The 57671-nt window shown below is 48.6% G+C and carries 35 protein-coding genes (1 of these 35 running past the window's edge); 11 read left to right on the top strand and 24 right to left on the bottom strand.

Going from position 1 to position 57671, the window contains the following annotated elements:
• The 6 genes from C5S61_RS10435 to tilS all read right to left on the bottom strand — a co-directional run.
• A protein-coding gene (locus tag C5S61_RS10435) for an FHA domain-containing protein (protein WP_110515000.1) crosses the window boundary here: on the bottom strand, nt 1–366 show its beginning. 471 nt of this gene lie to the left of the window's left edge; the window shows 366 of its 837 coding nt (coding positions 1–366); the start codon lies at nt 364–366; the stop codon falls past the left edge of the window.
• Nucleotides 367–696: 330 nt separating this feature from the next.
• On the bottom strand, nt 697–1455 hold the full coding sequence (locus tag C5S61_RS10430; protein WP_110514999.1) for a YebC/PmpR family DNA-binding transcriptional regulator: 759 nt from the start codon (nt 1453–1455) through the stop codon (nt 697–699).
• 156 nt (nt 1456–1611) lie between these two features.
• Nucleotides 1612–3567 carry an ATP-dependent zinc metalloprotease FtsH gene (ftsH, locus tag C5S61_RS10425; protein WP_110514998.1) on the bottom strand — a complete coding sequence of 652 codons (1956 nt, stop codon included), beginning with the start codon at nt 3565–3567 and terminating at the stop codon, nt 1612–1614.
• A 170-nt stretch (nt 3568–3737) separates the two neighbouring features.
• The gene (locus C5S61_RS10420) at nt 3738–4898 is read right to left on the bottom strand and encodes an RNA-guided endonuclease InsQ/TnpB family protein (protein WP_164689346.1); all 1161 of its coding nucleotides are present in this window, start codon (nt 4896–4898) and stop codon (nt 3738–3740) included.
• Nucleotides 4899–5008: 110 nt separating this feature from the next.
• A complete protein-coding gene (gene hpt / locus C5S61_RS10415; RefSeq protein ID WP_110514996.1) occupies nt 5009–5548 on the bottom strand; it encodes a hypoxanthine phosphoribosyltransferase in 540 nt (179 codons plus the stop codon).
• Nucleotides 5538–6998 (bottom strand): tRNA lysidine(34) synthetase TilS, encoded by a 1461-nt coding sequence (gene tilS / locus C5S61_RS10410; RefSeq protein WP_110514995.1) that lies wholly within the window; start codon nt 6996–6998, stop codon nt 5538–5540. Before tilS ends, hpt begins: the two co-directional genes overlap by 11 nt.
• 613 nt (nt 6999–7611) lie before the next feature.
• Here tilS and lepB (C5S61_RS10405) point away from each other — a divergent pair.
• Nucleotides 7612–8400, top strand: a complete 789-nt coding sequence (gene lepB / locus C5S61_RS10405) for a signal peptidase I (RefSeq protein WP_110514994.1) — start codon at nt 7612–7614, stop codon at nt 8398–8400.
• Complete coding sequence (gene lepB, locus C5S61_RS10400; RefSeq protein ID WP_110514993.1) at nt 8397–9137, top strand: signal peptidase I; 741 nt, start codon at nt 8397–8399, stop codon at nt 9135–9137. The genes lepB (C5S61_RS10405) and lepB (C5S61_RS10400) overlap by 4 nt, the downstream gene beginning before the upstream one ends.
• Before the next feature lie 253 nt (nt 9138–9390).
• On the opposite strand, the gene C5S61_RS10395 is transcribed toward lepB (C5S61_RS10400), so the two are convergent.
• The 5 genes from C5S61_RS10395 to C5S61_RS10375 form a co-directional block, all read right to left on the bottom strand.
• On the bottom strand, nt 9391–10257 hold the full coding sequence (locus C5S61_RS10395) for a PIG-L family deacetylase (RefSeq protein WP_164689344.1): 867 nt from the start codon (nt 10255–10257) through the stop codon (nt 9391–9393).
• A gap of 65 nt (nt 10258–10322) precedes the next feature.
• A complete protein-coding gene (gene pgl / locus C5S61_RS10390; RefSeq protein ID WP_110514991.1) occupies nt 10323–11045 on the bottom strand; it encodes a 6-phosphogluconolactonase in 723 nt (240 codons plus the stop codon).
• On the bottom strand, nt 11042–12154 hold the full coding sequence (locus C5S61_RS10385) for a glucose-6-phosphate dehydrogenase assembly protein OpcA (protein WP_110514990.1): 1113 nt from the start codon (nt 12152–12154) through the stop codon (nt 11042–11044). The genes pgl and C5S61_RS10385 overlap by 4 nt, the downstream gene beginning before the upstream one ends.
• A gap of 12 nt (nt 12155–12166) precedes the next feature.
• The gene (gene zwf, locus C5S61_RS10380) at nt 12167–13693 is read right to left on the bottom strand and encodes a glucose-6-phosphate dehydrogenase (protein ID WP_110514989.1); all 1527 of its coding nucleotides are present in this window, start codon (nt 13691–13693) and stop codon (nt 12167–12169) included.
• Between the two features lie 92 nt (nt 13694–13785).
• Complete coding sequence (locus C5S61_RS10375; protein ID WP_110514988.1) at nt 13786–15681, bottom strand: sensor histidine kinase; 1896 nt, start codon at nt 15679–15681, stop codon at nt 13786–13788.
• Between the two features lie 270 nt (nt 15682–15951).
• On the opposite strand from C5S61_RS10375, the gene C5S61_RS10370 reads away from it, so the two are divergent.
• Both C5S61_RS10370 and C5S61_RS10365 read left to right on the top strand, forming a co-directional pair.
• Nucleotides 15952–16386: a Fur family transcriptional regulator gene (locus C5S61_RS10370; protein WP_110514987.1), complete on the top strand. Its 435-nt coding sequence runs from the start codon at nt 15952–15954 to the stop codon at nt 16384–16386.
• A gap of 137 nt (nt 16387–16523) precedes the next feature.
• The gene (locus tag C5S61_RS10365; protein WP_110514986.1) at nt 16524–18440 is read left to right on the top strand and encodes a heavy metal translocating P-type ATPase; all 1917 of its coding nucleotides are present in this window, start codon (nt 16524–16526) and stop codon (nt 18438–18440) included.
• Here the strand turns inward: C5S61_RS10365 and C5S61_RS10360 are convergent.
• Both C5S61_RS10360 and C5S61_RS10355 read right to left on the bottom strand, forming a co-directional pair.
• Nucleotides 18437–18703, bottom strand: a complete 267-nt coding sequence (locus tag C5S61_RS10360; protein WP_110514985.1) for a hypothetical protein — start codon at nt 18701–18703, stop codon at nt 18437–18439. The genes C5S61_RS10365 and C5S61_RS10360 overlap by 4 nt on opposite strands.
• A gap of 94 nt (nt 18704–18797) precedes the next feature.
• On the bottom strand, nt 18798–20330 hold the full coding sequence (locus C5S61_RS10355; protein WP_110514984.1) for a CHASE4 domain-containing protein: 1533 nt from the start codon (nt 20328–20330) through the stop codon (nt 18798–18800).
• Nucleotides 20331–20721: 391 nt separating this feature from the next.
• Here C5S61_RS10355 and C5S61_RS10350 point away from each other — a divergent pair, with 391 nt between their 5' ends.
• The 4 genes from C5S61_RS10350 (at nt 20722) to C5S61_RS10335 (ending at nt 25540) form a co-directional block, all read left to right on the top strand.
• On the top strand, nt 20722–23208 hold the full coding sequence (locus C5S61_RS10350; protein WP_110514983.1) for a S8 family serine peptidase: 2487 nt from the start codon (nt 20722–20724) through the stop codon (nt 23206–23208).
• 130 nt (nt 23209–23338) lie between these two features.
• Nucleotides 23339–23947, top strand: coding sequence for a TetR/AcrR family transcriptional regulator (locus C5S61_RS10345; protein ID WP_110514982.1), 609 nt, complete (start codon nt 23339–23341; stop codon nt 23945–23947).
• A 4-nt stretch (nt 23948–23951) separates the two neighbouring features.
• Nucleotides 23952–24806, top strand: coding sequence for an ABC transporter ATP-binding protein (locus C5S61_RS10340; protein WP_110514981.1), 855 nt, complete (start codon nt 23952–23954; stop codon nt 24804–24806).
• Nucleotides 24803–25540, top strand: coding sequence for an ABC transporter permease (locus tag C5S61_RS10335; RefSeq protein ID WP_110514980.1), 738 nt, complete (start codon nt 24803–24805; stop codon nt 25538–25540). The genes C5S61_RS10340 and C5S61_RS10335 overlap by 4 nt, the downstream gene beginning before the upstream one ends.
• A 173-nt stretch (nt 25541–25713) precedes the next feature.
• On the opposite strand, the gene C5S61_RS10330 is transcribed toward C5S61_RS10335, so the two are convergent.
• Genes C5S61_RS10330 through C5S61_RS10310 form a run of 5 tightly spaced genes read right to left on the bottom strand, consistent with a single transcriptional unit; the run spans nt 25714 to nt 33062 of the window.
• Nucleotides 25714–26829 (bottom strand): DUF3048 domain-containing protein, encoded by a 1116-nt coding sequence (locus C5S61_RS10330; protein ID WP_205701383.1) that lies wholly within the window; start codon nt 26827–26829, stop codon nt 25714–25716.
• 45 nt (nt 26830–26874) lie between these two features.
• A complete protein-coding gene (locus tag C5S61_RS10325) occupies nt 26875–28248 on the bottom strand; it encodes an MraY family glycosyltransferase (RefSeq protein WP_110514978.1) in 1374 nt (457 codons plus the stop codon).
• Between the two features lie 52 nt (nt 28249–28300).
• A complete protein-coding gene (locus C5S61_RS10320) occupies nt 28301–29581 on the bottom strand; it encodes an ABC transporter ATP-binding protein (RefSeq protein WP_110514977.1) in 1281 nt (426 codons plus the stop codon).
• An 11-nt stretch (nt 29582–29592) separates the two neighbouring features.
• Nucleotides 29593–31305: an ABC transporter permease gene (locus tag C5S61_RS10315; RefSeq protein WP_110514976.1), complete on the bottom strand. Its 1713-nt coding sequence runs from the start codon at nt 31303–31305 to the stop codon at nt 29593–29595.
• Nucleotides 31272–33062, bottom strand: coding sequence for a polysaccharide deacetylase family protein (locus tag C5S61_RS10310; RefSeq protein WP_110514975.1), 1791 nt, complete (start codon nt 33060–33062; stop codon nt 31272–31274). Before C5S61_RS10310 ends, C5S61_RS10315 begins: the two co-directional genes overlap by 34 nt.
• 491 nt (nt 33063–33553) lie before the next feature.
• Here C5S61_RS10310 and C5S61_RS10305 point away from each other — a divergent pair, with 491 nt between their 5' ends.
• Genes C5S61_RS10305 through C5S61_RS10300 form a run of 3 tightly spaced genes read left to right on the top strand, consistent with a single transcriptional unit; the run spans nt 33554 to nt 44230 of the window.
• Nucleotides 33554–37465, top strand: coding sequence for a protein kinase domain-containing protein (locus C5S61_RS10305; RefSeq protein ID WP_164689342.1), 3912 nt, complete (start codon nt 33554–33556; stop codon nt 37463–37465).
• A complete protein-coding gene (gene mads7 / locus C5S61_RS26830; RefSeq protein ID WP_164689340.1) occupies nt 37462–39159 on the top strand; it encodes a methylation-associated defense system protein MAD7 in 1698 nt (565 codons plus the stop codon). Before C5S61_RS10305 ends, mads7 begins: the two co-directional genes overlap by 4 nt.
• A gap of 4 nt (nt 39160–39163) precedes the next feature.
• Nucleotides 39164–44230, top strand: a complete 5067-nt coding sequence (locus C5S61_RS10300; RefSeq protein ID WP_164689339.1) for an ATP-binding protein — start codon at nt 39164–39166, stop codon at nt 44228–44230.
• Here C5S61_RS10300 and C5S61_RS10295 read toward each other — a convergent pair.
• The 6 genes from C5S61_RS10295 to C5S61_RS10270 all read right to left on the bottom strand — a co-directional run bounded on the left by C5S61_RS10295 (nt 44222) and on the right by C5S61_RS10270 (nt 57492).
• Entirely contained in the window at nt 44222–44920 is a 699-nt protein-coding gene (locus tag C5S61_RS10295) for a 4'-phosphopantetheinyl transferase family protein (RefSeq protein WP_110514972.1), read from the bottom strand. The two genes, C5S61_RS10300 and C5S61_RS10295, sit on opposite strands and share 9 nt — an antisense overlap.
• A 151-nt stretch (nt 44921–45071) precedes the next feature.
• A complete protein-coding gene (locus tag C5S61_RS10290; RefSeq protein WP_110514971.1) occupies nt 45072–50516 on the bottom strand; it encodes a non-ribosomal peptide synthetase/MFS transporter in 5445 nt (1814 codons plus the stop codon).
• Entirely contained in the window at nt 50513–51826 is a 1314-nt protein-coding gene (locus tag C5S61_RS10285) for a glycosyltransferase family 4 protein (protein ID WP_110514970.1), read from the bottom strand. The genes C5S61_RS10290 and C5S61_RS10285 overlap by 4 nt, the downstream gene beginning before the upstream one ends.
• Nucleotides 51823–53712, bottom strand: coding sequence for a non-ribosomal peptide synthetase (locus tag C5S61_RS10280; RefSeq protein ID WP_164689337.1), 1890 nt, complete (start codon nt 53710–53712; stop codon nt 51823–51825). The genes C5S61_RS10285 and C5S61_RS10280 overlap by 4 nt, the downstream gene beginning before the upstream one ends.
• Nucleotides 53713–53958: 246 nt before the next feature.
• Nucleotides 53959–56847 (bottom strand): FAD-binding and (Fe-S)-binding domain-containing protein, encoded by a 2889-nt coding sequence (locus tag C5S61_RS10275; RefSeq protein ID WP_110514968.1) that lies wholly within the window; start codon nt 56845–56847, stop codon nt 53959–53961.
• Between the two features lie 3 nt (nt 56848–56850).
• Entirely contained in the window at nt 56851–57492 is a 642-nt protein-coding gene (locus C5S61_RS10270) for a cysteine hydrolase family protein (protein WP_204754671.1), read from the bottom strand.
• Nucleotides 57493–57671: the final 179 nt, after the last annotated feature.

Raw genomic sequence — 57671 nt, 5'->3', positions numbered from 1 at the left:
TAAGGTTAAGGTAATCCCTAACACGCCCCATAACCCAAACGTATTCAGGTAGTTGCCGAGCACAATCGCATCGTTGCGGGCAAAATCATTGACATTTGCGGGCATGCTATAGCCAACCCGATTCAGTGCGCTCTTCAGTGCGCTTGCAATATAGGCCGATGGAAAGATGAGCAACACTGGAATTGTCGATAAAAAGAGGGTTAAGAAGCGATTATGGACTTTTTTGATTTTGCGGGCAGCAAAAATCGCCAAGAACAGGATCGATAGTGCCCAAATTAAAGCCGGCAGCGCAATCGTCGGATACCACCAGTCATAGGTGATCTGCCCCATTTCCTTAATTTTTTGCCAGAACTCGAAATCGGTCATCGTGCGTCTCCTCGTGAGCTAGCGGATAGTGCTGGATAGTGCTGGATGAGGCGGGAGTGTGCGCCTCTGGTTGCAATTGCGCTGTATACCATGGTGCTTAACCTGTAGATATAACTCCATGCCGTACTTCTGCGGCATGAAGTTGAGGCGTATCGTAGGTTGTCCATAGGACTTCTGGTTAGCTAGGGTTTGGATAATCGTCCCTGATTATACCAGAATCGCCTTGTTTTGTTTTACTCTTTGGCTTGAATTTTAGGGAGATAACCTAAACTTAAACAAAACCAGCACAGTCTTCGGCTGTGCTGGTTTATGCTGCTATGTCGTGGTTAATTAGCCTTGTTCTGCATATTTTTCGGCTAATTCATCGGAAATTTCTAAGTTGCTATAGACTTTTTGCACATCGTCGAGATCTTCGAGCCGCTCCATGAGCCGCAGAATCTGGAAGGTCGTGGCTTCGTCTGCTTCCATGATTGTTTTGGCCAGCATGGTTTTTTCGGCAGTGCTGATTTTGAGGCCTTGTTCGTTGAGTGCATCGCGCACCGCAGCCAGCTTGCTAAACTCGGTGTAAACAATAATCGTATCGTCGTTGACGATCACATCATCAGCATCAGCATCAATCGCCAACAAGGTCACTTCATCGGGGTCGGTTTTCTCAGTGCGATCAATGTTGATCAAGCCTTTAATATCAAACATCCAACCAACCGAGCCACCTTCGCCAAGCGTGCCGCCATTTTTGTTGAAGGCGGTGCGAATTTCGGAGACCGTGCGGTTACGATTGTCGGTCGCAGCATCGACGATAACCGCAATCCCACCTGGGCCATAGCCTTCGTAGGTTACTTCTTCGAGCGCTGCTTCACCACTTACGCCAGTGCCGCGATCAATTGCCCGTTGAATGTTATCCGCTGGCATATTATCGGCTTTGGCCTTTTCAATCGCCAAGCGCAGCCGAAAGTTCATATCAGGGCTGCTGCCGCCTTCGCGGGCTGCAATCGTAATATCACGGGCGATTTTTGTCCAGCGTTGACCTCGACGTTGATCAAGAACCCCTTTTTTGCGGCGAATTTCATGCCATTTTGTATGCCCTGACATCGGAAAACTCCTACGGTTGACAATTAAGCACACAGATTGTGCCACTCAATCATTAGTTTTTGTTGACCATTATAGCGTATGCCTGAGAAGATTGGCAAAAAATTGGCGCAAGCATGAATGCCTGCGCCAATTCTCAATTAATCATTTGAGCGAGATTTAGATGCGTTGCTTGGGCAAAGCGTCGTTATAGACTCCGTTGTTGGAGTTATATTTAATCACTTCATCAAGCAATTGGCGTAATGGCTCACCATCGAGGTTTTCATGCTCGATCAAGGCTTCGGCCATACGGTTCATCACTTCACGGTTGCGTTCCAAGATTGCGCGGGCGCGTTCGTGGCCTTCGCTAACCAAGCGGCGCACTTCCGAATCGATCTTGCGTGAGGTTTCTTCCGAATAGTTGCGTTGTTCGCTGATTTCGCGGCCCAAGAAGATCAACTCTTCTTTTTCGCCAAAGGCGATTGGCCCCAGCTCCGAACTCATCCCGTAGCGTGTAACCATAGCCCGAGCCATGCGCGTCACTTGTTGAATATCGCCTGAAGCGCCAGTGGTAAAGTCGCTCAGCACCAATTCTTCAGCGGCACGGCCACCAAGCGCTACGGCAATTTGGGCTTCAAATTGCGAGACGCTCATATAGCTTTGATCTTCGTCGGGAATCATCAAGGTGTAGCCACCAGCCATCCCACGAGGAATGATCGTCACTTTATGCACAGGATTTGCGCCTGGCATAGCTTTGGCCACAATTGCGTGCCCAGCTTCGTGGAAGGCGGTCAACTCTTTTTGCTTTGGAGTCATCACACGCGAGCGGCGTTCTGGGCCACCAAGCATAATCCGTTCGGTTGCATCTTGCATTTCTTGCATGGCGATGCGTTTCTTCGAGCGGCGCGCAGCCAAGATAGCGGCTTCGTTGACGATGTTTGCCAGATCAGCACCAGATGAGCCTGGGGTCAATTTGGCAATTGCTTCCAAATTAACATCTTCAGAAAGTGGCTTGCCTTTGGTATGCACTTTGAGCACTTCGACCCGTCCGCGCATATCGGGAGCATCCAACACCACTTGGCGGTCGAAACGGCCTGGGCGAACCAAAGCTGGGTCGAGCACGTCAGGGCGGTTGGTCGCGGCAATCACAATCACATTGGTATTGCTATCGAAGCCGTCCATTTCAACCAAGATTTGGTTGAGGGTTTGTTCGCGTTCGTCGTGCGAGCCACCAAGGCCAGCGCCACGTTGGCGACCAACTGCATCAACTTCGTCGATAAAGACGATACATGGGGCATTGCGCTTGGCTTGTTCGAACAAATCGCGGACGCGGCTTGCGCCAACGCCGACGAACATTTCGACAAATTCCGAACCGCTGATTGAGAAGAATGGTACGCCTGCTTCACCGGCAACTGCGCGGCTGAGCAAGGTTTTACCAGTACCTGGAGGGCCAACCATCAAAACACCACGAGGAATCCGTGCCCCAAGTTGGGCGAATTTCTCAGGAAATTTAAGAAACTCGACAACTTCGGTTAAGTCTTGCTTGGCTTCTTCTTGACCAGCAACGTCAGCAAAGGTTACTGATGGTTTATCGCCAGTGAACATGCGGGCTTTGCTCTTGCCAAACGACATCGCTTGGTTATTGGAGCCTTGAGCTTGGCGCATGAAAAAGACGAAAAAGCCAATCAGCAACAGCGTTGGCAACAAGAAGGTTAGGGCTGCGCCTAAAATCCCGCCCCATGCTGGAGCCGATTTCGGGTTGAACTTAACCTTGGCGGCGTTTTCCAAAGGTGCGGCAATTGCAGCTTTATTTTCTGGGTCTTTCAGCTCTGCAAGTTTGCTCGCATCTTGGGCTTTTTGGGAAAGCAACTCTTCGATACTTTCCGTCGTGCTGTTTTTATGTGAGATATAGGTAACTGGTGGCGTGTCGTTGGTGGTTGCGCGAAACTCGATATTGCCCTCGGTTTGCACGATTTCGGCAATTTTACCTTGGAGCGATAAATCGAGAATCTCACTGTAGCTCTTTTCACTGGTATTGCCAGGACTACCATTGATGTATTGATAGAAGAGCGCCAACGCCGCCACTACGATGATCAAATACACAAAACTGTTGCGTAAGAAGCGATTTTCACCCATCGCAGTATCTCCTGAACGTGCGCACACGCTCATAAAATTTTGCTGCACTCCATGCGGAGTACAGCGACCTTCAAAAATTATACCAAAGCGCTACCTACCTAGCAAGGGAAAGCTTTGTTAGCAATGTGTTAATGTCAACAACCCACGCCTAACGGCATTGGGCTTGTACCTCAACCCTTAGCCAGTGGCTTAGGAGCGGACACGATAGGCTGGTTGACGGGCAGCCCACTCAGGCGAGATATACCCCCCTGAGCACGGTACTTGGCCACAATGTTGTAGGCGGCATTCAAATCGGCGTGGAGTTCATAGCTGCACATCAGACATCTGAATGCGGCTCTGGAGCGACGGTTGTTGCGGGCTTGATGCCCACAGCAGCTACACATCTGCGAGGTATGTCGCGGGTCAACCGCAACCACCGTACCGCCGCGCTCCTGCGCTTTGTACATAATAAACGCCAGTAATTGCGCAAACGACCACGAATGTAAGCGTCGCTTGGTTGCGGTGCGCCGCTTGCCCTTAATTCGTTTGCGGATATTGGTCAGATTTTCCACGACAATTGTACTACCTGCTTCGACCGACTGCACAATCTGCTTACTCACAACGTGGTCACAATCACGCCGAAAGAGAGCCTGCTTGCGCCGCAGTGTTTTCAAGTGCCGTTTAGCCGACTTGGTGTTGCGCTTTTGCAAGGCCCGCCTGAGCTTGAACAGCCGACCTTCACGGTCTTTCCAGCGTTTCTTGCCCAAAAAGCGCCGCGTACTGGTCACGGCGGGATGGCTCAACCCCAGATCAACCACAACAACCGTCTCGCTTGGCACGATGGTCGGGGCGGGAACTGTTACAACAACGTGCAAGAACCAGCGACCATCGCGCTCAAGCAGATCCGCCGTATCAACCGCATAACCCACATACTTGGTGGCATAGGCCGGCACGCAAAAGCGGATCGTCTGCCGACCAGCGACGAGCGATAGCCGTACGGTCTGGCTTTCCCAATCGATGCGAAACGTATGCACGTTGTAGCGCGGTGGGCAGTGATGCGATCGGGGCATCGAGACGATGCGCGTGCGGTCTTTTCGTAGGGTAAAGGCACTGCGGAGCGCCTCAGCCGCTTTAGCACGGGCGGTATTTGTCAGATTGCTGTTGAGTTCGGGAAGCGCTGCGCGGACGGCATAGTAGGCCAGAAAATGGAGCTTGGTAGCATTCGAGATGCTGTTTGACCATCCCAACTGTGCAAACAGGTTGAAAGCCGCCGTGAATTGACGGCTGGTTTCGGTAAGTGCGACAGCCTGTGTGGGAGATGGTTGAAGTTGTAGACGAATCGTTCGTTGCATAGGGTATAGCATCCATCTAGCGTTTCTGCAAGCAGTTGAAAATAGCTAAAGCTCCTAGGCGCTCCTTCTAGGGCTAAAGCTTCTGAGCCAATGCGTCTAAAGGCAAACTCCTATGTATAAATACGTGGGCTTAACACCCCAATGTAGGGCAAATTGCGGTAGCGTTCAGCATAGTCCAGCCCGTATCCCACCACGAATTCGTTGGGAATGTCGAAACCACAGTAATCAACCTGCACATCGACGTTGCGGCGTTCAGGTTTATTGAGCAAGGCACAAATCTCTAAAGCAGCTGGGTTGCGCCGCAAGAGCATATCATGCACATACTTTAATGTTAAGCCACTATCAATAATATCTTCGACGATGATGACATGCTTGCCAGCAATATCAAGGTCGAGATCTTTGTTCAGCCGTACGACCCCAGTGCTTTCGGTGCTGGCTCCATACGATGAGACGGCGATGCAATCGTAGGCAACCTCGCGGTCAAGCGTGCGAATCAGATCGGCCATAAAAATCAGCGAACCTTTTAAGATGCCAACTAATACCAGCTCTGGCGCGTTAACCGTTGCTTGGGCAATTGCTGTGCCAAGCGCTTGAACTCGGTTTTGGAGTGTTGCGGTATCAATTAATACCCGTTCAAGATCAGGATGCATCGGCGTGAGTATCCTCCAAGGTTATCAGCAAAAAGCGGGTTGTTTCAGGCGTAGGGTGGGCATGTTCGGCCATCAGCAGGCCTGGAATCCAGAGAATGCCAACACTATCGACAAATAATGGCCATTGAGCACGCAATTCGCGCGGCAAACGCATATCAACCATAATATCTTGGATGCGGCGTGAGCCAATGCCTCCAGCAGGTCGCATGCGATCGCCTGGGCGACGTTGACGTAACAGCAATTTGCCTTGAATCGCATCGGCATCGAGCAAGCCCTGCCAACGCGAAAGGTTATATTCAGGCCGACTTGGCATCAACTCCATAATCACCCGCCAGCGTTCGTCGGGCAGCGGAGTCATGCCTTGTTGGTTGAGTGGCCACTCATCGATGCTCAATTGTGGTTCGTCGTTGGTTGGTTGCATGGTGGTAGCGACGGTCATCGTCCAGCCATGCGGTTTGCGATGCAACACCAAATTATGCGGCATCTGGCAAAACAGTTGCATGCTGTTCATTGCACTTAACGCATGGTCAAGCTGCGAGGATGTTAATTCCTCGCGCTCAGGCCGCAGCAGATGCACCGCGCGCCGAATTGCATGGCGCTGCAAGGCAGGGTGCATATGGTTCCATTGCTCGCGATGAAAGGTAATTGAGCCTGGCTCAAATTCAATTAAGCTTTGCCATTGGCGATCAAGCTCGCTTTGCATGTAGTCGGTTTCAATCGCTGCCAAGCGCGCTGTGCGAGCCAAGGCCGAAACAACTTTGGCGTTGTATTCGCCGAGCAACGGCAGGAGTTGGTGGCGAATTCGGCCACGCGTATATTCAAGCGAGTTATTGGTAGGGTCGCGGCGTGGATCTAATTGTTGCTCATCGCAATAGGCCTCAATTTCGTCGCGGGTAATGTTGAGCATTGGGCGAATCAAGGCTGGCCCGGTTGCTTGATGCGGCATGCCAGCGGTCACGCGCCAACCAGCCCACTCAGTGCGTGGGCGCATCGCGCTCAAGCCGCTTGGGCCTGTGCCACGCAACACGTGCAACAAGACGGTTTCAGCTTGGTCGTCTGATTGATGACCAAGCACAACCGCATCTGCTTGCTGTTGCAGCGCAACCTCGGCCAAAAAACGATAGCGGGTGGCACGGGCAGCGGCAGGCAGTCCAACATGAAATTGTTTGGCAATTTGGTCAACATCACGCAGTTCAATCGTCGCGGTTAAACCCCAATCGGCGGCTATCTCGGCCACAAATGCGGCTTCAGCAGCAGATTGCTCGCCGCGCAAGCCATGATCAAGGTGAGCGACATGCAAGCGCCAGCCATAGGGCACAGCCAAGGCGGTAAGGCGATGCAAAAGGGCCAGCGAATCGGGGCCGCCCGAAACCGCCACCACCAAACATGCTGCCGAGGCAAGGCGACCATCGCGAATCAGGGTTGTTTCAATATCGAGTAGTTGGGACATAGCTGGGTTCTCGTTGCCAAGTGGTGCCACGCTTGATGATAGCACATTTTTGCGGCTGATTCGATCAATCGAACGATGGAGTAGTTGGGTATTGGGGATCGGAAGTTGGGGATCGGGGGTTGGCACCGCGAAGAACTTTTTTTGTCACGAATTGCACGAAGAGCACAAAGCTGTTTTTTTAACCACGAAGTGCCCGAAGATTCTTTTTTTAGCCACGAATTGCATGAATTGCCCGAACAATGTTCCGATAGCCCATAGCCCATAGCCTACAGCCCAGCATCAACTGATTAGCACTTGATTAACAACCGATGGGAAGCAGGCGACCTATGTTATGCTGATAGAAGCCAGCCTGATGCAGACCATTCTAGGAACAAATACCCAGTATCAGGCGTTGTTCAGTTGCCTATCAGTTAATGACGCATGGAACCGTTAACATTGCTAAACTGACGGCATGGGCTTTGCTTAAAATTGACAGTAATTGTGCTTAGCGGCATACTACGTGATCAATCCCCAATTTGGTCAATTAAGATCAAGACTTCTAGGGCAGGTTTGGCCAAAGTTGGTATGCTATAATGCCGCGCAGCGACTTAATTCAGGGTGTAAGGATAATTCAATGAGTTCAACACCGCTTCGGGATCGGATTGATCAACGTGCTCACCATGATCCAAATCCATTAAAACCAACGCTGCTTGAGCCAGCCCCGCCACCAGAAGAACCGGTGGATTTAGACGAGGCTGCTGCGAAAACCGTTCCCCAACGTCGCGGCTGGTCGGTCGTCAAAGAGATTATCGAGACGGTCGTTTTTGTGCTTTTGGTCTTTTTTATTGTGCGTGGCTTATTGCAAAATTTCCGCATCGAAGGCTCAAGTATGTTCCCCACCATGCACGATCAGCAATATATTTTGGTTAATAAAGCCTTATATATGCATTTTGATTTAAATGCCCCATTGCGCTTGTTGCCTGGCCGTGGCGAGCTTGAACAAAATGTGGTTTATCCCTTCCGAAAGCCACAACAAGGCGATATTGTGGTGTTCTTGGCTCCCGAATCGGCGCACGACGAGCCGGATAAAGACTATATCAAACGGGTGATTGGGATCGAAGGCGATAAAGTAACCTTGCTCGATGGCCAAGTCTATGTCAACGATCAACTGCTTGATGAAGCGGAATACCTTGATGCTGGCACGCAAACCAACTGCAAAGGCTACGCTTCAACCTGCACCGTCGATGTGCCTGCTGGCCATGTTTTTGTGATGGGTGATAATCGCAATAATAGCAGCGATTCGCGCGAATGGGGGCCATTGCCGCTCGATAATGTGATTGGCAAAGCATGGCTCTCGTATTGGCCCAAAGAAGATTGGGGCGTTGTGCAAACCCCTAGTTATGCATCACCAACTGATCAATGAACGATTTCGAGCAACCTGAAGTAAAAACAACCCGTTTGGCGCTTGATGATACGCTGCCTTTGCCGGTTGCTGCTCCAAGCGCCGATGAAATTGCTTGGCTTGAGCAATCGCAAACACCACTGCCTGCGCCGCCAACACCAGCGCCGCAACGCCCGCGTTTGCGTAATTCGTGGCAGTTGTTTGCAAGTTTAATTTTGAGTTTTTTGATTTTACGCAGTTTGATTCAAAATTTTCAAATCGAGGGCGAAAGCATGGAACCAACCATGCAAACCAAACAATATGTGTTGGTCAATAAAGCAATTTATGCGCACCTCGATTTGAACGCGCCCTTGCGCTTGTGGCCAGGCCATGGCGATTTACCCAAAAAATTTCTCTATTTGCTGCACCCGCCTGAACGTGGCGATATTATTGTGTTTCTCGCGCCCCCAGCTGCCCACGATTTGCCCGACAAAGATTATATCAAGCGGGTGATTGGGGTTGGCGGCGATACGATTCGGATTCGCGAGGGCAAGGTTTGGGTGAACGATCAACAATTAACCGAGGATTATATTGGCGAGGTTGAAACCCTCTGCGATACCCATTGCGAGCTAACCGTGCCTAAAGGCCATGTCTTTGTGATGGGTGATAATCGGCCATTTAGCAGCGATTCAAGGCGCTGGGGGCCATTGCCCTTAGAATATGTGATTGGCAAGGCATTGGTTAGTTATTGGCCCAAAGATCGCTGGACTAGCTACTAGATGTAATGGTTCATCACGTTAACCACTGCCTGATCCCCTCACCCCAACCCCTCTCCCGTGCGCGGGCGAGGGGGTTTAACGCTGTGGTTCTGCCCCAATTCGTCGGTTAAAACGGTGCTCCCCCTCGCCCGCGTCCAGTGGGAGAGGGGGTTGGGGGGTGAGGGAACGCGGTTGTCAATCCAATGTACCAATACAACTAATCAATTAATCAAATGGAGGCTGGGCGATGATTTCGCCCAGCCTCATTTTTTAGTTAACGAATCCCTAGCAAAAGATCGGTTTCATACTCTTCGCGTTCGGGCAAGCTCACCCGCGATTCGATCAGCGAAAAATGTTCATGGCTCAGCAAATCGCCGCGTAACTCCTCGGGCAAGGCCAAAAAGCCCCATGTCGGCGCAATTTGGGTGCGATGCTCAAGCAACGATTGCAATTTCGTCGTTAGATATTGGCTAATTTCAATCGCGGTGGTTGTGCGTGGATCATCGACATACCGTTCGAGATCGGTTTCTGGATCGTCGAGCGGCGTTTTATCGCCACGAGCTTGCATATATTCCCATGCTTTGCGCCAAATCGAGCGCCGATAGGCAGTGTAGTAGAGTTTCTTTGGTTCCCACGCTGGGCCAGCCTCAGGAAACTGCTCGGGATCGCCTGCTGCATGGAAGGCAGCAACCGTGATTTTGTGGGCCATAATATGGTCGGGGTGGCCATAACTGCCATTTTCATCGTAGCTAATCAACACATCTGGTTGATATTGGCGCACTAAGGCGACCAAACGCGCCGTGGCTGCTTGTAAATCAGCTTTGTTAAACGATTCAGGGTGATCGTTGGCTGGAGTATTGATCATGCCCGAATCGCGGTAGGCCAACTGATGAAACTCGGTGATATTGAGCAGCGCAATCGCCTTTGCCAATTCCACATCGCGAATTTCGGCCAAGCGCTCTTTGTTTTCAGGCGTGTTTAATTCGGCATCTACAATTTCGCCTTCTTCGCCACGAGTACAGGTTACTAAAACGACCCGCACTCCTTCCTCGTGATACTTCAGCGCAATGCCGCCTGTTGAAATCACTTCATCATCAGGGTGGGCATGCACAAGCATAATCGTTGGTCGATGGTCAGTCATGAACATTCCTTTCAATGCTATGGTGCATGCCTACTATTGTGCCACGAAAACGCGTTAACGATCAGTTAACGTTGTAGTTGGCTGGCCGCCGCTTGGTCGATCAGCCAATCGGCATTTTGAATCAGGCTGGCAGGGTAGTTTTGATAGTTGCCAGTTTGCTCAAACAGCTCGCGAATAACGCTAGCTTTATCATCGCCTGCGGCCAAAAAGAGCTTGCTGAGCGCATTGTTGATCACCGGCGCGGTCAATGAAATACGATATTGCTTGAGTTTGGCAACCCATGTTTCGGCGACCAACACATCGTCGCGGCCCAAAATATCGCTTTCGGGAAAGAGTGAGGCGGTATGACCATCGTTGCCTAAGCCCAGCAGCATCGTATCGAATTGCGGCAATTGGCCTTCTGCTAGCCCAAAGATGCGTTTGATTTCGTGGGCATACAAGCTGGCGGCGCTTTCTGGAGCCAACTCGCCGCGTATCCGCAGCACATTGGCAACTGGTATCGGAATATGATCGATTAAGGCGATTTTGGTCATACGATAGTTGCTTTGGGCATCGTCTGGCCCGACGCAGCGCTCATCGCCCCAAAATAAAAATGTGCGACCCCAGGTGATTTTGTGCAGATACTGGGGGCTGGCTAATAATTCAAACAGCGCTTTGGGCGTTGAGCCACCAGACAACGCGATAATCCAACGGCCACGTTGGACGATGGCGGTTTGAGCCTCGGCTACCAGCCGATCAGCCGCGAGAATCATCAGTTCCTCGCGGCTTGGGGCAATTTGCAGCGTCATACATGTGCTCCATGCGGATCGGTTGCTTGGGCAATGGCGGCGACAATCGCCAAGGCCCGTTCATAAACCCGATCATGACTATACATATTCAATTCATTTAAGAGCAAGAGGCTATCGCTGGGATTCGGCAATTCGCTCATTTGGCAGCGGGTTTCCGTATCAAGCAGCAGGTTGGCGAGCAAGGCTTGTTTGTTGCTGCTGCGGCCAACCGTAATCGTCGCCTTGTGCTTGGCAGCTTGCAGCTCGATAAACGGCACTTCTTCGCCAGTTCGATCGCTGGTTTGCATGCTGATTGTGACCGTGCCATTGCGATGCTTGAAATTGCAGAGCAAGGTTTCGCTATTGCCGCTCGCGCTGACCAGTTGCCAATCAAGGCAGGTTGCAATCCAGCCGATGCTCAGCAAGCCTGCTGCTTGATGTCGCCCGGTGGTGACTTTGATGCTGCTGATATGTTCGAGCACTGGGCGCATGGCCATTGCATCGAAAATTTGGGCAAATGCTGTGCGCCACGGAGTCAAGCGTGCCCATGTCAAATCGCTGACCGCATCGGTTTGGTCGCTCGTCATCATGGTGTTTAAGCGTGCCAAATCCGGCAGCGGGTCGAGAAAATCAGCAGAATCCATAATCCAGCGATCGGCATGGGCAAAGAGTTGGGTGCGCACGTTGCTGGCTGGGTGCAACGGGCCGGGCCACCATACAAACAAGGGCAAATCGGAAACGACCAAGGGCAGCACGGTGCCAGGCAAGCGGCGGCGCATCTGTTCGCCAACTGCGAAAGTAATTTGCTCGCAACACACTTGCTCGTGTTCTTCGCTGCTTGGCTGGCACACCGTGCTAACCCACGCGCTGAGTTCTTCAGGCTCGTTGGCAGTTTCGATCAAAATTGCGCGACAAGGATGCACGCCAAACACTTGCGGCAAGGCAGTGCGAATCCGCTTAGCCAGTTCTTGATTTGCCCCATAGCCAATCACGGTCATGGTACAAACGCGGGTCATCACATGGTTGGCATCGCGATGCTGATCGCCTAAATCACGCCACAAATCGCGCAGTTGGTCTTCAATCTCAGCAACATTCGCTGGACGCGGGCTATTGGAAATTTCGCCCATCATGGTTGCCACCTCCTACAATTTGCGCCACTCGCGGCCATCACGTTGCATAAATTGATCAGATTCATCTGGACCCCATGTGCCTGCTTCGTAGTGCGGCAATTGCTTCACCTCATCGTTTTCCCAGCGTTCGAGGATTGGGGTCATCAAAGCCCATTGGGCTTCGACCTCATCGCGGCGGGTAAACAGGGTTGGGTCGCCAAGCATGGCATCGAGCAACAAGCGTTCGTAGGCTTCTGGCGCTGCCACCCCAAACGACGAACCATAGCGAAAATCCATATTAACTGGATGGATAATCATGCGCTGGCCTGGTTGTTTGGCGCTAAATTTGAGCGTGATGCCTTCGTTTGGTTGAATGCGGAGCGCGAGCACGTTCGATTCAATTTCATCGCGAATTTCGGGGAACAGCAGCAACGGCGGTTTTTTGAATTGAATCGCAATTTCGGTGACCCGTTTGGCCAGCCGTTTGCCAGTGCGCAGGTAGAATGGTACACCAGCCCAGCGCCAATTGTCGATCTCGAATTTGAGCGCGACGAATGTTGGGGTGCGTGAGGCTGGATTAACGCCTTTCTCAGCTAAGTAGCTTGGCACTTCATCGCCGTTGATTGTACCATGATCGTATTGGGCACGCAGCGCATTCTGATCAACATCGCTGGCACTCATCGGGCGAATCGCATGCAGCACTTTAACTTTTTCGCCGCGCACTTCATGCTCGTTAAACTCAACTGGCGGTTCCATGGCGGTCAGGGTCAGCAATTGCATCATATGATTGGTGATCATATCGCGCAACGCGCCAGCTTCCTCATAAAACCCAGCCCGACTGCCGATGCCAAGGCTTTCGGCGACCGTAATTTGCACATGGTCGATGTAGTTGCGATTCCAAATTGGCTCGAAAATGGCGTTAGCAAAGCGTGCGACCAACAAGTTTTGCACGGTTTCTTTGCCAAGATAATGGTCGATGCGATAGACTTGGCTTTCATCAAAGGCGCGACTGACCAGATCGTTGAGTTCTTGCGCCGATTTGTAATCGTGGCCAAAGGGCTTTTCGACGATAATCCGCGACCAGCCATGGCTTTGTTCGGTCAATTTGACCTTTTGCAAGTTGCTAATCGCATCGTCAAACCACGATGGCGGAATTGCCAAATAGAACAGCCGATTACCGCCAGTGCTGCGTTGCTGATCGATTTGTTCGAGGCGGCTGGCAATTTGCTCGTAGGTGTTGAGGTCGCCAAACTCGCCGCCAACCCAAAACAGGCCTTCGGCAAAGGTTTGCCAAACTTCTTCGTTGATTGGCTGAACGCGCGAAAATTGCTCAGCACTTTTGCGCATCTCGGCGCGAAAATCATCGTCGCTCCATGGGCGGCGGCCAACACCAAGCAAAGAAAAGCCTGCGGGCACCATGCCTTCGCGGGCGAGATTATAGAGTGCAGGCAATAATTTACGGGCAGTGAGATCTCCGGTTGCACCAAAAATCACCACAGTACATGCTTCAGGGGTGCGAGCAATTCGTAAGCCTGCTCGCAAAGGATTTGGCTGGTCCACAAGCCCTCCTTAGGAACCACGCATAATGACAGGGCTACATCCTTCCTAGTAGCCCCGTTGCGTTTATAGCATAGCACTGTTTTGCAAAATGGTTAGTGGTTGTTGCTTGCGGCCATGATGCTTTGACGCGGCACAGCGAGGGTAAACGTCGAGCCAATGCCTGGTTCGCTCCAAACCCGAATATCGCCGCCAAGTAGCCGCGCCAAATGGCGACAAAGCGCTAAGCCCATGCCCGTGCCATCGTAGCGGCGCGTGCTTGAGGCATCAAGTTGGCTGAATTCAGCAAATAGCATGGGTAAATGCTCGTGATCAATCCCAATTCCCGTGTCACAGACCTCAAAAGCGATCATTTCTGGGTCGAGGCTATCGGGCGCAATCGTTAGCCGCACTTGGCCTTGTTCGGTAAATTTATTGGCGTTGTGCAACAGTTGGAAGATAATCTGGCGGACTTTTGAGCTATCCGAATAAACCCAGCTTGCATCTGGGTCGAGCTTAATTTCGAGTTGGTTGTTGCGTTTTTGAAATTGAGTGCGCAAACTAAGCTCAAGCGAATTGGTCACCATTTCGAGGTCAACATCATCGTAATGCACGTTTGATGCGCCTGATTCTAAATTCGCTACCTGCAAAATTGTTTCGATGACGTGCAATAAATGCCTGCCAGCGCTGCGCACTTGGCGCGCATCATCAGCAGATTGTTGTTGCTCACTGGCGCTTAGGTCATCGATCAGCAGCTCGCTATAGCCAATAATTGCATTCAGCGGCGTGCGCAACTCGTGGCTCATCATGCTCATAAAGGTGCTTTTGGAGCGGCTAAATACCTCGGCTGCCAAGGCGCTGCTTTTCAAACTATGAATTTCTTGGCTATCTTTGAGCAATTGTTGGGCTAAGCGTACCAGTTGTTGCACATGATTGATCGTGGCATTAATTTGCTGCTGGCTAAATGGGCGAATTTGCTCCAAGGCTATGCGGTAGCGCTCCCAATCGAGGCCTAGCTCTTGGGCATAACAACGATGCCATTGCCAATCGATCGGATCTTGGGCGATAAAATTGCGATTTTCAATCGTGCCTAAAACAGTATTATTGCTGATGACGGGCACGACCAGCCAAACCAAGCCGCCATGATGTTGGGCGATGACTGGTTGCTTGCTGGCGTAGGCTTGCTCGCGGGCTTGCTCAATCGTTTGGCCAAGCTTGCGCCAACCAGCGTGCTGGCCGATCAGTTGATAGAGCGAATCGTCGGCGAAGCATTGACGTTGGCTTTCGTGGAAACGTTGATAATGTTGCGGCTCTAGAAAATGGTCAAGCCCCAAACCAGCGTTGGTTTGCAAATCGAAGGCAATGTTGGTTAAATCGCGCAGGCTCGACAAGGTATCCCACAAGGTATTGGCTGGTAATAAACCAAAAATAGCAGGCAATGGTTGTTCAATGTGGCGCAAATGGGCGGCGATACCTTCGCAGGTCGTCCAATCGGCGGCCAAATAGGCCATGGTGGTGATTTGCGGTTGGCCGCTAGGCTGGCCAATCAGGCGAATTGCGCTGGTACGCACTGCGTTAAAATGGGCTGCATACGCACCGAAGGGCTTACGATCGCCGCGTTGAGGGCTAAAGTGATAATTCGGCGTGATCTGTAAATCTTCGACGTTGTGCCATGCACCTTCAGCATCGCGATATTGCACCTGCAGCGAAGTCCACCAGCCATGATCATCGAACATGGGGCCATGCATCCAATAAACCACATTTAATTTGGTGGGTTTGGGAAACGTCAGGGCATACCAATCGGGCGCATTATCGGGCTTAATCTCATAGGTATCGAACCAATGGCGATAATTGCCGCGCTGTGGGCCGAATAATAAAAAGCGCGGATCGTCAACGCCATCGCCAGCAGGGTGGCGTACCGAGCAGCTGGCACGCACGCCATAGGCATAACTTGCCAAGTGTTGGGGCGATGTCCGCCGAATACAAGTTGGATGATCAAAGAGATAATGCATAGCTGGCCCTCCCAAATGCCCGTGATAGCATGTATTGTACCCAGCTACGATGCTGGATAGAATTGATTTTGCTGATACCTTAGTCCCAACTGTAGGGTGGGTTTTTACCTATGCCGATCTCAAGCCTAGGGCATGACCATAGTTTTGGCCATGAATTGGCTGATTTGGATAATTGTTGTCAAAGCTTCACTTGACGAGTTAAGCATATGTTGCTAAAAATGAAGCCTAATGCTAGAATAGTAATTAGAATCATTCTAAGGTTGAAGCACAATGGCAATTATGCAACCTGAAGAGCGCGCACGGCGCTTGTTACGCGAATTGGAACACCATGGGTATCGACCAACCCCTCAACGCGAGGCGGTTTGTTGGGCTTTAGCGCGCCACGGCGGGCATCCCACTGCTGCTGAGATTGTCGAGGTGGTTAAACAGCATGGCATTGGCCAAGCCACGGTCTATAATACAATCACAACCTTGGAAAAGCTGGGGGTTATTCAGTCGATGCCGTTGAATACCGATGAGCACACCCGCTATGACCTCGATACAACTCCACATATGAACTTTGTTTGTTCGCAATGTGGCTCAATTATCGATTGTCATGCACCACAGCTTGACTTAATGTTGGCCCAAATTGCCTCGACCGCTGGCGCAACCTTCGAATCGGCCAATGTGGTGGTTTACGGACGCTGCGAACGTTGTAAAAATTAAAGTAAAGAGTGCTTCGGCACTTTTTATTTGATCTCAATTTAGAATCATTCTAAATTAAAACATTTAAAACAGTGCTAATAGCCGAAATTTTTTTATCAGCAATTTAGAATCATTCTCATTGCTAAGGAGCATGGGTCATGACAACGAGTGTTAGCAACCGCCACCTGCATGCTGAAGCACAAGCCGAACTCGATGAATTGGCAGCGTTGCCTTGGATGCTGCGATTAACCGCAATCTGTTTGCTGGCAACGGGCTTGGGCTGGGTTGCAGGCAGTTTTGCCAGCGTGCCAACCTGGATTCCTTGGGTGCTGTATGTGCTGGCGTTTGCCAGTGGCGGCTGGTTTCCGCTGGGCAATGCATGGGAAAGCCTGCGCCAACGCGAATTCGATGTTAATTTTTTGATGATTGTGGCTGCAATCGGCGCGGCAGCAGTTGGTCAGCCGCGTGAAGGCGCAATTTTGATGTTTTTGTTTGCGCTTTCGAATACGCTCGAAACCTATGCCATGGGCCGTACCCATCGCGCGGTCAATGCCCTGCTGGAGATGGCTCCCGACCAAGCGACGCGGATTGCTGCTGATGGCACGCAAGCAGTGGTTGCTGTGGCCGATTTAACGCTTGGCGATCGGGTGCTGGTGCGGCCTGGCGAGCGGATTCCGGTCGATGGCATTGTGCGCATCGGCGCTTCTTCGATCAACGAGGCTGCGATTACTGGCGAATCGTTGCCAGTCGATAAAGCTGCTGGCAGCAAGGTATTTGCTGGCACGCTCAATACCACTGGCGCATTGACGATTGAGGTAACGGTCGCGGTTGGCGATACAACCTTGGCGCGCATTATCGAAACTGTAGCGGAAGCCCGCAGCCAAAAAGCCAAAGCCCAAGATTTTACCGATCGCGTGATTGGCCAATATTATGCCTATGCTGTGGTCGCAATGACCTTGTTGGCGATTGCAATTCCCTTGCTGTTTCTCGATTGGGATTTGAAAACGACGCTCTATCGGGCGATGGCTTTGATGGTGGTTGCCTCGCCATGTGCCTTGGTCATTTCGATTCCAGCGGCGATGCTTTCGGCAATGGCCAACGCTGCTCGCCATGGTATGTTGTTCAAAGGTGGGCGCTATCTTGAAGCTGCCGCCAAGATCAAGGTTGTGGCCTTAGATAAAACTGGCACGCTGACGACCGGTCAATTGAGCGTAACCCAAACGCTTGATCTTGGCCAATATCCAACTGAACATTGGCTGAAAGCAGCAGCAGCGGTCGAAGCCTTTTCGGAGCATCCGTTGGCGAAGGCGATTGTGAACTACGCTGAGCAACACAACATCAGCGTGCCAACCGCCGTTGATTTTCAATCGATCACGGGCATGGGCGCACAAGCAGATGTGCATGGCCAGTTGGTGCAAGTTGGCCGACCGCGCTTGTGGGGCGAATTGGTGCAAGCCCAAGCCGCCAACCTTGAAGCCGAAGGCGCAACCGTGATTGGGGTTGGCACAACTGAGCAAGTATGGGGCCTGATCGCCTTGGCTGATACTGTGCGGCCTGAATCCAAGCAAGCGATTGCTGCGTTGCATGCTGCTGGAGTTAAACGCGTAGTGCTGTTGACTGGCGATAATCGGGCTGTTGCCCAGCATGTGGCTAGCCAACTTGGCATTGACGATGTACGGGCAGAATTGTTGCCTGGCGATAAAGCACGCATGATTGAAGAATTGCAGCAAACCTATGGCCCAGTAGCCATGGTTGGCGATGGAGTGAATGATGCACCGGCCTTGGCTAAAGCCGAATTAGGCGTAGCCATGGGTGTTGCTGGCACCGATGTCGCCTTGCAAAGCGCCGATGTGCTGTTGCTCAGCGACGATTTATTGAAGCTTGCTGAAGCTTTGCGGCTTGGTCGGCGCGCCCAACGGATTGTTTGGCAGAATATTGCCTTTGCTGGTGGCGTAATTGCTGTGCTGTTAGTTTCGGCGTTGTTTGGCAATATTGCCTTGCCATTGGGCGTGATTGGCCACGAAGGCAGCACGTTATTGGTGGTGGCCAATGGCTTGCGCTTATTGCGGCGCTAGCCAAAAAACATAAAGCCAAATATCAAAACCATTGCTACCAACATAAACCATGTCAAAGGGTCCTTGCTCAATTGACGATTCAGATTGGGCAAGGGCTTTTTGTAGGTATATTCGTGGCCACACTCAAGACATTGCACAAAAAAGCGCAGCATGTGAATCCCAGAGTTAAGCAAGGGTCGCATATGCTGTTTTTTGCTGCCACACTCAGGGCAAGCAAAGCTCGCGTGCATATCTTTGGCATTCGGCACATGATAATTGTCCATACAGCAGCTCCTCGTTTAGGTGGCCAATGAAGCGACGATGGCGATTAATAGCATTGAATTGCATCATAGCATGGCCCAAGTAGCTTGAGAAGATTTAGCGTCGAATGCTCCAGGCAATTCCAGCTTGCAGGGTGCTAAATGTTGTCAGTTGATCGAGCTGTTGGCCAAATGCCACCAACGATTGGGCGATCTCTGGGCTAAGCCCAGTCAGCACGAGTTGCGCACCAAGCAAGCGCACTGCATTGGCCGCCTTGAGCAACATTTCGGCAGTAAACCCATCAATTTGAGCTACGCCAGTAATATCGACCAAGGCGATGCGCGCCCGTTGTTGCTCGATACCTTGCAGCAAAGTGCGCAAAATCTGGCTAGCCCGCGCTTGATCGATGGCTCCGACCAAGGGCATAACCAGCATATCATCGCGGAAGGGAATCAGTGGCGTGGCTTGTTCAGCAATCACAACATCTTGGGCTTGAATCAATTGATCTTGCAGGGCTAGTTGTTTGGCTTGGCTGGCAAGAATATTGGCTTGAAATTGATTGCGCTCAGTTTCAGCCGCGTTGGTTGCCCGCTGAGCTTGCTCAAGCACAGCGAGGGTCTGATTGATGCTCGTAGCGAGGCCAGCCACTTCATCGTTGCCAACTACTGCGACGCGTTCATGCAAATTATTGGCCACATGTTTGATCTCGCTGCTCAGTTTGAGCACGCGGCTGATCACCACCCGATTGAGCAAAACGTAGAGGATTAATCCACCAACGGCGGTAACCGCAGCAGTCAAAATCAGCACAACCTGCAAGGCTTGTTGGCCATGATTGTAGATTGTGCGTGGCCGAACGATATTGACGACGAGCGCAGGCTTGGCTTGCAGATCGTTGATTTGTTGTAAACCGCGCAAGGCATGCTCATCGATTGGGCTAATGAGGCGGGGATTGGCTGCACTGAGCTGCTGCATTGAGCTGCGCAGATCGCTTGGTGGATTAACTGCATCTTCTAAGCGAAAAGGAAATAAGGTTGTCGCTGCCAATGTATCAAGCAGTTGTTGGTCGAGGTAACGCCCAAAAATCACTGTGCCACGAATTGGGCCTTGACCTTGGCTATTGATAATTGGCCGAGCCGCAATTAAGACAATACGCTCTTGAAAACGCACGATACCTAAATTACGCTGGGTTGGATCGCTAAACGTCGTCAATTGAGGCACTTGTTGCACAAAAGGCAAAAATTCTGCTGGTAAATCGCCAAATCTGCCAGCATCAGTCATACGACCGTAGATCAAGGCTTGTTGTTGGTCGAGAAAGGCCATGAGATTCAGCTTGTAGCTGGCAAAAACATCATCGCCAACATTATTGCTGATGTAATCGGCTTCGGGAGCTTCGATAAAAGCGTAGGTATCATCCCATGTTGACCATGAAACCAAGGCCGTATCGATGCGATTTTGCTCAGTTTGCACGGCATTCACTACCCGATCGAGGTCGGTTTGCATGGAGTTGGTTTCAAGCTCTGCAAACGATTGGAGTAATAGTATTCGCAGTGGAAAAATCAAGACAATCACTAAGAGCAGAAGGCTGGTTACAAGCACAATTGTTGTTTGGCGACGCAGTGAGCGCGTGCCAATAAAGGGCGTAGATGCCATAAAAGAACCTTACTAGATTGCTGAGTAGAACGTTGCGCCTATGATAGCACGTTCTCTCGATAGTATGGTTATGGCCTATCGAAATCACGAAGGGGAATGAGGCTACAGGCTATAGGCATGAGGCTATCGGAACAATTGTTGCCATTTCAACAAATCTCCGATAGTCAATAGCCTATAGCCCAATCCCTAATCCCTAATCCCTATGTTCTCTGTTCTATGCTCTCTGTTCTCTGTTCTTTCATCCTTCATCCTTCATCCTTCATCCTTTATACAAATTCCCCCTAGTAATTTTGGTAAAAATTTTTTATACTTTGACTATTGATTTTCCTCAACGGTGTGCAATATTCATAATTCTCTCAGGGCACACCTGCAATTACCACCCGGAGGTCGCATGCGCTTATTTCATGGTCTTTTACTGCTAAGCTTGGTTTTGCTAAGCTTCGGAAGTGCCGCTAGCAAGCCCCCCAGCGCCACAATTCCACCAAAGTTGTATCTTCAACGGGGCACGATTGATCTCACGGTGGCTAGCCAAACTCAGGCTGATCCATGGTTGCAGCCAATTGACGGGTATGCGGTTATTCAATTTAGCGGGCCGATTTTGCTGAAACAGCGCCAAGCAGTAGCAGCCACAGGCCTAGAAATTGTTGAATATCTGCCCGATTATGCCTATTTGGTGCGTGGCTCAGCAGCGCAGCAAGCAGCAGCCCGCACCATCGATGGCTTTTATGCTCGCGGCGCTTGGACGTTGGCCGATAAGGTTCAGCCTGGCTTGCTGAAATTGCTGCAACGTGGTCAATATCGCGGCTTGCCATTGCGCACAATCGGTTGGGATAACCAGTTGGCAAGCGCTGAACAAGCAGTCAAAGCCCAAGGCCTCACGCTCGATGCGATTCGTAGTGTTGATCAAATGCTGCAATTGGCTCGCATTAGCGAAGTGCGCTGGATCGAAGTGGTCAGCACACCCAAGCTGATCGATCAATATGCGCGGCAGGTGCAACAAGTCGAGCCAGTTTGGATGGATCGACAGTTATATGGCCAAAACCAAATTGTGGCCTACACCGACACGGGCTTGGATACTGGCTCGCTGGCAACCTTGAGCAACGATTTTGCCAACCGAATTCAGGCTACTCAGGTGCTCTCTGCTGGCAGTAATTGGGACGATAATCATGGCCACGGCACGCACGTTGCTGGCTCGATTGCTGGCAATGGGGCGCTTTCTGGCTCCAACCCAGCTAGCCACAGCTACACCAGCTCGATGGCTGGGATTGCGCCCGAGGCCAAGTTGGTGGTGCAAGCGTTTGAGGCTGATGTAAATGGTAATATCGTTGGCTTGCCAACCGATTTTTACCCAATGTATCAACAAGCCTACAATGCTGGTGCACGGATTCATAGCAATAGCTGGGGCGATGTGACGGGGCCTGTTACCGATACTGAAGCCTTGTATGGTGGTTATCCATACAGCGCTCAGCGCACCGACCAATTTTTGTGGGAACACCCCGATTACACCATGCTCTTTGGAGCAGGCAATAGCGGGGCCGATGGCGAAGTTGGTGAGATGGGTTTTTGTACTGGTGGCAATGGCGTGGTTGACCCCGATTCGCTGTTGACTCCAGCCACCGCCAAAAATGTGATTACGGTTGGGGCAAGCGAAAGCCCACGCCCAACTGGTGGCTATACCAGCTTGCCTTGGCTATTGCTGAGCTTTTGTTTTGCAACCGAGCCGATTCTTTCGGATACACTTTCGGACGATGCCAACGGGATGGCTGCATTCTCATCGCGCGGGCCAACCGACGATGGCCGGATCAAGCCCGATTTGGTTGCACCTGGCACCAATATCGTTTCTACTCGTTCGTATGGTAGTGGTGCAAGTACCTTGTGGGGCGTGCACGAAACCAACGGCAACTATGTTTATTCTGGCGGTACATCGATGGCAACGCCGCTGGTTGCTGGCACGGTCGCATTGATTCGCGAATGGTTAGCAACTGAAGGTCTGAGCAATCCAAGTGCAGCAGTGATCAAATCAATTGCGCTGAATACCACAGTTGATATTGCCCCTGGTCAATATGGCACTGGCGTAACCCAAGAAATTCCCTACAATCGACCAAACAGCGTGGCTGGTTGGGGGCGCAGCAATTTGAGCTTTATCACCAAAGCAGCGCCGTATGATTTGTGGGTTGATGATCATGCTGCTGGCTTGAGCACTGGCCAAACTGTGAGCTACAACCACACCACCAGCCAACCATTAACCGTCTTGACCAACACCCAACCATTGCGAGTGATGCTCAACTGGACTGATCCACCAGCATCGTTGGCTGCCGCTCAACAATTGGTCAATGATCTTGATTTAGTGGTGATTGGGCCTGATGGCACGCGCTACTATGGCAACAATCAGAGCACTGGCGACCGCACCAATAACCTCGAAGGCGTGATTATCAATACTCCACAACTTGGCGCATATCAAATTGAGGTTAATGCGCATAATGTGCCAATTGCCAGCCAAGCCTATGGTTTAGCGGTAGCTGGGCCATTGCGCGAGAGCAACGGCGGCGGTACACCAACCCCAACCACCGCTCCAACGAACACGCCAACGACTGGTCCGACCAACACCGCAACGGCGACCAACCCACCAACAATCACGGTGAGCAGCACGTCAACCGCGACGACCGCACCAAGCAACACGCCGACGGCGACGAATCCGCCAACAATCACGGTGAGCAACACGCCAACCGCGACGACTGCACCAAGCAACACGCCGACGGCAACGAATCCGCCAACAATCACGGTGAGCAACACGCCAACCGCGACGACTGCACCAAGCAACACCCCAACCACGGTAGTCAACCAATACCAGGTTTGGGCTCCGTGGGCCAGTAAATAAACCTAATTCCAGCAAAACCGCGATCAAATTTTTGATCGCGGTTTTGTTTTGCCCAAAATCACCCTTGACAGCCCAATCAGCACGCTCTATACTCTTGATTGAACGTTCAATCAATTTTTTGGAGTAGCGTATGACTGATGAACAAGGCGAACGGCGCGAGGCGATTTTAGAGGCTGCGCGGGCCGAATTTGCTGAAAAAGGCTTTCGGGGAGCAACGATTAAATCGATTGCTGCGCGAGCCAAGATTCAGTCGCCAGCCTTGATTTATTGGTATTTTCCAAATAAAGAGGCGCTGCTTGAGGCGGTGATGCAAGGCCAAATGCCGTTTTTGCAAACAGCCCAAGCGCTCGATGGCTTGCTCGAACGCGAGCCAAGCCAATTGCTAACGCTCTTAGCCAAAGGCTATTTGCAAGCAGGCGATAACCAGCGCACCGTCCAAATAATGCGGGTTATCTTGGGCGAAATGCTGCTTGGGCGCAACCCAACAGATTTGCTCAGCGAGCAGATCGTGCCGCAGATCAAGCAATTTTTGGAGCGCTACTTTCAACATCAGATTCAGCTTGGCCGCATGCGCCAGCACGATACGCGCGCCAGCAGTCGGGCCTTTATGGGCATGTTGATGCCGCAGATGTTGAGCAAGGTCATATTTCCTAGCTTGCAGGCCGACGGCTTAACCGACGACGAACATATTGCAACCACGATTGAGATTTTTCTGAATGGACTCAAGCCAAAGGAGTAAACCCATGAACGCAGTTGAAGTTCGGGGACTCACCAAACGTTACGGCAATGTCCAAGCGCTGCAAGGCATCGATTTAAGTGTGCCTGAAGGCATGATTTTTGGCTTACTTGGCGCAAATGGCGCAGGCAAATCGACCTTAATCAAAGCCTTGGTTGGCGCGCTCAAGCCCAATAGCGGCGATTGGCAAGTGCTCGGCCTGAATCCATTACGCGATCAAGCCAAATTGCGCGCATTAATTGGCTATATGCCGCAAGGTGTTGCGCTCTACGAAGATCTTTCGGCGCGCGAAAATTTGCGTTTTTTTGGCAGCGCCCACGGCGTACCTGAATTAGAACAACGAATTGGTGAAGCGCTTGAATTTACCGAATTGACCAACCGCGCTGATCATGCGGTTTATGGCTTTTCTGGTGGGATGAAAAAGCGGGTTTCGTTGGCCTGCGCCTTGTTGCACAAACCGCGCATGCTCTTGCTCGATGAACCAACGGCGGCGGTCGATCCGCATCTCAAGGTGCGTTCGTGGCAACTCTTTCGCGAATTGGCTAACGCTGGCACAACCCTGTTTATTAGCACGCACTTGATGGATGAAGCACTGCTCTGCGACCGCCTTGCCATCCAACAAGCTGGCCAAATTTTGATTGTCGATACGCCGCAGGCAATTTTGGAGCATGGCCAAACTCAATTAACTATCCAACAAGCTGGCCAAACCAGCACTCACCAAATCGCTAGCACGCCTAGCGCCTTGGCTGAAAGTTTAGCTGGCTATGGGCTGAATCCAGCTGTGCAAGCCATCGCCTTGCAACCAGATTCATTGGAAACGATTGTGTTGCGTATGCTGCAAAAAAGCGAGGTAGCCCAATGAGCCGAGTTTTGATTGTTGCCAAACGTGTATTAACCCAATTACGCCACGACAAACGCTTGCTTGGCTTGTCGGTGATGGCTCCGTTGTTGATTATTTATCTGTTGAAGATTTTCTTCGATACCATGCCCAAGGGCTTCAACAACGCCCGCTACATTATGCCGATTACCGCCTTTATGGTGCATTTTTTGGCCTTTTTGCTATGTGCGATTGTCTTGGTGCAGGAGCGTACAGCCGGAACCTTGGAGCGCATGTTTATCAATGGCTTTCGGCGCATCGAAATTATTGGCGGCTATGTGCTGGGCTACATTCTGCTGGCCACATTTCAAGCAATAATTGCCTTGGCCGAGGCCTTGTGGCTATTTGATTTGAGCTATGCTTGGGCCGACTTGGCCATGTTGTTTGGGGTGATTTGGCTCTTGGCTATCACATCGGTGATGCTGGGGATGTTTATCTCGACCTTTGCCCGCCACGAAGGCCAAGTGTTTCCGTTTATTCCATTGATTATCTTGCCGTCGGTATTTCTTTCTGGCTTGTTGATCAATCCTGAGCAACTGCCGACGTGGGCCAATTGGCTTGGCCATGCCTTTCCATTATTCTATGCCAATGATGCAATTCAAGAAATTATTGGCAAAACGCCAAGCGCCAGCGTTATTTGGACGAATATTGTGATTTTGCTTGGCTATGGCTTGTTTCTATTAACCTTGGCCTCGCGCACCTTGAAGGATGTTGAATGACATAAGAACATAGAACATAGAGCATAGAACATAAGCGTTTGTTGGTAAAAGTTTGGCTATTGACTAGAGGCTATTGGCTGTAAATCTTAAGTTTCAAACCACTCCTCGATAGCCAATAGCCTCTAAACAACCTGCATAGATTAAACTGACCCCTGACCTCTGACCCCTCGTCCTTACTCGTAAGTCACATTCTCCAAGCTGGGCATGGCGGCGATCCAGATTGGGCCAGCAGGAAAGATAATTTCCGCTTCGGCGCTATCATAAAAGCGCAATGGCGCTGATTCAGAAGCTTTGCGCCACGTTGCTGCTTGCATCGAACCATTGGCGAATACCAATGCTCGACCTTCGCCAACCACTTGCTGGTCGATGCGGCCTTTGTCGTCGCCGATAATTGGCGCTTCGAATACTTCCATGGTAACGATGCTTTTGAAGGTGAGTTGTTGCTCACTGACTGCATCAATATGCGGCCTGCCGCGGCGCAAACGAGCATATTCGTTGGTATCTGGGTCGTAGCGCCAGCCAGCAGGGTCGTCGGGGTAGATGAAGAAATAATCGATTGTGCTAATTGGCTCAGCGACTGGAACTTCTGGGGCAAACAAATAGCCAACTTCGCTGACATCTGCTTGGGCGCTGGAGCTAGCGCGATCTGCGACATATTTGGCAATTTCGGCGGCGCTGGTATACAAATTATGCGGGGCATCGCGTTCTAACGAACGGCGCGAATAATCGAAAATCTGGCGGTCTTCTAAGCTCACCAAATCAATATCAATCACCAAATCGTTGTCGTCGGCGGCTAAGCGCTCCAAGCCTTCTGGGCTACCACCAGCGTGGGTATAGACCGCGCGAAAGCCCATGGCCCATTGCACAAAGTAGAGCCGTGCAGAGCGTACCGGCCCCAAATCGCCTGCAACCTCAACCAAATCGGGGGTGAAAACCGCCATATAGCGGGTTACGCCATACTCGGCCAAGGCCTCAAACACAATCGCCGCTTGGTCTAAGCCCGTTTGCGGATAGGCAGCTGGAAAGTTGTCGATCATTGTGATGTACGGGCGTTGCCTGAGCGTGCCCCGCGCCATGGCAGGCCGCCCAGTTCGTGGGTCGCTGCTGATGGGCGTGGCGGTTGGCACAGGCGTTGGGCTTGGCGGCGTGGTTGAGGTTGGCGCAAGCGTTGGGCTTGGCGGCGTGGTCGCGGTTGGGCTAGGTTGGGCTGGCACCGTCGCTGTTGGCGCTCCGGTTGTGCTGCATGCTGCTAGAATAAGCAGCAATATAATAAAAAACCATCGACGCATGCAAAAACCCCCTGACATTGAACATAAGATCGCGCTTGATCAGATCTATGGTCGAGAAAAGACTTGATAGGTTTGATTTTGGCTCGTTAGCTGCCAATTATCTGTTTGTAGATTTTTGGCAATTGGGCTATCAATTTCAACTAAGGCGCATTTTATCTGATATTGCTCGAACAATGGCTTGTATGCACCATTATCTTCAGTTTGCATATTCGTATTCATAAAATCTTTTGGATATGGATCAAAGCGATTATCAATAAATACTGGACGTTCAGGCAAATACCAAATCAAATCACCGCCACTATTATAGGAATTATAGATATTTCCCGAACAATTTTTGATTGAATCGAGAATCGATTGGGATAATAACGGTGTGCGTTGAATCCAGCTAAAAGTAACTAAACTAATTGCGATAATCGCAGTTAGACCTAGAATGACCCCTTGCATTGGTTCGAATGCGCTGGTTTTGCTTGGTTTATAGGGCGTAACTGCAAACATTTTGAATAATAACAATACTGCCAGCACATCAAAAAATACATTTTGGCGTACTGAACGAAATGCCATAAAGCCGAACAAAATCGTAGCCAGGGCTAAAAACCATTCATAATTCGTGCTTGGCTTATAACGGCGACGATACCACGTTAATCCCACTACAATAACCAGTAAAAAATATGGATAACTGGCAAGGCTCGTAAAACGTTGTGGCTGCCATTCTTCAATATAGGCATAGGTGCTGCTATCCAGCGAATTGAGCGTAAAGAGCCATAATTCATAGCCATGGGGATTACATAAGCTGGCTAGAAATGAAAGTGCACTGATTGCAAGCCAACGTATAACATCCTGACGTTGCACAATATTTACCGCAGTGATAATGCCAATCAGCACCATTCCAACCACAAATCCAGCATGTAGATTAGCCCAAATTAACATAAATGGGATAATCCACCAGTGATATTTACGTTGCTGAATCATTAAAACTAACAGAACAAATAAAAAAATCGTAATAATTTGCGGTCGAATGCTCCAACCTTTAACATTATCAACGATGCCAAGAGTTAAGAGTAAAATTGCTAATTTAGGATTGATTTTTTCTGAACGATAAATTAAATACCATGTACAGAAAATGATGCTGGCAAATGCTGCAACTAATAATGGATAACTCCCAATTGCATATAAAATATACATCATTGTTTGAGTTAACCATTCATGATTTGGCCAGAAATTGCCTTGATTTGTCCAACTATAGAGATCGGTGGTGATAATTGTGCGTTGTTGAACAATATCTTGGCCAGTGCGCAATAACCACCACGTATCACTTTGTAATGGAACTAATAATGCCATCCCTAGCAACATGAGGCCCGAAACCCATAACAGAAACCGATCAAACGACCATTCTTGTGGTTTGAACCAAGCTTTGATCATAGAGTTTTCCCCGTGCTAAAAATCGAGGGATGGGCTACTTCCATTATGCTGCTTATTTATGCCAATGCCATTGTGAAGGAATATAAATCGCCCCAAATTGCTCGCCAATCGAGGCTGCATAGACCCGCAAATCGTGCTTGCGATCGTGATGATCATACGGATGGGTCAGGGTATGATCGTAGAGCGCAACTGAAAGTTCGTAGTTGCCTTCGAGCAGCGGCAAGTTCTCGATGTGATAATCGACATAGCCTTGTTCGGCAATTTCGGGAATTTCGAGGCCAGCAAAGCGTGAATTTGGCCCATTGATATGAAAGCCAGTGCGATGGTGAATCGCAACCCCAAAAACTGGTTTTTCAATTGGCTCGTGGGCTTGATAGTGCATGCGAATGGTTAAGGCTTGGCCAGTGATTGCGGTCTGAATCTCTTCGCCAGCAGCATTGAGCAATTCAACCTTGTAGATTTCGGCCTCGCGGCTGCCCCAACGCCGAGCATCGAATTCGGGAGCTGGCTCGGCGGCTACTTCTTCGCTTTCCGTTTCGCTGCTGACAACTTCTGGTTCGGGAGCTTCAGCGGCTTTTTCGGCCTCAATCCGCTCTGCATCGCGTTGGTTGGTTTCGGCCAAATAGTCATCGATCGTTTCGGTTGGTGTGCTATCGACCATCAAATTGCCATGATGAAACCACAAGGCGCGATCGCACAAATCGCGAACTTGGCCCATGGCATGCGAAACAAACAAAATCGTCTTACCACGCCGCTTGAGTTGATAAATTCGATCGAGACATTTGCGCTGGAACAACTCATCGCCGACCGCCAATACTTCGTCGGTAATCAAAATATCGGGATCGACATTGATTGCCACGGCAAAGCCCAAGCGCATATACATGCCCGATGAATAGTGCTTGACCGGCATATCGATAAATTCTTCTAGCTCGGAGAAGCGAATGATTGCTGGAACTTTTTGAGCCATTTCGGCCCTACTGAACCCAAGCAGCGAGCCATTCAAAAAGATATTTTCGCGGCCTGTCAGGTCGGGGTGAAAGCCTGAACCAAGCTCAAGCAAAGCTGAAACCCGCCCATCGACCACGACTTTGCCGCTGTTGGGCTGCAAAATGCGCGTAATCAGCTTGAGGGTTGTTGATTTGCCGGAACCGTTGTGGCCAATCAGGCCCACCGTTTCGCCGCGATTGATTGTAAAACTCACATCGCGCAAGGCCCAAAAATCTTCATCGGGCACTGCTTGGGGCTTGAACAAGCCTGCGATCCGTTCCTGAATGCTATTGCGCCGATCGCGCTTGATTGTAAAATGCTTGGAGACGTTCTCAAAAATAATCATCATTGCCTCGCTTAGAGTTCTTCGCCAAATCGGGCGCTGTAATGGTTAAACACATAGGCTCCGAAACACAGCACAATCAAGGCGGTCAGACCAGTTCGCGCCACTCCGTCGAGGCTTGGCAAGCCAGGCGTTGGATAATCGGGAATATTGGTGACCCCACCATAGGCAATATCGCGATAGAAATCGACAATTGAGGCCATTGGATTGAGCCACCGCACTAGTTTGGCATAATTGGCGCTGGCAATATTATCTAAGGGGTAGAATACTGGCGTGATAAAAAACCACAATTGCAGCACAATCCCCATAATATGCGAAACATCACGATAAAATACCGTGATTGACGATAAGAAGAGAATCATTCCCAAAATAAACATACTTTCGATGATGATAATGACTGGCATCAATAAAAGCGTTGCTTTGATTGGCGCACCAGTAATAAACATAATCAAAAACATAATTGGCAATGCCAGCATGAAATTTACCAAATTGGAAATTAATGTGGTGATTGGCAAAATTTCGCGTGGGAAATAAACCTTTTTGATCAAGTTGGCGTTGCTGATCACGCTCATCATACCTTCAGCCATGCCGCCAATAAAATAATTCCACGGTAATAATGCCACCATCAAGAAAATATGAAAATGGCGAATATTGGAATTGAGCAGCAGGCCGAAAATAATATAGAAGATCGAAATCATCAACAATGGGTTGAGCAACGACCAAACATAGCCCAAGGCCGAGTTTTTGTAGCGTGAGCGTAAATCGCGCAGCACCAAGTTGCGAATCAGCTCGCGATAGGCCCAAAGCTCACGTACTTTATCGACGATACCAATTGCGCGATCGGCTAGCACCAACAAAATGCCGCCAACGATACCAACCGCCAAGGCCAAGCCAAATTTGAGCGCAAAATTTTGCGAACGGGCTTGGGTTGGCAAGAGCGCTGCTTGTTTGACATAAGCAGCGCTGGCTTTGCTATCATTGGATTGGTAGCGCGGGTCGGCGTAGAGCACATCGGTCAGGATGGTGCCAATTAAGCCGCGGGCGGTTTTGAGGTCGCGCGCCCGTTCTGCTGCTAAATCTGGTTGCCGTAACTCAACGGCAATCTGATCGAAGCGCACTTCAAACGCGCGCACCAGATCATTGAGATCCTCGGCATTGATTGCTGGCAGTTCAGTGTTGGCATGCAACGAAAAATCAAAGGCTTGTACACCGATCAATTCGCGCAAACGGCGACCAAGCTCATTGTTGGCTGGCTGATTTTTGAGCAATAAGCCAAGCTCATATTCCATCAAGCGGCGCAAACTATCGCGGCCACCAGCCGCCCGCACCTGCTGAATCAGCTTTTGGGCGGTGTAATCGGCGGCGGCTTGGGCATCTTCTGGAGAGGTCGCTTGGGCGGTTAAGATTAAACTGCCATCAGCAGCAGGTGCGGCACAGGCTGAGCCGAAGGTATTGCTGCCAAATTTGGGCAAAATGCTTTTGACCACGTTGCGGCTGGCATCGCATAACTGATTTTGCAAGGCTTGTTCGGCCATAAAACTGCGATAGCGTTGCGGATTGAGTTGAATCGTGGCGCTTGCATCGTATTGAACCGTTTGGAAAAACAGGGTTGGCGCTGAAATTAGCACGGTCATGCCAATTGTCAGCAACAACAAAAACCAATGAAAGCCGCCTAACCGACGACGTTTGCCATTTACGGTACGTGCGGCGTTGATGGTTTGAGCCATATCGTAATCTCCTCGGCGGAGTTTGCTGGTAAATCAAGAATCAGCCGATGTTGGGCCTGATCAAAGCTGCCTTTATCGCTGCCAATGCTTTCAGCAGGAAGCCGCAAGCTTAGCTGCGCCAAATCAAAACGACTTTGGTTGGCTAGGCGAATCTGGAGTTGTTCAGGAGTTTGTTCGATGGTGAGTTGAATGGATTTGAGCGCACGCCAGCGGTCGGCAATCTCCGGCACGGTGGCGATCCACGCTTGAGCAGCAACCGCCTGTTGAATGGCGGTTTGCCAAACAGCGATTTGCGCAGGATTATAAATTTCGTAATTATGGGCATAGATGTCGATGACTCCGCCGCTGGCCATGGCTTGCTGCAAATAGGTGGTTGCAGTGAGTGCGGTTTGCGGCGTGAGATAGACATCTGGCAATGCAACCAGATCGTGGCCTGGCAATTGGCGCGGTTGCCACCAGCGGCGATCAATCAACAAGTGGCGATCGTTTAAGCCGCGTTGAAGGTTGGTTGCATCGAGCACCCGCGTCCGCACCACGGTGCGAATGCCAGCGGCGCGTAAGGTTTGCCAATGAGCTTCGGTTACGCCGTCGCTGCCGCCATAGGGAAACGCGAGGCTGCTGGCTGGTGCAAGCCCTTGGCTGATTGCCAATTCGTGCCATGCGCTGCTATCGCTGGCTAGCTCGTTGGCCTGAGCAAACCCGACGTACATATGGCTAAACGTATGGCTTTCGATTGTTTGTTGGGCGGCGTGTAATGGCGCAAGCAAATCGCCAAAATACCAAGCAGGATCGCTTTCGACCGTGCCATAGGGATCGTGGCTGAACCATGGCGTTTGCGACCAATCGATCGTTTGCCAACGGCGCGGCGTGCTGGCGGCCCAAGCAAAGGTTGGATCGCCCATCCAGGTGCGGCGCTCTTGGTTGCCGAATAAAAAATTATAGCCATTGCCAAACCATGTGCCGCGAATCTGATGTGGCGCAAATAAATCGAGTAAATTGTGGGTGCCTTGGCGTGCTTGCAAGCCCAAACTGGTGGCGCTGCTGATGGCATCGGTCGGCAAACTGAGCGAGTGAATTGCCCCGCCCATGGCAGTTTCCCAATCGACGCTAAAGCTCACGGCGGCAACCGCGCCCTGTGGATAGGGTTCGATATAAATGCCTGCTGCGGCCATACTCAAATTATCAAGATAAATGGTGTCATCGGAAAGCGCGTGGATTGAAATTGCAACCCAAGCTGCTTGGCTGGGGCTTGGCTCAGTTTCAAGCAAAATTGGGGTCCAGGTTGGTGCGCCTTGGCTATCGAAGCCCAGCAGTATGGGTTCTTGCTTATCGAGCCGAATATCATCGCCAGCGGCATCGACCCAATGCACCCAAACCTGAATTTGTGCACCGACGCTGCTGCGTTGGGTTCCGGGGTCGATTAATGCTTGAAAACCAAGCCGATAGCGCTGACCTGCTTGAGCCGTGAGGCGTGGTGAGCGAGCAAAACTATTGACCCCATACAATTGCAAACTATACGTATCGTCGAGCACATAGCCATTGGTGGTGTCGGCGCGTTTGAGGCCATTGCCCGTCCAGCCATCAGGAATTCCGTTATCGGCAGCGCTTTGCCAATCGGCGTTGGCCAGAATATTGCCGCCAGTCCACGTGCGTGGCGAGCGATCGGGGCGCAACCATTGAGCGATCAGCAGGCCGCCAAGGCCAAACAAAGCCATGGTCAGGATGATCAGAATCGAAGATTGACGAAACCGCTGCATGTAAAGCCCTTCGAGTTAGTGCGTGCTCAACGCAATTGCGCATTTTAACACAGGGCTGGCTGCTTGACAAAAAATAGCCTTCAGCACTTTACTCAGCTATGCCCAGCCACTCGCGTTGTTGCAGCTGAATTGGGCTGGCAGAACGGGGGCAAGCTAGCGCAGCAGCGTAGCCAGCAGGCGCAGCGAGTGGCTGCAGATGCCATTGATCAACCGTATTTTCGCGATTCCATTCGAGGATCTATTGTTGAAAATACTTTCAATTAATATAGATATGTAATTATATTAATTGATTATTGAAATATGAAAAATGTGTTTAATTATTGTATCTAAAAATAACAAAGTATGGTTTTATATTGCTGTACTTATAGTCTTCGTAATCGAAGTATAAAAAAATTAATCTTCCAATTTAATCATAATCAGCTACAATAGCTGTTAGTTCATGTAGGGCTGTAATCTGATACTCATCAATCATACCTATGAGGGTAATCACAATGGCTAAAATGATCTATGCTGGAGAATTTGCGACCGAGAGTGAAAGGCGTGCCGCCAATATTCTGGCTACCTTACCTGATGAATGGATTGTTATTTGTAATAAAACCTTGCCTATCCATGGACGCACTTCTGAAATTGATTTTATTGTTATTGGGTTTCATTTGGTTTTTATACTTGATGAGAAATCATGGAATGGCACAATAAGTGGAAGTGACCAGACTTGGGTTTTTGCAGACGGCAGTTCTATAACAAGTCCGCTTAATAAAATAGATTTTGTAGCTCGCCCGCTTGCAGGACATTTAAGGGCAAAAATACCCACTCTCAATCTTTCTTATTTTGTCCATGCAGGAATTCTCCTTACCAATGCTCAGCAATTCCCTCGCGTTAAAGACCCCCGAATGCAAAAACAGGTATTTTTAGGCCAAACGGTGGTTGAGCGACTTATTCAATTAGACCAACAACAATCAACAAAGATTAGTAGCACCCATCGGCTAGCCTTAGAGAAAAGCTTCTATGATCTTGGCGATCGGCCTGCGAATCCAACAATGATTCAGGATTACCAAATTCTTGAATCAAGTGTTGGCCCTGGAGGAATAAAAATTTTTCAAGCCACCTTTCGTCAGCAAAGCCGCTTATTAATGGTCTACGATTTAACTAAAGTCCAAAACCAAGCAGAGTTAACAGCCTTTTTTGATCGCGAATATACTGCTCTGGCAAATCTGAAAGAGACTGGCGTTGTTGCAGAAGTTCATGATCCTATTTTATGGTCTGAGCATTTTCAAGTAATTCCAATAACGCCGCCTAAAGGTAAAACATTGGCGGCGATTGCATTTCCCGAATCGCGAGATGATTTTGCCAAAGAGTTAACACGAGCGAGCATCTGTTTTTCAGCACTCGCTCAGATTCACCAACATCAAGTTATTCACCGCGCAATTAACCCTTCCGCAATTACTATTCAGGAACTTCGTAGTCAACCCCAACCAAGAGCAGTTTTTTCAAACTTTTTTGCTGCACGAATTGACGATCAATCAATTGCTTATCAATTAGATCAAATTGATTTAACCGATGCTTATGCTCATCCAACATTGAAATTGAGTTATGCTTATGCGACCCAAGCAACTGATCGCTATAGCTTAGCACTCGTATTTCTTGAACGACTGAGTGCTTGTTCAATTAATGATTTACGTAATTACGCTACTGAAGTCAATCAAAAGCCAATAAATATACCTAATCTTTATCATCGCTGGAGTAGCGTAGAGCTAGCAATTATCGAAGAATTAACTCAGATTTTTGAATCATTACTTAATGGCGATCTAACAAATACTCGTGATTCTCAAGGAATTAGTAAAATATTTAGTGATTTAGCTGATAGAACTCTGCTTAGCGATGAGCAATCGCTAATGAAGCTTGATAACCGATATCAAGTAGAGCGATTGTTGGGACGAGGCGCAACTGCTCAAACCTTTCTTGTAAAGGATTTAGAATTTCCTACGACGGGATTAATTGCTGCAAAACAATTTTTTAATGCAGCTGATGTTTGGCAAGCTGTTCAAAATGAGTTTAATGCATTAAAGCAAGTGACCTCACGCTATTTGCCTAAAGTCTTTGATATTTTTCCTGCCACCAAGCAAATCCACCTCAAAATGGAATATATTCCTGGTCAAAACCTAGAGGAACTCCAAACCGAATTTCCGTGGGATTTAGATGCTTGGTGGAAGCTTGCAGATCATATGTTGAGTGCTCTAGAAGAGTTAGAGGATCAGCGACTTCTCCATCGGGATATTAAACTAGCAAATATTATTCTTGATACTGAGCGTAGTCGATTTGTCTTGATCGATTTCGGATTTGCGCTTTCCAATTCTGAAGCTGCTGGTTTTGCAGGAACACCGCTCTACTGGCCGCCAGAGATTCTAACGAGTAATACTATACCGAAATCGATTGATCGCTATGCGTTAGCAATTATCCTTTTTCGGGTATTAACAGGGAAAAATTCTTTTATTGATAGTAAAAAACAGGATATTGAAAAGATTATTTATACCAATCAGCGGCAACAGAATATTATTGATGTTTTGGCTAAAGCACTTAGTTATAATCCTGATGAACGTCCTCAAAGTGCTCGAATATTTCGTGAACAAGTAACTAATGCCTTACGCGTATTTGATACTACACCTGAAACGAGAAATGATCTCGTTCCCCAGATTAATCCTTGGGTTAGTGATATTCGTTCCCTCATACGGACAAGTGTTGGTGGAAATGCTAATAATCGTGGACTTGATTCAGATTTTGTGCTTAAAACCTATGTACCTACAAATCTTGATGAAAAGTTGTTACCAGATATTTTGAATCAAAAACCAAAAATTGTTTTTCTTTCTGGAAACCCTGGTGATGGTAAAACTGCATTTTTAGAGCAAGTTAAGCGAGAATTATCTCGGCTGCAGGCACAAAAGATCTATGATGATCCAAGTGGTTGGGAATATCAACTCAATGGACATCATTTCCGTAGTTGCTACGATGCCTCTGAGTCACATGGAGATTTGAGTGCGGATCAACAGCTGATGCAGAAATTAAGTGGTTTAGAAGGTAGATCATTTCAAACCAATCAGCTCACAGTGCTTGTTGCAATTAATGATGGGAGACTCGTTGATTTTCTTGATCGGCATGGCCAAACATTCTCGGCGATTAAGCAAGCCGTTGATTATGCTTATAAGCATTCATTACAGGTTGATCAAGCTGTTTGGGTTATTGATCTTAAGCGACGGGCGTTTATTAATCTTGACTCTGAAGCTATCAGTATTGCAAGAGAAGTTCTCGATAAATTAATTAACATCGAAGACTGGCAAATATGCAATCAATGTAGTGCTCAATTACGTTGCCCAATTAAAATTAATGCCCAATCTCTACGACATAAACGCATAGCAGCGCGTTTGGAATATCTACTATTGATAGCCCATTTACGTCGTCAACGTCATATTACAATGCGCGATTTACGCTCAAGTTTCGCATTGTTAATTACTGGTAATAACGTTTGTAGTGATATTCATTCTCTAATGAATTCAGAAGATTCACTTGAAGCATTTCAAAATATTACTTTTTGGCAATCTATTTTTACGACAGATAATGGTACTGATGAATTACTTGGTGATCTTGCTATTCTTGATCCTGCTCGCCAATCGTATCCGCAACTAGATCGATTTTTACACTATCACCAGGTAAGCAATGACTTGGAATTTTATAAGCTTTTTCTTGATGCTCATCAATCTGATCGTACGCATTTTATCGAAGAAAAAGCCTGGATTGGTGCGGTTAAACGAAGATTATATTTTTCAGCAGAAGATTTAAATCGCCCGATAGTGAGTGAGCCAATGGTTACCGTTAATCGGTTTTTACCATATCGTTATGCTGAACAATATATAGCAATCCTTGCAGAGAAGATTAATTGCTCCGATTTCCTAGAAATAATCGCTCGTGGATTTTTACGTTCGGATGGATTGCCTCTATTTGCTACATCTCAGAAATTGAGTTTACGTATTTCTTTTTCTGAACAACAACAACTTGCTGTAGTGAAGCAATTTCCGATTGATCAGTTTGTTCTCGAAGTTTCTCAATCAGTTAATCAAACGACGATTGAGTCTATTCCTGAAATATTAATCTTTAAACATCGACAAGGATATCCTCGTTTAGAGATAACCTTAGAGCTGTTTGAATTATTATTACGCTTGGCTGATGGGGCTGATCCTTATTCTGATGAATATAAGCCCTTGTTGGAAGAGCTTGCACCATTCAAAAGCGCCTTGCTCTTACGTGAAACCAATGAGCTAGTATTAATTGAAATGAATCAGCGGATTCATACAATTAAACAACAAAATCAAACCTTGATCTTAGAAAATTTGACACAGGGAGGTAATGTATGAAAGTTAAAATTCCAAAAGACTTGGTTGGAGTTAGTTTTTCAAAAGTCATGACAATTGAACTTAATGACTTTAATACAGACATATTTTTGCCTTCATTATTCTTTAAAATTATGAGTGGTGGGAAATCAAGATCGAAAGTTAAAAATAAAGAGGAAATAATATTTTATATTAATGAATTTTCTAATAAAATTGAAACAAAAACATACGAAAAAAGAGAGAAGAATATCATATTGGAGAAATTAGTTAGAACATCATTAATTGCGACAAGTAAGGTTGGTCGTAATAAACGTGGGGAGCAGATTATGGCGATATTACCATATTCATTATTATGTTATAAACCAGGTTTCCCTATTGAAAGTAGGAGACAAAGAGGTGTTGATTCTTTTATATATCAGATTCTTTGTAAAGAAATTCAACTTGGACATGATTATATTAAAAAACAAATAATAGAAATATTTGGAAAAGGAATTATATTTGGTAATGTACCAGGAACAACTAATGCTGCTTATGATGGTAAAACAGATTTAGATACATTGACTACTTTGTCGATGGTTTTTGCTGATGGATTTGAAGCAACAGGTTTTGGGCGAGAAAACGATAAAAATGAATATAGTCCATGTGTTGGACTAACTAATATTGTCGCCAAAGATATCTGGATGTTTTTACATACGTACGCTGAACGAATGCCGAATCAAGCATTAACCTATTATTTTCAAGCACTGGTAAGTTTTGAGATGTATCTTTATTCGCTTCGCTTAGCCTATGCAATTAATCAACTTGTGTATGATCCATCGATATTACCATCGGCAATGAATGATCCTATTATTGAACAAAAACCTTTAATTTACGTGGATTTTATTGGTAAGCAAAATCATTTGAGTCATCGAATGTCTAGTGAATGTGTTCGTAGAGATGTTGAGATTTTTCAACATTTCTTTCGATCTATGGTCGAACTTCGCTGGTTAGATAAACAAATCGGAATATTAAAGAAATCTGCTAGTGGAAAAATACGGATTAATCAAATCCTTCATGATAACCCTCAAGGCGCTATCTATTTACAGCGTATTTTATTGATGCGCGATGATCCTGAATTGAAGTTCCACTTGGATGCAGCGGCGCGCCATGCCATTGGAACCATTCGTGAGGCAACTATACCTTTAGCTGAAGAAGATGATACAGAAGATAGTGATTTGTTTGAGGAAATAATTGAATCAGGAAAAACAGATATTCAACAATTGGTTTTACTTTTAGAAGAGGGCCAAAGACAAAATGTATTAAGCAACTATATGGGCTGGATTGTAGGAGCAGGCGGAATGAATAAAACCTATGGATTGCTTAGTGGTATTCAACGTCAACGACGTACTTGGCATTATGCGCCAAGTAATGACCTTTTATCATTATTGGTCCAATTGGCAACAATGCATGCAATGCCGATCGAAGATCGAGGTCAAAATAAACTACCACCATCTATACGACTTCAAGAATTTTTGAAATTCCTTGAACAGCGCTATGGGATTATTATTGATCGTCCTCCTCTAGAAATGCATGGTGTTGAATATCACGCTGCTGCACGTGAGAATTTACAGGCTATGCTCAAGCGATTGCGTCAAATGGGAATCTTTACTGACCTCTCTGACGATTTTACAGTTCAACGCTTATATTCGCCATATTCAAATAATGTTGATAAGGAGTAATCAAATGAATGATTTTGCTTTAAAACTTGTTGCAAAAATACTTATTGAACGACTTGAGTATACAGATATTGGTCATTGTATTAGAATTGATAATTTTAGTCATGATATATCTTTTGATCTATATAATATTATGTGCGAAAATTGTAGAGAAAGAGATATTGATTTATATATCTTATCATCAAATAAATCGTATACTGATCCAAAATATATTACTACAGATCGGGCGATAGAATTAAGGAATCGTAAAAAGAGTAAATTATGTTTATTCATTCCTGTTGATATGATTGATGCCGCATTTAGCTCTCTGGCAAATTCATTTGAGCCTATTGATGGTGGCTGGATTCAAAAAAAGGTAATTGAAAATATATATAATAAACTTTCAAATGAAGCAAAATCAATTATTCGTAATATTGAAAGAGTATTTAAATCACCTCTTTATCTTTCTGTTGACCGAAAGTTATTATTTTACTCTAATATATATCAACGTGACCAAAAGCAAGAGCTAGATTTAATAGGGTTTGATTTATGGCAAGTTGGATTAATTGCCGATCATGGAGCTGATTGGCATAATCGATTAAAGCGAAATCGTAATGCTACAATTCGTTTATCAATACCCACTAAGATTCAAGCAACGACAATTGAAAGAGTCGATTCATTAGGTATTGATAAAGAAATGAGGAAGATATTAATCCAATTTTTGCAAAACAAATCAGTTAATGATGTGTTTAATTGGTCAAAAGAATTGAGCTACTCTCAGAATTATTTTTGTACTTTTGATAAATGGATTTTTCCTCAAGAAGATAGTAGTGACTTGAAAAGTATATCTATAGTACCTTTTGTAAATAAACAAGGAGAAGTTGAGAAATATTGTAACCTATTACAACCAGATGGTGCTGATGGGATATTACTGGCAGCTTATGGACCAAAAGAATCGATTACTGTTCGTTGGAAATGCGAACCCCCTAAACCATCGTATTTGCATAGATGGCGAGTTGAATTAACTCCAGTCGAAGGCTATGGTCTTAGTGAAGATAGTGAATTTGATCTACCAATTCGAGAGATCAGTCCTAGTCACAAAACGCTAAAGTTAAATCTTGATCTTGAACTTGATCCTGATAACTTGCCAGACTATCCTTTATATGTACGGGTAACACCACTCGATAAAGCTGGTAACCCATTACGCAGCCAAGATGAGCATGCTGAAGAATTAAGTGCGGTTAGTCAAGAGTTTTATCTGTCAAATGAGCCTAGTTTAGCGAAAGCGGTTAAAGTTACTACTTCTCGGCGCATGACTCCCACAATTGCTTTTGGCCGCATTGAGACGCTTTTAGATATTAAGGCGAATGAAACGATTCAAGAACGCGAGGCACAATATAATGAAACATTGACGCATTTTAGCCTTCGATTAACTGAGCGCCGCTTAATCCATCTTGCACTTAGTCCTCTCTTAGTTGAACTTGAGCGTACTATTATCAATAACCCTCAGCAGCAAAATCGCTACTTTGTAAAAACTGATTATGTGCGACAGATTAACTTTGCAGAATTATCGCCTATTGATTGTGGTATTCCAAAACAGATAACTGATATTTATAACCGTTGGCTAAGTAGTCGTAAAAGCTTTTTTGAGGCGATTAAACGCCAAGATACTCGTGCAAATAGCATTACTATTTCTTGGGTTGACCTTGCAGAAACTGCGCGGCGTTATGCAGATGCCTATCAACAATTATTACATGAGTTAATTGATCTTCAGGTTGATAATTCAATTCTACAGGGGATTCTAAATATAGATACGCTTATGCTGCAAGTACAAGGCCATAATGGAATAGAAGAATCAATTATCGTGCTGCCTATTCATCCAATCCGTGCAGCATGGCTGGCAAATTATAATCAATTACTGAGTTATTGGGAAATGACCTTGCAGCAAGTTCCAATCAAAAAACGTAAGCAAATGATTGACTTAGAATTAACGCGTAGCTTGAATCTAACGAATGTTCCACCATTTTGGTCACACCCGAACCAAACAGTACCATTAATTAATGTTGGAAATCTAGGGTTTTATTATGGAGTATATGCTGTGACTCCATTTTACGATGGTGAGCGCCGTTTAAACGATATTAATCAATTAATTGGACTTGAAAATCAATCAATTAATTCAACAGATGATGTATTAACTAGGCATCTAAGCCGCTATATTAATACTTTCCAAAATATTCATCCATATATTGATACGTTAAGTGTGGCTTTAGTAAATACGCATAATAGCCCATGGATTACGCAGTCATTCCAGCATTTAGTTTTGCCCATCACTGATGATGAAGAATCAGTTACTGCAATTCCAGCCTTTGATCTTACAGCCTATGTTCGTGATCCTTCGAGTGTTGCCTCTATTCATGGGATTAATGAGTTGCGTTCAGCAGTGCAAGAATCACATTTACGCCGTGATCATGATCATTTACGGCCAGCAATTGCTAGCCGTATTACTGCAATTGATACGATCATTAACGATCAAGGCGATGAAACACACTTAGCAATTCTTGGTGATTTAACTGAAATTGCCTGGGAGTGTCAAGAAGCACAATTATTGGTGGCTGGAATGCATAGCGTATCAGTCTTTGGCTTAGTTATGCGCTTTTTATCACTATTTACCCCACAGGATGGTCAGCTAAAATGGAATGAATTTATTGTGATTCCTGATACTATTGCAGGAGAGCATCCAGCTGGCCCACGTTATAGTAAAACCCTTTTGGATGGATATCGTGCAATGCTCCAAGTGCAAGGTGTTATCCTAAAACAGGATCCTAATGCCTATCCAGTATTAACCTATACTCTGAATTCAACTCAACAACAACTTATTAAGCGGGTTCATGAACTTTCGCATTGGGTTATTACGGCTGATCGCTTTTTTGCACTCGATTATTATGATTCACCCAATCATCCTGTACTCGAAGAACAATCAAAAACTTATTTAATTGAATATGCACCGGAGTTTGTTGATGGAATTGATCGTCGAATGTTTATCACAACGCGCTGGCGCGATGAGATTGAGGTAATTCTTGCAAATGCTATGCAAGAACTTGGATTTGCTCAAGTAGATCGTAGTGTTGGTCAACTGCTTAATATTTTGAAAAATATCTCTGGACAACTATCATTGCATTTAACCAAATCGGATATAAGTGCTTCCTCAGCGGTGGGCTTAGGTGTTGTTGTCGCTTATATGAAACAACGAAACTGGCTAGATAATGCAGTCTTAATTCCTGTAGATAACGCTTCCCATTTAGTACGCAGGACTACTGGCGACGTAATTCAGAAGGGAGAACGGCGTTGTGATATGCTATTGGTTGCTATGAAACGTAATATTATTGAAATTACCTTCATAGAAGTTAAATGGCGACGTGGCACAACTTCATTCGATAGCTTGGCTCAAGATATGGATTTACAAATGCGGATAACTGCTGATACGATTAAATCACGCTATTTTGCAAGTGAAAACGATGATAACGACGATCAACGTGTTGATAATATTCTACAGCGGGCGTATTTTGCTAATATTATACGATTTTATGCTGAGCGTGCCTATAGATATGAATTGATAAATAACGAAGTATATATTAATTTTATGGAACATTTGCGGAATATTGAGCGAGGAAATTATGAATTTAGGCCGAGATTTAGAGGATTCATTGTTACACTAGAACCACAACGAATAAATCCTATTATAATGAATGATACTGAAATTCAAATAATATCAGCTGCTGATATTTCTCTCTATGAAGAACAGAAGAAAAATGATACTTTTAGTTCACGTTTGTTAATAGATGACCATTTAACTAGTGTAGATGTAGTTATTTCTCCAATTGATCTTGATACTAAATCTATACCAGAAGAATTAAAAAAAATGGAATTAGATAATCAGGACCTTCTAGATCCATTACTTACTGTAGATGAAAAATTACTACCTGTCGTTATACAAACACACAGCCAGAGCCACAACGAACCATCTGAAATAAGAGCAGACCCGATTAATCAAGAAATTAATATTGTGTTGGGGGAAACAGTTAAAAATCAAGTTATATGGAAACCCAGTGTTCGTGGTACACCGCATTTATTTATTATTGGAATTCCCGGTCAAGGAAAATCGGTTACGACAAATCATATCTTGCTCGAACTATCCCATCAAAATATTCCAGCATTAGTATTAGATTTTCATGGGCAATTTGGTGATCCTCAAGGTTCGTTTATTCGTCAATCGAGTACCCATTGTGTTGATGCTGCCGATGGTTTACCATTTTCGCCATTTGAAGTTTCCATGACCAATGGGAAGAGTGATTGGAAACATAATAGTGCAGCAATTGCAGATATTTTTGCCTATGTTGTTGGTTTAGGTGGAATGCAGAAAGATTTGCTATTAAACGCGATTCAAGATGCTTATAAAGCCCATGGATATACTGCCGATACAAAGGATTTACAAACTATACCAACAATTGATGAAGTTCTGAAATATATTGAAATACGTGAGCAAAAACAAAAAATTCGGAATGTTGCTGCCCGTTGTCGTGCTATCTTAGAAATGGACTTATTCAGTTCTGAAGCACAATCAACAAGTTTATTGGAACAAATTCGTAAAGGCTTAGTCATTGACTTACATAATTTGATGTCAGAAGAGCATCAAATTGTAGTTGGAGCATTTGTTTTACGTAAATTATATCGTGATATGTTTAACTGGGGGATGGCTAATACGATCCGGTTAGTTGTTGTTCTCGATGAAGCACATCGCTTGGCTAAAGATATTACACTGCCTAAACTTATGAAAGAAGGTCGAAAGTATGGTATTGCAGTTGTAGTGGCAAGCCAAGGCTTAAACGATTTTCATCAAGATGTCATTGGAAATGCTGGAACAAAAATCGTCTTTCGTACTAATTTTCCCGAATCTAAAAAATTAGCTCCCTATATTCAACCAAGAAATGTGCAAGAAGTTGCCGAACAAATTGAGAAGCTTTCAGTAGGTACTGCTTTAGTTCAAACTCCCGAAATGTCTAAAGGAGTTATTGTGTATATGAAATCATCAGAATAAATTGCCCAACCACTCGCGTTGTTGCACCAAAATAGGGCTGGCAGAACGTGGGCAAGCTAGCGCAGCGGCGTAGCCAGCAGGCGCAGCGAGTGGCTGCACATGCCATTGATCAACCGTATTTTCGCGATTCCACTCAAGGGCTTGGTCTATTTGCGGCGCGATCGAAACCGCAAAACTGGAGAGTGGTAGCGATAAACCCATGCCATGAGCTTTGATATAGGCCTCTTTGCGCGTCCAACAGCGAAAAAATGCCGCAGTCTGATCAGCTGTATTCAGCACCGCTTGGCGCTCGCTGGGCGCAAAATAATGCTGCGCAATGCTCGCCAAGTCGTCGAGTTGGCGTTCTTGCTCAATATCCACGCCAATGGTGTTGAATTGGCTCAGCCCAAGCAAGCCGTAGTTGCCAGCATGCGAGAGATTGAAGCTCAATTCAACATCGGCCAGCAAGGGCTTGCCATAGCTATTTTGGCTAAATACAAGCTTGGTTGGATCGCGGTCAAGATATTCGGCCAAAACCAGCCGCATGGCTCCTCGGCAAATCGTGTAGCGCGTTTGATCGCGCTCGAAGTGAAAGCGTAATGCCCGCGCTTGCTCTTCAGGGTTGAGCACAGCCCAAAAGCGGCTCCGTTGAGGTCGCAGCCGCGTTAAGTCGATCAGCCAAATATCGATGGTGTTAGGGTTTAAGAGCATAGAAAGCTTTTTTTAACCACGAAGGACACGAAGAGCACGAAGGTAAAATTGGCTCTAGGCTATAGGCTTTTGGCTATAGATTTTAAGTTTTCCCAAAATCTCCGCTAGCCTACAGCCCATAGCCTCATTTTCATCCCTCATCCTTCATAATTCATCCTTTGATGGTTGCGGCGATTATACCATCTGCTTGGGCTTGGATGGTGTCGCGGTCGCTGGCAATTTCAGCATCGGGAATGGCATCGGGCAGCGCATCTTCCATATAGCGCAATGGTCGATAGTTGAAGCCAATCACGGCCCAGATTGCCGCACCCAACCCAACCACCACCATCAACAAGCCAATGCCACGGTCGGGGCCAACGCCGAAAAGCCAGCCCAAACTATCGCTAAGTGCGCCATTTGGCTCAAGCAACGGGCCAAACAGCGTATCGGCCAACGGGCCAGCCAGCCAATAGCCAAGCGGAATGCTGAGCATCGCCAGCATTTGGTTGGTTGCTTGTACCCGCCCTTGTAGCTCCAAGCCGACTTTGGTCTGGATGAGCACTTGCCAGTGGGCATTGACCAACGAAATTGTGAACCACATACCAAACATCGCCAACGCCACCAGCCATGTCGAGGGGCGCAAGCCTGCCAAGGCAATGAAAAAACCTTCGAGAATAACGAAGCCAACCATGCCCTCGGCGCGGCGTTGCAAACCACCCCACAAGCTCATAAACAGGCCGCCGAGGAAGCCGCCCAAAGCACAGGCTGCGCTAACAATCCCCAATTCGGCAGGCCCACCAAACGAGAGCACCAACGGACTCATACTGATGCTGGCGATGCCAAACCAGATGTTGCCCAAGGCAAAAAATAGCACCATCGCCACGAGGCTTGGCCGCTTGATAATGTATTCCCAGCCACGCACAATTTCGCGCAACAATGGCTCCTCACGCTTGTGATAGAGTGTGTTGGGGAAGCGAACCAAGAACAAGACTCCAATGCCCAAGGTAAACGAGATGAAATCGAGCAAAAAGACTCCGCCCAAGCCAAAGAAGGCCACCATCCCACCAGCAATAAAGGGTGCAATCAAGCCGCCCGTCGCCGAGCCAAGCTGAATCACGCCGTTGGCATGACCAAGGTATTGTTTTGGTACAAGCTGCGTCATGGCTGCTGCATAGGCTGGGCGCTGGAAGGTTCCAGCAATTGAACTAACTGCTGCCGTCAGGTAAATATGCCAAACCTCAAGTTTATTGGCCCACAGCAACATGGCCACGACAATTGTCGAAAGCCCAGCAATCGTATCGGCAATAATCATAATCCAACGCCGATCCCAGCGGTCGGCGATTGCTCCGGCCAAGGGCGAAACCAACAAGCTTGGTAGCATCGAGGCGATCGCGGTAAAGGCAAAATCGCTGACCGTGCCAGTGCGCTGATAGATCCAAATGCCCAAGGCAAAACTCGATAAACTTGAGCCAAGCATCGAAACGAGCTGCCCCAACGCCACCATAAAGAAGATCCGTAGGCTGGGCATGCTGACTTTGCTTAGTTTAGCTTTAGCTGGCGTGGCTTGAATTGGCGCTGGTTGTTGCCATTGCTCAGTTTGTTGCTCGATGATTTGACCTAATTCGCTGGCCTGATGTTTGAGAAAATAATGACCAGCGTGAGGAATTACATGCAGCGTTACGTTGCTGCTGAAATATTCCCATTCGCGATAGCGCTCTTGATAATATTCGGTCGCCCGATCCATCTCGCCGATGATGCAAGCGATCGGGGCTTTGAGTTGCTGCTGTTTTTGGGCAAAGGCGTGGGTAAAATAGCGCTCAACTTCCCGCGCATCGTGGCGCAAACTGCGCATTACAAAGCTTTGCTCGGCTGGATCGACAATTTCGGTGAAGCCACCCAAGGCGCGTAGAAAATCGCGATACGTTCGATCTGACATCCAACGATCGGCGGGCATGAGTTTGTTGAGCAATTCAAAGAAGCGCCCAGGCACGCGTGCCGCCGGAAAATTGCCGCCCAATACAATCCCTTGCACGTCGCGGCCTGCTTGCTCCAACAAACGGCCAATTTCGACGGTCATGGCGCTGCCAACGCAATGGCCATACAGCACAATTGGGCCTTGGGTTGTGGCTTGAATTTCGTTAGCAAGCTGGCTAGCAACGACTTCTAAGCTTTGCAATGGCTCGTCGGGGCGGCTGAAATCGTGGCCTGGCAGTTCGGCGGCCAGCAACCGAAAACCTTTGGGCATGGCTTGAGCAAGCGGTTGATAGGTGATCGCGCTGCCGCCACCATAGGGAATCGCCACAATCGTAGTGTGTTGCTTGGCTTGGGCTTTGGTCAATTCATAGAGCATGCCGCTCTGAGCGCTGTTTTCGCCCGCAAGCTGGGCAGCTAATTCGCGTACCGTCGGATATTTGAACAAGCTCATAACGCTGACATGGCTGCCAATTTTGCGCACAACTCGAATCGCTTTAAACGATTCGCCACCTAAATCGAAGAAATTATCGTCGATGCCAACCTGATCAAGCCCCAAAACTTCGGCCCAAATGCCAGCTAATTCGTGTTCGAGCGGGCTTTGGGGTGCAACGTAGCTATCGAGATTGCGCTCGCTGCTGGGGGCGGGCAAGGCTCGGCGTTCGATCTTGCCATTCGGATTGAGCGGCAATCCTTCTAATTCGACAAAGGCGGTTGGCACCATGTAATCGGGCAAACTGTTGCGTAGCGCTTCGCGAATATTGCCAATATTCAGGCTTTGGCCTGCTTCTGGCACGAGATAAGCGACTAAGCGCTTATCGCCGGGTGTGTCCTCGCGCAAGATCACAACGCTATTGGCAACATGGCTTTGGGCTTGCAACGCGGTTTCAATCTCGCTTAGCTCAACCCGATAGCCACGAATTTTAACTTGCAGATCGATTCGACCCAAAAATTCTATCGCGCCATCAGGTTGGTAGCGCACCAAATCTCCGCTACGATAGAGCCGCGCACCTGCTTCGGCACTAAATGGATCGGGCACAAAACGCTCGGCGGTGAGATCGGGCCGCCCGATGTAGCCGCGACCAACCCCAGCGCCGCCAACGTAGAGTTCGCCTGGCACACCTTGCGGCGTTGGCTGCATTTGGCGATCGAGCACATAAATTTGCACATTGCCTAATGGCCGCCCAAGTGGCACGCTGCTGCTTGGGTAGCGCGGTTGGCTAGGAATTGGGTAGGTCAGCATCGAAACGGTGGTTTCGGTTGGCCCATAGTGGTTTTGCAACTGCACGCTGGGCTGAAGTTGGCGAATATTTGCCAGTTGTTCCCACAAACTGGCCTCGCCCGCCAAAATGAGTCGCTGCTTGGGAATCACATCGGCCAAGTTGCTCAAGCCGCGCAGCGCCTCGAAATGGCTGGGCACAAGTTTCATCACATCGATACGATGCTGGCGAAAGTAGGCTGCAAAGGCTTCGGGATCGGTGGCGCGTTCGTAGGCCACAATGTGTAATTCGCCGCCGCTGCACAAGGCTCCATAGACGTTGGTTGTGCCAAGATCGGCGGCAAAGGTCGAAACCAGCGCATAACTCCAGCCATCTTCAGCGGCGATGCGTTGCAACAAGCCTTGAATATAATTGACATAATTGCGGTGTTCGATCGCCACGCCTTTGGGGCGGCCCGTCGAGCCAGAGGTAAACAGCACATACATCAAACTACGTGGATCGATTGGCAAATTCAGGTTTTGGCTTGGTGCTTGGGCAATTGTCGGCCAAGCCTCGTCAAGGCAAAGCACCTCACGATCGAGTGCTGGCAATTCGGCAGCTAGCTCGGCGTGGGTAATTAGCAAGCTCACCGCGCCATCCTCAAGCATTGCGCTGATACGATCTTGGGGGTAAATTGGGTCGATTGGCACATAGGCTGCACCTGCTTTGAGAATCCCCAACGCTCCCACCAACAAATCCAGCGAGCGGTCGATAAACAAGCCAACTCGCATATCGCAGCCGATGCCGCGTTGGTGCAAGCTATGCGCTAGTTGGTTGGCGCGTTGATTGAGTTCGGCGTAGCTCAAGGTTTGGCCTTCAAAATGCAGGGCTGTGCGCTCTGGCACACGCGCTGCTTGGGCTTCAAACAAGCTTACAATCGAATCAACCGCAGGATAATTGGCGCTGGTGGCGTTCCACGTTTGCAGCAATTGTTGGCGCTCGCTGCTACTCAGCAAGGGCAAATCATCGATGCTCACATCAGGATGGCTGACTGCGTATTCCAATAAGCTATGGAAATGGCTGGCCATGCGTTCGATCGTGCTGCGCTCAAACAGATCGGTGTTGTATTCGAAGCTGGCGCGATTGGCCGCCAGATTTAAATTAATGTCGAATTTGGCGCTGCCAGTTTCGATTGCCCCGCCAAATTGCAAGCCAAAATCACCAGAATCGACAGTTTGAATGCTGGTGGTTTGATGCACAAACAGGGCTTGAAATAATGGATTATGGCTCAAACTGCGTTCAACTTTGAGCACATCAATCAAATGTTCGAGCGGCATATCTTGGTGCTCGAAGGCCGCCAACGAGGTTTGGCGCACTTGGGCGATTAGGCTGCGAAAACTCGGCGAACCTGCCAAATTGACCCGAATTGGCAACGTATTGACGAAAAATCCAATTAAGTTTTCGATTTCGCGGCGGGTGCGGTTGGCAATCGGCGTACCAATAATCAGATCGCTTTGGCCAGAATAGCGATAAAGCAAAACTTGAAAAGCCGCCATAAATAGCATAAACGGCGTGGCCCGTTCTTGGCGGCTCAAGCGCTCAACGGCCTCAACCAAGCTCCAAGGCAAATGATATTCGAGGGTTGCGCCAAGATCGCGTTTGACCGCTGGTCGCGGATGGTCGGTTGGCAAATTGAGCAACGGCAATGTGCCATGTAATTGTTGCTGCCAAAAATTCAAATGTTGATTGTACACTTCTTCGAGCACATAGCGCTTGTGCCAAACCGCAAAATCGGCATATTGAATTGGCAGCGCTGGTAGCTCAAGCTGCTCGCCGCGTAGCCCTGCTTCATACAGCTGGCCAAGCTCGCGCAACAACACCCCAATCGACCAACCATCGCAAGCAATATGGTGAATCGTTAGCACCAATTCGGCATGATCATCAGCCGTTTGCAGCAACAAGCCGCGCAGCATTAAATCTTTAGTTAGATCAAACGGCACTTGACTGTGGCGCTCGATATGCTGCTGGCGTTGGCTTGATTGCTGTTCGCTGCTCAAATTTCGTAAATCAACAAGCTCCAAATCGAGGCTGCGGAATGGCTGAATAACTTGCACTGGCTCGTCGTCGAACACTTCGATTGTGCTACGCAACACTTCATGGCGCTGAATAATTTTATCAAGACATGTCTGCAATACAGAAACATTAATTTCACCCACAATGCTGAACGTGGCGGGGATGTGGTAGGCGGCACTTTCTGGCTGCCACTGGCTTAAAAACCACAAGCGTTGTTGGGCAAACGACAGTTCAAAGGCTGGGCGTTCGCCGACGCGAGCCAGCGCGGGAATGCTTGGCACTGGCTTGGCTGCTTGGCGTTGGCGCAATCGTTGGGCCAACAAGGCGCGGCGTTCGGGCGAAAGATCTTCGAGTTGGCGTGCGACTTCGGTCATACTTGCTCACCTCGGCGTTGTTTTAGGCGTTGAGCGAGCAGCGCTCGTTGTTCAGCAGGCATGGCTGCCAACTGCGCTGCTCGTTGCACATTGCGGTCGGGAGTTAAGCTTGGCACAACGCTAGTTTGGCGTGGTTGTAAATTGAAAAAATAGCGTTCGAAATGTTCGATCCCAATGTTGTTGAGAAAATCGAAGGCCGCTGCTTGCGAGCGCCGCGCCAAATCGTTGTAATGCTCGCGATCATTCAGCAAACGGCGCAAGGTTTGCTCCCAAGGCGTAACATCTTGCGGCGGCACAACTGGAATCGCCGTATACACTTTGGCCGAAATGCTGCTATATTCGCGAATTTGATTGACTGGTAGCAGATATTCCACGCCTAATTTTGCTTCGGGCAAGCCGCCAACATCGCTGGCCAGCACCGGAATGCCGCGTAACATCGCGTCGACGACGACTTGACCAAACGATTCGCCCCACAGCGATGGTACTAGCAGCACTTTGACATGCTTGAGCACCTCGTTCATATCTGGCGAGGGTTGAATGAATTGCACATTGGGCAGTGCTTCGAGAATCGCTCGATCTTTGCCGGTGGTTGACCAGGTTGGCACGGCGGCAAACTGGGTTTCGGGCATGCGCTGGGCCAATTCAATAAAAATCGGACTGCCCTTGAGCATCGATGGATTGATCATCGTGACTGCGCCGTGATCGAAGTTGGCCAAAAATGGAAACGGCCCTGCGCCATACGATGGAAAGCGCAGCACGGTCGAATCGAGATTGCCCCATTCTTTGGCGTAGCGTTGCAAATATTCGCTGACGCAGATCAAATCGGCCATTTGTTGCAAGGTACGGGTTTTGGTTGGGTCGTCAACGAAGCATTCGGGGCCGAACGGCAGCGTCGCTTGGCTATGCGAGAGAAAGACTGCCTTGCCTGGATTGGCTTCGTGAGCGACTTCGACCCACAAAAACGAGCGATCCTCGGTGACAATCGTCCAATCGATGTTAAATTCGTTGGTGACGCGGTGAATCAATTTGGTGAAGAAGCTCAGCGAGCCGCCCGAGGCATAGACATCAACCCCATTCATCCGATAATGTACCAGATCGGGATTGCTGGCATCGACAACCTGAATTTGGTGTTGCTCAAGCTGCTTTAATAATTTTTCTTTGCCGTTTTTTTCGCGATTTTCTTCCAGCGGATAGAGCACGATGCAGGTGTGGCCGCGCTCCACGAGGCCTTCCATCAAAAAGCGGTTGGCTTTGTGCGCCCCGCCTGAGACGAACAAATAATCGAGTGGCTGAATGAGCAAAAAGTTCATGCAGTGATCGCTCCTTCATCTGCCAATAAAGCTTGGATTTCCTCATCGGAGAGGCCATCGAGTTCGTTGAGCAAGGCTGCCAGTTCAGCATCGTCGGCATTAGCAATTTGATATTGCTCGATCAGTTGCGCCGTAGCGGCGATGGTTGGCTCGACTCCCAGCAGAACCGAAAGCGGAATTTCGACCGCAAACGTGCTGCGAATCGCAGAAACAATTTGGGTTGCCAGCAGCGAGTGGCCGCCAGCATCAAAGAAATCATCAAGCACGCCAATATTCGGCGTATCCAAAATAGCTTCCCAAATTGTGGCAATTTGCTGTTCCAGCGGCGTGCGCGGGGCAACATAGTTCTCGCTGACGGTCAGTAGGGCAAAATCTGGCTCTGGCAAGGCCGCAACATCGAGCTTACCGTTGGGCGTGCGCGGCAATTCCTTCACCACGGTGTACGAGAGCGGTACCATATACTTGGGCAGCATGCTTTCCAGATAGCGATACATATCGCGATAGTAGGGCATAACTTCGCCGTGCAGCACCAAATAGGCGACCAAGCGCTCGGTATGATTGTGGTCGTGATGCAACGTCACCACAGCGTGGCGTACGTTGGGATATTCCAACAACAACATTTCAATTTCCGCAGGATCGATGCGATAGCCACGATGCTTAATTTGATGATCGATCCGCCCGCGAAACTCAAGGCTGCCATCGCTCAAGCGCCGCACCAAATCGCCAGTGCGATAGACGCGACTGCCAGCCTGTTCGCTCCATGGATTGGGCAAAAAGCGCTCGGCAGTTTGATCGCCAAGGCCGAGATAGCCGTGCGCCAGCCCAACCCCGCTAACCAATAATTCGCCAATGGCCTCGCCTTCAACCAAATTCAAATGTTCATCGACGATATAGATTTGGCTGTTGCTGATGGCGTTGCCAATGCTGACCGCCATGCCATAGCGCAAAGGCTGGCTCATGGTGGCGCAAACCGTCACTTCGGTTGGGCCATAAGCATTGATAAAGCGCCGATTTGTGCCCCAACGTGCGACAATTTCCGCCGTGCAAGCCTCGCCTGCTGAAACGATCGTTTGCAAATTGGGCAAATCGCGGGGATCGAGCAAAGCCAAAACTGATGGCGGCAGCGTTGCAACTGTAATCTGATGATCGCGCAGCGTTGTCAGCAGGTCTGGGCCTGGTAAAAGATCGTTCGTTGGGGCTACAAACAAAGTGGCAGCCTGAAAAAAAGCCGTGATCATTTCAGAAATTGAGGCATCGAAGCTGGGCGAGGCAAATTGCAACACCCGCGATTGGCTGCTGATGCCAAAGCGTTCACTTTGGGCAACTGCCAAATTGGCCAAACCACGATGAGAAACCAGCACGCCTTTGGGTTTGCCCGTCGAGCCAGAGGTATAAATGATATAGGCCAGATCATCGGCGGTAAGTTGATGCGCGGGAGCGCTGGTTGGTTGCTGGGCCAGCTCCGCAGTTAATTGATCAAAAATGTGCAATTGGCGATCAGGCAATTGGTTGGCGGTAAGCTGGCTGGCCAACACCAGATTTGCGCCGCTATTGGCCAACATATATTTGAGGCGTTCTTGGGGATAGCTCGGGTCGAGCGGCAAGTAGGCTGCGCCCGCCTTCCAAATCGCAACTGCGGCGATAATGGCCTCGGTTGAACGTTCAAAACAAGCGCCAACCACAGCGCCACGGCCCACTCCTTGGCGGTGTAAATAATGGGCAAGCTGATTGCTACGTTGCTCAAAATCGACGTAACTCAGCTTAAAATTGCTGGTCGCGATGGCAATAGCCTGTGGTGAATGCTGGGCGTGCGTGCTGAGAACATCGGGCACAAAAAGTTGGCCCATGCGGTCGGCGGTGATCGGCGCTAATGTCGCTATTGACATAACACGGCTCCTTCGCATCGTTTCAGATTGTAGTTTTAGCATTGTTGCGATGCCTATGGGCGCAGCGATAGCCTCAGCGCAACCGCCAAAGGCCCCCTAGGCAGGGCATGGGAAATCTGGTTGGGGATTGATTAAATGACACGACTCTTCAAGGCCATACTATACGCCAAAGCCGCTGCGTTTGTCAATTTGTTGGATGAACAAACAATTGAACAATGATGAAAAATCCCTACGATTGTTTGTAGCTTAATCGGCTAAACAAGCGGCCAAAAATACGATTGGATGTTGGGCAATTACCCCTGTGCCAGCCTCAATTTGATGCCGACACGACATACCTGCTGCTAAAACTGGCTGTTGGCTGGTGCGAACTGCTGGAAACAGGCGTTGCTCGCCACAGGCCATGGAGACCTCGTAATGCTCGCGTTCATATCCAAACGAGCCGGCCATGCCACAACAGCCGCTTTCAATTTCTTGCACCGCCAAGTTTGGCACTAGCCGCAACATCGCCAGCAATGGGCTAGTGCTGATCAAAGCTTTTTGATAGCAATGGCCATGCACCAGCACCTTATCGGCGGGCAATTGCTGATTCCAGTTCCAAGCAACGCCTTCAGCAGCCAATTTAACCAGAAATTCTTCAATAAAATAGCTTTGAGCAGCCACAGCCTTGGCCGCATTGGTTGGCACTAAGGCTGGGTATTCGTCGCGAAAGCTGGCGATGCAACTTGGCTCCAAGCCAATAATTGGCACGCCCAACTCAGCAAATGGCGCAAGCAGTTTGATGTTGTGTTCAGCATTAGCTCGCGCTTCCGCCAACATTCCCTTGGAGATCAATGGCCTGCCACAACAGCGTCGTTCGTTGATCAGATAAACACTGTAGCCCGCAGCGCTAAGCAATTTGACCGTTGCTTGGCCAATCTGCGGCTCGTTATAGAGCGTAAAAGTATCATCCCAAAGAATTAATGGGCCACGCGACGCTGCTGATTGTTGTTTGTGTTGCTTGAACCAAGCCCGAAATGAACGCCGTGCTAAGGCTGGCAATTGGCGGCGTTGATCGATGCCCAAGCTGCGATCAAGCAGCCAGCGCGTGATTGGCTGGGCTAGCAACCAATTATTCAAACGCGGAACCAGCATGCCAAGCTGATTGATTTTGGCGATCTGGCCAAACAAACGGCTGCGCAATGGTACGCCATGGGTTGCTTGATACTGCGCCAGCCATTCCGATTTGAGTCGCGCCATATCAACAATCGACGGGCATTCACGTTTACAGGCCTTGCATTCAAGGCATAAATCCATGGCTTCGTGTAATTCAGGGCTGCTCAAACCTTCAGATCCAAGCTGGCCGGTCATTGCCGCCCGCAAGGCATTGGCTCGGCCACGAGTTGAATGGGCCTCGTCGCGCGTCGCCATATACGATGGGCACATCACGCCAGCATCTGCTTTGCGGCAAACGCCTTGGCCATTGCACATTTCGACTAAGCCAGCAAAGCCACCATCAGGCGTGAAATCGAAGAAGGTTACGCTGGGCGCATGCGGCGTTTGGTAGCTTGGGTTGATGCGCAGGATTTCTGGCTGCCATGGCTGAGGTGCGGCCAAAATCTTGCCTGGATTAAAGATGGAATTTGGGTCGAATAGCTGCTTTATTTCGCCAAAGGCTTGGTGTAGTTCCGCGCCATACAATTGTTGATTAAAGGCTGAGCGCGCCAGACCCTCGCCATGTTCGCCTGTGGTCGTGCCGCCAAGGTTAATTGCCAAGCTGGCGACTGCCTGCGAAATATGCGCCATTTGGGCCAGACCAGTTTCAGTTTTCAAATTAATTAATGGATTGATGTGTAAGCAGCCAACCGAAGCATGGGCATAAAAACTGGCTTCGGTGCCAACCTCACGGCAAATCGCCTCAACACCCTGCGCATATTCGGCCAAGCGATCAACTGGCACGGTCGCATCATCGACAAACGCCAGCGGTTTGGCATCGCCGCGTTGGCTCATCAACAAGCCTAAGCCTGCTTTGCGCACGGCCCAAACATTGGCAATTGCGGCGGGCTGGGTTTCGCGCACGACAAGGCCTGTTTCGCCCAGCGCCCGCAAATGGGCTGTTGATGCAGCATCGTTGGCGGCCAATTCGCTGGCATCAGCTCCCGCCCATTCAACAATTAAGACAACGCGTGGCTCGCCCACCACAAAACTGAGGCGTGCACCATACTCAGGGTTTTGGCGGGTCAAATTAATAAAATAACGATCGAATAACTCGACTGCGCTTGGCTGAAAACGCAACATTTCTGGCACTAAGGCCAATGCTCGCTGTAAATCATCAAAATGCCAGAGTGCCAGCCGCGTGACCTTGGGGCGTGGCACGAGGCTAAGTTGAGCGGCAACGGTCAAGCCCAAAGTGCCTTCGCTGCCAACTAAAATTGGCACGGCGCTAAACGGTTGTTGTTGTTGCTGGCGTTGCAGCATGCGTTGCAGATTGTAGCCCGCCACATTGCGCCAAACCTGGGGATAATCGCGCTCAATGGCGTGAGCATAACGCGCAACAATCTGACCAAGTTGGGCTTGAATTTGCTGTTGGCGTGGATTGTTGGCTGGTTGGGTTGACCATGTTGCGATTGAGCTATCATCCAAAATGGTTTCGATCGCGAGGGTATGATCAACGGTCATGCCATAGACAATCGAGTGTGAGCCAGTTGAATTATTGCCGAGCATGCCGCCAATCGTTGCCGACGCACTCGAGGACGGATCGGGGCCGAACATCAGGCCATGCTGCTTGAGAAAATTATTCAACCGATCAAGCGTGCAGCCAGCTTCAACCCAAATCTGGCGACGCTCTGGATCAAACTCACCAATTTGGCCAAACGAATGCGAAAGATCGACAATAATGCCCGCGCCAATTGCTTGGCCAGAGAGACTTGTGCCACCGCCACGCGGCACGATTGGCACCTGAAAGCGTTGGGCAATTTCGACGATAGCCTGCAAATCGGCCCGATCGTGCGGAATAACCACCGCTTTGGGCATCACGGCATATGATGAGGCATCGGTGCTGTAGAGCGCACACGTCAAGCGGTCGGCGTGAACCGTGCCACGAACCGACCGCTGCAGTGCAGCCAAAACCTCAGTTTGAAGTTCTGCTGCTGGATTCATTGATTAATACCCGCGACTTGCATTGACCATGGCGCTGCGTCCGCTCAAAATTTCGAGAAATTGTGCGTGATCCATAGGATGCGAGAACATTGGATAATCTTTGCTAATTGCGCCTTCTTGCTCTTCGGCGCTGGTGGCGGCGACACAATCGGTCAGGGTAATGACGTTATAGCCGCGTTCGTAGCCTGAGCGCATCGTCGATTCGACGCAACAGTTGGTCAAAAAGCCTGCTAAAACCAAATTGCTCAAGCCACGGCTGCGCAGAATAAAATCAAGGTTGGTGCTGGCGAAGGTATCAAGGCCACGCTTGCCTTCGACCACAATATCGGCGCTTTCCGGCGTGAGCACATCAATTAATTCTGCACCCCAACTGCCCTTACGAAAGGCATTATTATCGACCACGCCTTTGAGAATGCCATAGGGTTGGTTGGTAATTTCGCGGTAGCCTTCGGCAAACGAAATTGGCGCGTGAATAATCGTCACGCCTGCTTCACGAGCTTGTTTGACCGTTTCGAGCGTATTGGCCAGCATGTTGGTGGCTTGCATACTTTCGGCAACTGCGCCGTGAAGTGCTCCGCCTTCCGAGGTGAAATCGTTTTGAAATTCGATGAGTACCAACGCGGTTGTTGCTGGATCGATCTGCATACTGTCTCCCTTGTGGCTGAATGATGGAGAACGCTGATCGGGCGGCATTGATGTGAGCTACGTTGCCCAAGCCCTATTATCACAAACAAATCAGCCCAAATCAAGTATGAAGGATGAGGGATGAAATGCAAAAGTCAAAAGGCAAAAGGCAAAATGGGGATCGGGGATCGGGGATCGGG

It is taken from the genome of Herpetosiphon llansteffanensis, assembly GCF_003205875.1.
Classification (GTDB): Bacteria; Chloroflexota; Chloroflexia; order Chloroflexales; family Herpetosiphonaceae; genus Herpetosiphon; species Herpetosiphon llansteffanensis.
This window is presented reverse-complemented; position numbering and strand designations above follow the sequence as displayed.

Excerpts from the sequence above, each read along its gene's own strand:
- C5S61_RS10430 (WP_110514999.1), bottom strand. The coding sequence starts at position 1,455 with ATGTCAGGGCATACAAAATGGCATGAAATTCGCCGCAAAAAAGGGGTT.
- ftsH (WP_110514998.1), bottom strand. The coding sequence starts at position 3,567 with ATGGGTGAAAATCGCTTCTTACGCAACAGTTTTGTGTATTTGATCATC.
- C5S61_RS10420 (WP_164689346.1), bottom strand. The coding sequence starts at position 4,898 with ATGCAACGAACGATTCGTCTACAACTTCAACCATCTCCCACACAGGCT.
- hpt (WP_110514996.1), bottom strand. The coding sequence starts at position 5,548 with ATGCATCCTGATCTTGAACGGGTATTAATTGATACCGCAACACTCCAA.
- tilS (WP_110514995.1), bottom strand. The coding sequence starts at position 6,998 with ATGTCCCAACTACTCGATATTGAAACAACCCTGATTCGCGATGGTCGC.
- lepB (WP_110514994.1), top strand. The coding sequence starts at position 7,612 with ATGAGTTCAACACCGCTTCGGGATCGGATTGATCAACGTGCTCACCAT.
- lepB (WP_110514993.1), top strand. The coding sequence starts at position 8,397 with ATGAACGATTTCGAGCAACCTGAAGTAAAAACAACCCGTTTGGCGCTT.
- C5S61_RS10395 (WP_164689344.1), bottom strand. The coding sequence starts at position 10,257 with ATGACTGACCATCGACCAACGATTATGCTTGTGCATGCCCACCCTGAT.
- pgl (WP_110514991.1), bottom strand. The coding sequence starts at position 11,045 with ATGACGCTGCAAATTGCCCCAAGCCGCGAGGAACTGATGATTCTCGCG.
- C5S61_RS10385 (WP_110514990.1), bottom strand. The coding sequence starts at position 12,154 with ATGATGGGCGAAATTTCCAATAGCCCGCGTCCAGCGAATGTTGCTGAG.
- C5S61_RS10375 (WP_110514988.1), bottom strand. The coding sequence starts at position 15,681 with ATGCATTATCTCTTTGATCATCCAACTTGTATTCGGCGGACATCGCCC.
- C5S61_RS10370 (WP_110514987.1), top strand. The coding sequence starts at position 15,952 with ATGGCAATTATGCAACCTGAAGAGCGCGCACGGCGCTTGTTACGCGAA.
- C5S61_RS10365 (WP_110514986.1), top strand. The coding sequence starts at position 16,524 with ATGACAACGAGTGTTAGCAACCGCCACCTGCATGCTGAAGCACAAGCC.
- C5S61_RS10360 (WP_110514985.1), bottom strand. The coding sequence starts at position 18,703 with ATGGACAATTATCATGTGCCGAATGCCAAAGATATGCACGCGAGCTTT.
- C5S61_RS10355 (WP_110514984.1), bottom strand. The coding sequence starts at position 20,330 with ATGGCATCTACGCCCTTTATTGGCACGCGCTCACTGCGTCGCCAAACA.
- C5S61_RS10350 (WP_110514983.1), top strand. The coding sequence starts at position 20,722 with ATGCGCTTATTTCATGGTCTTTTACTGCTAAGCTTGGTTTTGCTAAGC.
- C5S61_RS10345 (WP_110514982.1), top strand. The coding sequence starts at position 23,339 with ATGACTGATGAACAAGGCGAACGGCGCGAGGCGATTTTAGAGGCTGCG.
- C5S61_RS10340 (WP_110514981.1), top strand. The coding sequence starts at position 23,952 with ATGAACGCAGTTGAAGTTCGGGGACTCACCAAACGTTACGGCAATGTC.
- C5S61_RS10335 (WP_110514980.1), top strand. The coding sequence starts at position 24,803 with ATGAGCCGAGTTTTGATTGTTGCCAAACGTGTATTAACCCAATTACGC.
- C5S61_RS10330 (WP_205701383.1), bottom strand. The coding sequence starts at position 26,829 with ATGCGTCGATGGTTTTTTATTATATTGCTGCTTATTCTAGCAGCATGC.
- C5S61_RS10325 (WP_110514978.1), bottom strand. The coding sequence starts at position 28,248 with ATGATCAAAGCTTGGTTCAAACCACAAGAATGGTCGTTTGATCGGTTT.
- C5S61_RS10320 (WP_110514977.1), bottom strand. The coding sequence starts at position 29,581 with ATGATTATTTTTGAGAACGTCTCCAAGCATTTTACAATCAAGCGCGAT.
- C5S61_RS10315 (WP_110514976.1), bottom strand. The coding sequence starts at position 31,305 with ATGGCTCAAACCATCAACGCCGCACGTACCGTAAATGGCAAACGTCGT.
- C5S61_RS10310 (WP_110514975.1), bottom strand. The coding sequence starts at position 33,062 with ATGCAGCGGTTTCGTCAATCTTCGATTCTGATCATCCTGACCATGGCT.
- C5S61_RS10305 (WP_164689342.1), top strand. The coding sequence starts at position 33,554 with ATGGCTAAAATGATCTATGCTGGAGAATTTGCGACCGAGAGTGAAAGG.
- mads7 (WP_164689340.1), top strand. The coding sequence starts at position 37,462 with ATGAAAGTTAAAATTCCAAAAGACTTGGTTGGAGTTAGTTTTTCAAAA.
- C5S61_RS10300 (WP_164689339.1), top strand. The coding sequence starts at position 39,164 with ATGAATGATTTTGCTTTAAAACTTGTTGCAAAAATACTTATTGAACGA.
- C5S61_RS10295 (WP_110514972.1), bottom strand. The coding sequence starts at position 44,920 with ATGCTCTTAAACCCTAACACCATCGATATTTGGCTGATCGACTTAACG.
- C5S61_RS10290 (WP_110514971.1), bottom strand. The coding sequence starts at position 50,516 with ATGACCGAAGTCGCACGCCAACTCGAAGATCTTTCGCCCGAACGCCGC.
- C5S61_RS10285 (WP_110514970.1), bottom strand. The coding sequence starts at position 51,826 with ATGAACTTTTTGCTCATTCAGCCACTCGATTATTTGTTCGTCTCAGGC.
- C5S61_RS10280 (WP_164689337.1), bottom strand. The coding sequence starts at position 53,712 with ATGTCAATAGCGACATTAGCGCCGATCACCGCCGACCGCATGGGCCAA.
- C5S61_RS10275 (WP_110514968.1), bottom strand. The coding sequence starts at position 56,847 with ATGAATCCAGCAGCAGAACTTCAAACTGAGGTTTTGGCTGCACTGCAG.
- C5S61_RS10270 (WP_204754671.1), bottom strand. The coding sequence starts at position 57,492 with ATGCAGATCGATCCAGCAACAACCGCGTTGGTACTCATCGAATTTCAA.